Source organism: Rhizobium hidalgonense (assembly GCF_002914525.1).
GTDB classification, from domain to species: domain Bacteria; phylum Pseudomonadota; class Alphaproteobacteria; order Rhizobiales; family Rhizobiaceae; genus Rhizobium; species Rhizobium hidalgonense.
In genome coordinates, this window is the sequence record NZ_LODW01000139.1 from 227,312 (window position 1) to 267,821 (window position 40,510).

A 40,510-nucleotide genomic window follows, 5' to 3' on the forward strand; every position below is an offset into this window, starting at 1 on the left:
TCAGGGGTTCCTGAAAAGGAATTCTTGATGATCTTCTTCAGTCCGCCGTTTCCTTTGCTCGCCGGTGGCCAGAGGCGAAGCGTCGTCTTGTCGAAGAATTCGGCGGCAACCACTTTCGTCACGTTGCGATCGGTCAGCGTCACCTCTGTCGTGGTGCCGGCCGGAATGTCCCAGCTGGTCTTGGTCACCAGCCAGAAGGTCTCGGTGGCGCTCTGACGGAATTCCATTGTCTTGCCGAGTTCGCTGTCCCACAGCAGCCGGCAATAGGCAGGGCTCTCGTTCGCAAAGCCGACCGACCATTGCCGCGCACCGCCCATCCATTCGGTCTCGCCGAAGGCTGCGACCGGCTGCAGGACGGATGCCATCAGAACCATCGCGGTCAGAATTTTCATCGCGGAAATCTTCTCCAGGACAATCGGCTCCAGCGGTAGCAAAAGAAGGTTGAGCTTTTGCTACCAAAGCGTCGCGCGACTTTTCGCGTACAACAACGCAGTCGCAACTGGTGCGTCCTGGGCGTCGTCATTCCCGCTCCCGAAGAACGCCAGAAGCACACTGAAGGATAATCGCTAGCAGTACGAAGTTCGTCAGTCCGGCGTCAGAACCGGATGGCGACTCCGAAGATCGGCCCTTGCTGGACAACGTCGAAGACGAAGCCGTCATTGTCGTAATTGACGCCCAGTGCACGATACCCGGCGACCGCCGAGATGCTGTTGTTGAACTTGTAGCCGAGGCCCAACGCTACGTCCCAGTCGAGATCGGCGCCGCCGGCACCCACCAGACCCCATCCCGTAAGATAGATTTCAGGCGTGAAGAAGTAGTTTCCTCTGACGCCAGCGACGGCATCGACCCATGTCGCGCTGTCTTCGACATCCACTCCGGCCAGGATGCCGCCATTGAAGGAGATCTCGGTTTCGACCGACCAGACCTTCATGCCGCCGACCACGTCCAGATGGCCATTTTGGTCTTCGAGCACGGCGTAACCGACGCCAAGAAATCCCGCGAAGGTCTTCGATGTCACATCGACGTTGTCGGCAAGGATGCCGGCAGGGGTGTCGGCGTCGGCACCGAGCTTGGTGTAGATCACGTCACCAACGATGCTGAAGCGATCGTACCTTGCTTCCCCAGCCGCCATGAAAGCGAAGTCGAGGTTTTTGAGGATATCGCCGAAATCCGGGTCGATATGAACTTCCGGAAGCCCAAACTGCCCAATATCGCCGGATATGCCGGCAGCCCAGAAATAGGGAGCGAAGGTGAATTCCCAGCCGCTCTGGCTCTCGACTGTTTTTGCTTCCGGCGTAAGCGGCGTTATATCGGCGGCGTTGCCGACCGACGCAGCGGAGATCCCCGCCAACAACAGAATGGCACGCAAGTATATGGCTTTCATGAGAATCCCCCGATCTCGTTTGTCGCCTCGGCACTGCTTTCCCGAGTCAGCACTGTGCAGCGAGAAGTAGATTTGGACAAGCTTGAATACCTATTTTCCGTTGATTGCTTGCTTCAACTGCCCAATGAGGTCCGAAATCTGCTGATCCTGGGGCCTCAGTCGCGCCAGATCTTCCGCGTGTTCCAGCGCCTGTGGCAAGCGTCGAAGCTTGAGACTGTATTGGAGTGCCAGGCCCACGATGTCGGCGCCCCCGCCCGCCGCCCAAACATCGAGTCTGCCTAGTGCCTCTTCCGTCCGGCCAGCGGAATCGAGCGCGACGGCAAAGGTCGTCTTGTAGCGGGAGCTTTGCGGATCAAGCCGCACCGCTTCTTCGAGTTCCACTATCGCTTCGGTCAATGCCTGCTTGCGCACCAGGGATAGCGCATGTCCGTAACGCAGACCCGCGCGTTCGGGCGCGATCCGGATCGCTTCGGCATAAGTCTGCTCCGACTTGTCGTTTCGGCCGGTGGCGCGGTAGAACTCGGCGAGATTGATGCGCATTGCCTCCAGTGTCGGGTCGAGCGAAATCGCCCGTCGAAAGGCGGCTTCGGCCTCGACCGTATGCTGTTGGGCGAACAGGAAGAAGCCAAAGTTGCTTTGTGTCTCCGCGACGTCGCCATTCGTTTCGACATAGGCGCGAAGGTCGGCGACAGCGGCTTCGAAATGGGTTCGCCGATTGCCGAAAAGGTCGGGAGGGGTGCCGGCGAGTGCATTGGCGGCCGCAACCCGCACCGCACGCGTTGCATCGTCCACCAGATTGCCGATCGCCTCCAGCCTCTGCTCCGGCGCAATGTTGCCTGCCGCTTCCGCAGCACCGAGCCTGACGAGCGGATCTGTATCGGCTGCGGCCGTTCGTATGGCGGCGGTGACGTCCATGCCGCCAGTCCCACTCAGTGCGACGATGGCGCTTCCCCTGACAATTCCTGCCTGACCATGGTCACTGACAAGCGCACGCAGAGCCTCAACTGCGGTCTGATCGCCATTCGCAGCTCCGGCAAAGGCATGGGCGCTCGACGGGCGTTTGCGCCATTGCGTTCCGTACCATCCGTCCATCGTCTCGGCTGCCCAATCATCGGTTCTGCCGACATGACAGGTCGTGCACGCATTCGGCGTTCCGAGGGTCGCCGACAGGTCGGGCCGGGGGATGACGAAGGAGTGATCTCGGCGCGGATCGACCTTCATGTAGGCGCGTTCCGGCATGTGGCAGTTGGCGCATTGCGCTCCGATCGAGCCAGCCTGGTGGCGGGTGTGCGCGGGAGTGTCGAACAGGCCGCTCGGGTCCTGGTTGACGAAACGTTCCGGCTTCGTTGCGGTGTGGCATTGCGTGCATAGTGCATTGCCCTCGGCCTTCAGGCCAGCATCGTGCGGCCGATGACAGTCGAGACAGGTCACGCCCGCCCTTGCCATCTTGCTTTGCTGAAACGAACCATATTCGAAGACCTCGTCGAGTATCTGCCCGTCCGGGAAATAAAGATCCTGTCGGAGCAGGGCGGGGGAGAAATAGTCGAGAAACGGCTTTCCCGGCTGATAGCCGTCCAGCAGCCTGGTGCGCCTGGCATGGCAGGCAAAACAAATGCCTGCATCGACTTTCGGCAGAGCTGTATCCGGCTTGACCGAGGATGATGCGTTGGCGGATTGCGCGGAAGCAACGTGCTTGGCGCCCGGGCCATGACAGGACTGACAACCGATGCCGGTGGCGACGTAGGTCGACTTGTATTCGTTGGTCTGCGGTTGAAAATTCGCCTGGGGATCGGTCGAATGACAATCGATGCAGGTGCGGTTCCAGCGATAGAAGGGACCTGTCCAATGATAGGTCGAACCCGGTATTGCCGGGGTGCTGTCGCCGAGCCAGAACCACTGTCGTCTGGCCGTATCCCAGGCGATGTCGAGAGCCTGCAGCCGTCCGCCTCCGATGTCGACGAGATACTGCTGCAAGGGGTTGTAGGCAAAGGTATATTTGACCTCGAACTCGGCATGGCCGCCGTCCGCACCCTCGGTGCTGACGAAGAAGCGGCCGTCGCGGCGCGTGAAGGTCGTGACGACGCCGTCATGTTCAACGCTGCTATTGTTGAAATCGCCGCGCACTGTTTCGTCTTTGGCAAGCGCCATGGCCTTTGCATGGTGGGAGTTCGAAAATGCCGCGGCCTGATCGGCGTGGCAGGATGCGCACGTCCCTTCGTCCACGAAACCCTCGTGGATCGCTATTCGCGGGTCGGCCCCGGATGTCGAGATGTCGTCAGTGGCAAGGCTGCGCCCGGCAGGCGCGAGCAACAGGAAAAGCAGGACAGCTATTCCTCTCACCGCTGCTGACCGAACAGATGCTGCCACTCAATCGCTCCTTGTTGACGTTTTAGAAGGTCGGGGTCGCCATGGTTCAAACCTCTGGCGTGAGGCGCAGTCCTAGTCCTTGAACACCTGCTTCCAGTCGGCCTTCATATCGACGACGGTCCAGCCGGTGATCGCGGCCGCATCGAGCGCCTTGTCGAGGCGGCCGAATTCGGTATCGCGGTCGTAGGCGTATTCGCGCGCCGCATCTGTATGATGGATTAGCACGCCGAGCCTGGCAGGCCCGCCGGCCATGGTCGTCCATTGCAGCATTTGGAGATCTCCGTCGGAATTGCCGAAGGCGGCAATCGGCCGCCGGCCGATCTGCTGGTTGATCCCGACGGGTTTGCCGGCCTTGTCATCGATGAAATTGACTTCAGGAAGCCGAAAGAGGGTCGGCGTGTCGTCCTCCATCCTGAACTCGGTCTTGATCGACGAACCGACGACCTGCTCCGGTGGGATGCCGTAGACCTTTTCCGCCCAGGGACGCATGAGCTCGACGCCGCCGCCTGAAACGATGAAGGTCTTGAAGCCGTTGGCGCGGAGATAGGCGAGAAGCTCGATCATCGGCTGGTAGACGAGTTCGGTGTATGGCCGCTTGAATTTAGGGTCGCGTGCCGAAGCCAACCAATCGATCACGATCTTCTGAAAGTCGCTGGTGGTCATTCCGGCATGCGTCGTCATGATGAGCTCCACAAGGCCCTTTTCGCCGGACGCCGCGAGCGCCTTCATATCGCCTTCGAGCACTGCCTTGAACGGCTGCGTTTCCTTCCATTCCGGATGTTGCGGAGCAAGCGACTTCACTCGGTCCAGGGCGAACGCGAGTTGCGTATAGATCGGATGTTCGACCCACAGGGTTCCATCATTGTCGAACACGGCGATACGCTCCGCTTCCGGAACGAAGTCGGCTGAATCCGGTTTTGTCACCTTTTCGACGAAGGAGATTATCGCTTGCTTCGGTGCCGTGTCATTCCACGAAGGCAACGCGTCCGTTTGGGCAACCGCCAACGTCGCGGCAAAAAAGCATACTGCGGCGGCGAGCGCGACACCTCGGGAAAAATGCAGGAAATTACGGGCCGAAATCATCGCGAAGCCTCCACCGACAACGTGCAGCAATCTTGAACTGGGAGTGTATATACGGCAGCCCCGGATCCCTCCGGGGCTGTCACGGACCTAGTTTCCGGTCGGAGGCGTGATATTGACCCCCTCCTTGCCCAGTTGCTCACGAACCGACTCCAACATCTGATACTTGGAGAGTTCGATCGGACCGTCGTAACCCATGCTCTGCAGCTTGCGCGGGGGGTACTCGACATAGGTTTTCATGAGGTCCTTGATCGCTGCAGAGATGGAGACCAATGTCCAGGTATGTTCGGTATAGTTGTTCATGAAGACGTCGTAGCGTTCTTGCGGATCCTGCAGCAGATCGAACACCTGGGGCACGATGGCGACATAGGACTGGGCACCCTTCCAGCCAAGATTGGTATCAACAGCCAGACCGCCCGTGGCCTGCCCATTGTCACCGCGCAGGTTAAACACGGCCTTGTAGTTGCCGACGCGGGCAGCACCCGGCGTCAGTTCGTTTTCGGTAAAGTAGAACCAGTTTTTGCGGGCCGATTTTCCCGTCCCCAGCAGGATCGGTGTCATGTCGTAACTATCGAAGATAATCGGTTTATCTTCGCGGTCCTTTGTGGGCAGCGGCACGCCGCCGGCTGCGGCAAAGGTCGCCATTAGATCGAGACCGCCGACGATGTCGTGATTTTTCACGTCATGTTTGATCTTGCCGGGCCAGACAGCGATCGCGGGAACACGGTTGCCGCCTTCGCGCACCGTGCCTTTTGTACCACGGAATGGCGTGTAGCCAGCGTCCGGATAGACGTCTTGCCAAGCGCCGTTATCGGTCGTGTAAAAAACCAGCGTATTTCTGTCCATGCCGGTCTCACGCAGCTTGTCCATGATCCTGCCGATGCGTGTATCCAGCTCCACGACGGAGTCCGCATACTTGCTCTTCGAGATCGATTTGCCCTGGAACTCCGGGGCTGGCATGTTCGGCTGGTGCACTTTCATGAAATTGACGTTGATGAAGAAAGGCTGATCCGGTGCCTTTGCGGCTTCATCAAGAAAGCCCAGCGCCGCTTTCTCGACATAGCCGTCGAAGAACGGAATGCCGACAACGCCTTCCTTGCCGTCGATCACCGGCGTATCGACATACTGGCCGTTGATCTTGAAGTCCTCCTTTACCTCGCCTCCGGCCTTGCCGGACAGCGAGCCCGTCGTCACTTTCTGGAACAGAGCGCGGGTTTCCGCATCCATGTCCGGGAACCAGGTCGGATCGGCATAGGTGTAGGCATTGAGGTGATAGAGGCCGACATACTTCATTTCGTCGTAGCCCTGCGCGATCGGCAATGCATAGTCCGCCTCGCCAAGGTGCCATTTACCGGTGAAATAGGTGTGATAGCCACCGCGCTTCAGCACGGAGGCGAGCGTCCATTCCGCTGCAGGCAATCCGCCACCCTGGCCTTGAAAGGCGACCGTCGTCATGCCGCTGCGATTGGGAATGCGTCCCGTCTGCATGGCGGCGCGGCCAGGCGTGCAGCTCGGCTGGGCGTAGAAGGAAAAAAAGGTCATACCTTCGTCGGCCAGCTTGTCGATGTTCGGGGTCGGCATCCCGCGGCCCTCACCTCCGCCGTAAGGCCCGAGATCGCCGTAGCCGGTATCATCCGAGACGATGAACAGGATGTTGGGTTTTCGTTGGGAGTCCTGCGCTTGCAGGGGCGAGGCTGCGCACCAGAGAACGGTGGATGTAGCCAGTGCTCCCATGCAGCGGATAAGGATTCTGCTGTTCATTTCAAATCCCTCCGTTGGCGTTCTTGAATGACGGAGCCGCTCGCGGCAAAGGCTGCGATTGCATGCGTCGATTCAACTAGACTGCTTTGAAAAATTAAGATCCTGCCGGAACTGCCTCCGGCGAGTTGCTAAGCCGGCCGCATCTCTGCCCCGGCCCGCTGAATTCTAACGAATGCTGCCTTCGCCCGATATTGTACTTTAGGGAATCTCTTGATGCGGTGGCAATCGGCAGTAGTAATGCGTAGATGACGCCGCAGCGGGAAGCTGTTATTGTCGCCCGGCTTTGGGGGAAAGCGGATGGGCTTGGGCGAATGGTCAGGTCGATTATGCTGGACCGCCTTGTTGTTGGCGGTGGCAGCCCTGGATGCGTCCGGTGGTCAAGCCGCATCCTCCGACACCTCGTTTGCCATCATCGACCGAGTTCCCCGCGTCCTCGTCCTTTATCCCTATGATGAGAGGATCGCGGCGACGACCGCTGCCGGGGAGGCGCTGCGGAGCCGCTTGCTGGAGGCGACAAACGGCAAGATCGACCTGTTTTCAGAGTTCCTGGATCTGTCGCGGTTTCCGGAAGGTGGCCATGTCCCGCGCATGGCACGATATCTCGGCGAGAAATACGCGGCGCGCCGCCCGGACGTTGTTGTGGCCCTCGGCAAGGAATCGGCGAGCTTCGTAACCGCGAACCGCAGCATGATCGCTCCTGGCGCAAAGATCGTCGCCGCCGGTTTCGGCACTGCCACGGCCGAGAAGATAGACTTGCCGGATGACGTAGTCGGAGCCTTCGCGACATTCGATATTCTGAAGACGGCCGAGATGGCCCGCAGCCTGCAGCCCGATGCGCGCCATCTCTACATTGTTGGCGGTTCGTCCGACTTCGACCGCGGCTGGCTGACGACGGCCCGTGCGGCTCTTAGGGAGTTCTCGAAGTCCTACGAGACGACCTATCTGGAAGATCTGACGATCGACGAGTTCGTCGAGCGGGCATCGCGTGTGCCGTCCGACAGCATCATTCTGGCATTGACGGTCTTCACGGACAGGGCAGGGCGCAATTTCATTCCGCGCGATGCCATCAGGCAGATCGCAGCGACCGCCAGCGCGCCTGTCTACGGACCCTATCAGACCTACATCGACTATGGCGTCGTCGGTGGCAACACCGTCACATTCGAAGCCCTGGGCCGGACCGTCGGCGACCTCGTCATCGATGCAATTGCTGGTAAGACGGTGTCGGATATCGAAGCGCCCCAGACATATCTCGCCGATGCGCGGCAACTCCAGCGATGGGGGCTTGCCGAAAAGGATCTGCCGCCGGGCACTGTCCAGATGCACAGGGAGAGGAGTGTCTGGCAGGAACACTGGGTCGTGTTGGTGGCGGGGAGCGGCCTCGTGCTGGCACAGGCCACCATCATCTCGGTGCTCCTGCTCGAGCGGAGGCGGCGCCGCGACGCCGAGCGCAGTTCGCGCTTGCACTTGCTCGAAGCCGTCCATCTCAACCAGTCCGCGACGGCCGGGGCGTTGTCCTCGTCGATCGCTCACGAACTGAACCAGCCCCTCTCGGCCATCCGCAACAATGCCGAGGCAGCGTCGGTGCTGCTTCGAAGCGAGAGCCCCGATCACGAGCTAATCCAGCAGATTCTTCTCGATATCCAGGAGGACGATCAGCGCGCAGGCGATATCATCAGCCGAATGAGAGGACTGCTCAAGAAAAGAAGCGAGATCGATTGGCAGGAGTTCGACCTGAACGATGTCACGTCGAGCGCAATCCACATCATTCACGGCGAGGCAGAACGACGCGGAATTACACTGACATCAAACCAACTGCCCGGTGAGCTGCCGGTGCGTGCCGACAAAGTTCATGTGCAGCAGGTCATCCTCAACCTGGCGACCAACGCGATGGATGCCATGCTGGAGGCCGTCCCGGCCGGGAGAACGCTCACTTTTGCAACAGGCCTGGCGAACGAGAAGGTGGAGCTCCGGGTCTCCGACACGGGAGACGGCATTCCCGCGGAGAGACTGATCCGCATCTTCGAACCGTTCTACACCACCAAGCAGGCGGGGACCGGGCTGGGTCTTTCCATAGCCCGCGCCATCGTAGAGACCTATGGCGGCACTATCTGCGCCGACAACCGCCCCGAAGGCGGGGCAGTCTTTCGCATGATCCTGCCTCTCGCCCACGCGGAGGAACGATCGAGATGAAACCTGTCATTCATATCGTCGATGACGACAAGTCCTACCGGACGGCAACCGCGAGGCTGCTTTCCGCACATGGTCTCAAGGTCGAAGCCTACGAGTCCGGAGACCAGTTTCTCGCCCGCTTTTCCGCCTGCGAGCCGGGCTGCGTACTTCTCGACCTCCAGATGCCTGGCCAGTCCGGCCTGCAGATCCAACGCCGCCTGTGCGAGTTGGCGCCGCTATTGCCGGTCGTATTCCTGACGGGGGAAGGAGACATCAAGACAAGCGTCGAGGCGATGAAGGCGGGCGCCAGGGATTTTTTGGAGAAGAGTTCGAGCGCGGCGGCATTGATGGAGGCGATCGATCGAGCTCTCATCCAATATGAAAGACAGCGGGCCGGACACGATCGCCTTCAGGCCCAGCGAGCGCTGGTGGCGGAGCTTAGTCCGCGCGAAGCCGAAGTGTTCCGGTTGTTCATTCGCGGGCGTCTCAACAAGCAGATCGCTTATGCGCTCGGCATCTCGGAGCGGACGGTGAAGGTGCATCGCCATCAGGTCATGGAAAAGCTTGGCGTAAGCTCGCTGGCCGAGGCGGTGTCGATCGCGGCGAATATCGGTCTCATCGACCAGGATACGGAATCCCCGGCGGGGTGATCGGATCCTCCTTCCCCTTAGGGCAATATCAATCGACCTCCAACTGGCCTAATTTGGCCAGGAACCGTTAATCTCTCATGTGTTCGAAAGAGGAGGGGGCATGAGGTGGAGAACCTTCCCCGCACGGTCGCTGTCGTCGATGATGACGCAAGCCTGCGGCGCAGCCTCGGGCGACTTCTCAACGCCTACGGTTTTCTGGCCGAGGAATATGCATCCGCCGAGGCCTTTCTCGCTCGCGAGCGCAAAACGGCGATACACTGCCTTGTCCTTGATATCGACCTCGGTGGCATGTCGGGCATCGATCTCCAACGCAGGTTGAAGGCCGAGGGGACAAACCTTCCGGTGATTTTCATCACGGCGTTGGAAACCGCTTCGGTAAAGGCGGAGGCAGAAAAGGTGGGCTGCGTTGCCTATCTGCAGAAGCAATTTTCCGGAGCCACGCTCATTGCGGCTATCAACAAGGCTTTGGGATTGTGAGCTGATCGAAGCTGTAGACGTTGCGCTGTCGAAGGACGACGGTTTGTTCGATCGCCGCTTGATGGTGTGCGGCAGTACCGCGTCTTGCCGACCCAGCTCCCACAGTCCTTATCAGGACTCGACCGGATCAATGCGCTTCCCTATCTCAATGGTGTCGATGAACTATGCACGGCGGCCCCGCCAGGCGTAGAGACCCGCTTGAGGAGCATCGTTGAACGCAGCTGGGCTTGAATCCTGAGTTTGCATTGACGATTTCGCGAAGACCGAGATGAGTAAAAGGAGCTCGACGGCACGCATGACTGATGTTCAACGACGAGGTTTTGTAACAAGGCTTACCGCCTATGAGCCGTTGACGCTCATTATGCTGGCATCCGTCGCAGGAGGACTGTTCGTGCTCCAGCGATTGACGAGCGAGGTCCTGGAAGGGGAGACGTTCCGCTTCGACGAGGCGATCCTGCTGGCGCTGCGGCGCCCGGGCGAGCTTGGCGTGCCGGTCGGCCCCGCCTGGCTGACCCATGCCGTCGGCGACATCACCAGTCTCGGCGGCGTCACCGTGCTGACGCTGATGACCGTTCTCGTCACCGTCTACCTTCTGCTCGACCGGCGCTGGCCGATCGCGATCTTCGTTTTTTCCTCGGTGCTGACGGGCTGGCTGGCGAGCACGCTCCTGAAGATCCTGGTCGCACGGCCGCGTCCCGATATCGTGCCGCATCTCGTCGAGGTCAGCGATCTCAGCTTTCCCTCCGGACACGCCATGGTCTCGGCGGTGACCTATCTAACCCTCGGCGCGTTGCTGGCGCGCACGCAGCGATACCCCTCGACGCGGATCTTCGTCATGGGCGCCGGGGTCTTCCTGGCTGTGATCATCGGGCTCAGCAGGATCTATCTCGGCGTCCATTATCCGACGGACGTTTTCGCCGGATGGTGTGCCGGTGCGCTGTGGGCGCTCGGCTGCTGGCTGATCTCGAAACGGTTCGTCCCGAGCCGCGCACCAGATGATGCCCACACGATCGCAAACGGCGACGGCGGATAGCGCGAGGCCTATTGCGGTACCTTGAACAGGTGGCGGATACGTGTCACCAGCGAGCCAACCGAGCCGCCGTTCAGCGCGGCGCCCTCGGCCGCGAAGGAATGCTGGCCGGTCTCGATCCGGCGCGAGAGGATGGCGGCCAGCTCTTCTGCAATGGCGGGTCGGTCGTGTAGCAGCGGCGCCAGGCTTGCCTGAGCGATTTCGTAGACGACGACGAAGGTGAGCGCGCGCAGGCTCGCCGCCTCGCCAATGCCGATCAGCAGTCCGCTTTCGCCGAGATAATCGCCTGGCGCCAGCCGGCCGAGTTCGACTTGCTTGTGGCCTTCCTGCCGTGTCGCGACGAGCGCGCCGGTACGCACGATCATCAGCGACGCAACCGTATCGCCCTGATCGATGAGAACGGAATCCTTCTTGTAGGTCCGCCGTGTCATTGAGGATGCGAGGGTTTCCTTCTCGTCCTCGGTCAGCGAGAAAAACAGCGGGACGGCGTCGAGAAGCTTGAGCGGCGTCGGCCGGTGCGGCTTTGCCATCTCCTCCGGCTGCAACTGCTCGGGCGGTAAGCCGGCGGCGTCGAGCGGTCGCGCCAAGGTGAGACCAGCGGCTTTGACATGGCGGTAGATCAGGTCGAATATTTCGTTCTTCGCGAGCCCCGCCTGGCCGATATCCCTGACGCGGAAGGAGAGCTCCACCTCGATTGCGTCCGATGTCAGCGATTTGATCTGCACGCCGGGTTTCGGCTCGGTCAGGATCGAGCCGCTGCTCAAGAGCACGGCGCGCATGACTTCGATGATCGCAGACGGGCCGATCGTTGGCACGACGCGGACCGTCAGTGTCGCGCCGTGACTGCGGTCAGGACTGCTGAGGTTGGTCAGTCCGACCTTGGCGAGAAAGCTGTTCGGCAAGACGACGAGGTCGTTCGATCCGTTTAGCAGATGGGTCGAGCGCCAATTGGTTTCGACGACACTGCCTTCGACGCCGTCATTCAGCACGATCCAGTCGCCGATCGCGTAGGGCCGGCCGAGATTGAGCGCGATGCCGGAAAAGACGTCGCTCAGGGTGCTCTGCATCGCCAGGCCGAGAATGACGGCAAGGACGCCAGACGTGGCGATCAGCGTGCCGACGGGAAAGCTGAAGACATAGGCGACCACCGAGAGGATCGCGCCGAGATAGATCAGCCCGATGACCAGATCCTGGACGAGGCGACCTTCGCGCGGTTGGCGCTCGAAGATCAGGAAGACGCGCACGAAGGCGATCAGCGCCCAGGCGGCATTGATCCACCAGACAACCTTGGCAAGGGCGATGAAGACGCGTTCGAAGGTCGAAGCCGTCGTCGGACCGACCTCGTAGGGCACGATGTCGTGATAAAGCAGCAGCACGCTGAGCGCCGCGAAGAAGAACACCTGCCCTGCGAGTCTCCAGCTCGGGAAGGGCCGAAGCGCTATTCGGGTGATCACTGCGCCAGCCACCGCCAGCGTCCCGGCTTGGACGACAGGATCGGCAAGCACTCCGGACCAGGTAAGATTATCAAGCATCGACTGTCCACCCGCCAGAGCACGGTGCCGGAAAATGTGAGCGGTCTTCGGTCAACAAATCCTCGCTATCCCATTCGAATGGTGGCTTCGCCGCATCCTTTCTTCCAATCCGACCGCGAGGCAACCGTAAAATAGCGCCAGCGCGCCGGAAACGGGATCTGCGTGACCAGCGAGCTCATATTGCCGCGGTTCATCGTGGCGCCTTCAGTCGTGATGAAGTGTCTGCCGTTTCGCCGCTAAAAGCCCCGTCAGATCTGCGCGGACGATCAACCTCGTGTTCGTGGCATCTCATCCTTGCCGCATCACAAGTGCTGGAACGCTTGCAGCGCCCCGCGTCGATTTAGACGCGCGGCGCTGCAGCAGTTTGAACGGTGTATCTTGGCTACGAGCGCTTAGGTGCGCGGCTTCAGATTTTCCGGGTCATAGATCGGCTTGTAGCCGACGCCGACAACCTCCACCGGATAGGTCTCGGCAAAATACTCGACGTTCAGCTTGCGTCCGACCTGGCAATGCGACCAGGGCAAATAGGCCAGAGCAATGTTCTTGCCGACCGTCGGGCCGTAGGCGATCGAGGTCGTGTAGGACCGGCGGCCAAGCTCGTCGACCAGAACCTCTCCGGTGGCGGGATCGACAACCGGCAGGTTGCCGAGCGGATAACGCTTCACGCCCGATTTGTCGGTATTTTCGGTCATGACAAGCGTGCAGAGCATGGCCGGCTGGTGCTCACGCGCCTTGTATTCCAGATGTTTTTCCTTGCCGCGGAAATCGGCTTCCTTGACCTTCGGACGGGCGAGATCGGCTTCGATCAGGTTGTACTGGGTCAAAAGGTCGGCGTTCTGCAGGCGCAGGCTCTTTTCCATGCGGCGCGAGTTTGCATAGGTCTCGACGCCGAAGGCCATCACACCGGTCGAACGCAGCGCATCCCAGACGGCGAGGCCGTCTTCGTACTTCATGTGCAGTTCCCAGCCCTGCTCGCCGACATAGGAGATGCGGAAGGCGGTGACGGGCTTTCCGGCGATTTCGATCGGCTTGATCGCCGCAAAGGCGAAGTTTTCCTGATCGAGCCCGGCCGGATCGGCCACAACCTTCTTCAGCGTGTCGCGCGCATTCGGCCCCCAGATGCCGATCGTCACGAATTTTTCCGAGACGTCGGTGACGGTCACATCAAGGCCGCGGTCTTCGGCGACGCGCTTCATATAGTGCAGGTCGCGCGGGCCGGCATCGGCGCCGTTGACGAGACGGCAACGGTCGGCCATGCGGAAGACGGTGAAGTCGGCGCGCACCATGCCTTCGTCGTCGAGGAAGTGGGTGTAAACGCCCTTGCCGATGTTGGCATCGCCGCCGACCTTGGCGGCGCACAGCCATTCCATCAGCTCGACATGGTCAGGCCCCTCGATATCGACCATGTGGAAATGGCTGAGATTGACGATGCCGCAATCCTCGCTCATCGCCAGATGCTCGGCATTCGACACCCGCCAGAAATGGCGGCTGTCCCATTCGTTCTCACGAACCGGGACGCGGTCGGCATATTTCTCCAGAAGGTGCTCGTTGGCGGCATAGCCGTGCGCACGCTCCCAGCCGCCGAGTTCCATGAAATAGCCGCCAAGCTCCTTTTCGCGCTCGTAGAAAGGCGAGCGTTTGGCGTTGCGGCCGGATAGGTAGGGTTCGCGGGTATGAACGGCCGGGAAATAGATCTTCTGGGCGGCTTCGTAGCAGCGGCCTTCGATGAACTCTTCCGTCAGCTGATGCGGATAGAAGCGGGCATAATCGATGCTGTTGTGATCGATTTCAGTCCGGCCGTCGGTCATCCAGTCGGCGATCAGCTTGCCGTAACCCGGGCCATCCTTGACCCAGATGGCAACGCAATACCAGAGACCGCGCACCTTCTGGCTCTCGCCGCAGGATGCGCCGCCGCTGGCGGAAACCTGCAGCAGGCCGTTGAAGGAGTGGCCTTCGTTATAGCCGAGTTCGCCGAGGATCGGCGTCAGTTCCATGGCGCGCTCGAGCGGCTCGATAATCTGTTCCATCTCGAGGTCGCGCTGCGAGGGCGAAAGGCGGGCTTCGTGCTTTTCGAGAATATCGCGCGGATGGCACATGCGCGGATTGGTGGCCTCGTAATAGCCCCACTCGATCTGACCGCCCTCGGTCGTCGCCGGGTCGCCGGTATCGCGCATATAGGCGGAGTTGCCCTGGTCGCGCAGCAGCGGAAAGCCGATTTCCTTGCCGGTGCCTTCAAACTCGTTATAGGGACCGAAGAAGGTGAGCGGGTGGTCGACAGGCATGACGGGCAGGTCTTCGCCGACCATCTCGGCGATCAGGCGGCCCCAGAGGCCGGCGCAGACGATGACATGGTCGGCCATGATGGTACCGCGATGGGTGACGACGCCCTTGATGCGGCCGCCTTCGACGATCAGCGACTTCGCCGGCGTGTTGCCGAAGACCTGCAGCTTGCCCGCCTTTTCGGCGGCATCGACGAGCTTGCCGGCAACGGTCTGCGAGCGCGGAATGACGAGGCCGGCATCCGGGTCGTAAAGGCCGCCCATCACCTGATCTTCCTCGATCAGCGGGAACTTCTCCTTGATTTCGGAAGGGCTGACATAATGGGCGCGCGTGCCGAAGGCGCGTGCCGAGGAAAGCTTGCGCTTGATTTCTTCCATCCAGGCATCGTCGCCGGTGCGCGCCACTTCGAGGCCGCCGATGCGGGCGTAATGGCCCATCTTCTCGTAGAAATCGATTGAATATTGCGTGGTCCAGACAGAGAGATAGTCGTGGCTCGTGGTGTAACAGAAGTCCGAGGCATGGGCTGTCGAGCCGATATCGGTCGGTATGCCCGACTTATCGATGCCGACGATATCGTCCCATCCGCGCTCGACGAGATGATGCGCGATGGAGGCGCCGACGATACCGCCGAGGCCGATGATGACGACCTTTGCCTTTTCCGGAAATGCTGCCACGTGCTGTTCCTTCTACTGATCGGACGAACTAAAGTTTTGCCAGCCGCCCTCGACTTGCGACGAGGGCATTATGCATCACGCTGGCGACCGTCATTGGTCCTACGCCGCCGAGGATCGGCGTGATTGCGCCAGCCGGGATCGAGGCTGGATAATTCCAGGACGATGCAAACGTCGTGGGTTCACGGCGCTGAAATCGCCTTGAGCCGGTCGATATCGACGAGCACGATCTCTTCCGAAACAGGCTCGCGATTGTGCAGGCGGAACCATTCCACGGCTTCGCGCACCCGGTCTCCATGCGGCGCCGGATAGGCGCCGAGGCCGAGAACCCATTCGCGCACGGTTTCCCGTTCCATCCGCCCGGCCCGGTATCGGTCGCAGACGGTTTTCGCCGATGCGATGAGATCATTGATGCTTTTCACGGGGATTCCTCAATGCACGGAAGGTTCGTCGTCGTCGAGGAAGGATCGAATGCCGTCCCGCGCCACCACGGCCAGGAATTCGTCGAAGGCATCCCGGTCGGTCGCAAACGGCTCGTCCCAGCGGATCAGGTCCTCGCCTTGCGTGACGACTTCCATCGTCCAGTCTTCATTGCTGCCTGAGGTTCGAAAGATATCGACAAGCACCGTCACGCCGTCATCGGAAAATTCCCCGGCCAGTTCGGAGTGTTCAAGCTTTTGCTTCTTTGCCATTCAGCCGCCAGCGCCTGGAGGGGCGTCGTTTTTGAGATGTTCTTCGTATTGAACCGTCTCGGTTTCGTTCGTGTCGATGGAGGCATTGGCGCCTTTCACAAGGCGAACGCCGGCACCGCCGCCGTCCTCCGCAATGAAAAGCACACCCGCATCCTCCAAGCTCCGCTTCATATCCTGCAGGATTCGCTCGGACGGGGAAAGCGTCCCGGCCTCGAAATCGGCAATCGTCTGTTTGGCGATTTTCGCAGCTGATGACAAGTCATCCTCAGACCATCCGACGAGGGCACGCGCGGCCCGGCATTGAGCTGGAGATAGGCACAAAACAATCACCTGACATTGAACGAAGGGGGAGAGCATTTCCGTGGTTTCGGAGAAATCAGGACCTGCTCGGTCAGCAATATAAAGATGTGACCAGCGGTGAAGAAGACAAGCGCATGTCCGCCGACGCGGAATAGGGCCAATTGCTCTACCCTTATTGGGCGATAGGGGAGGTTGATTGACTGAATATTATTAAAGCCTAATCTAACCGCCTTTGTCACGGGGAGGTAACAATGCGTGAGCCGGATATGCAGAAACTCGATGCGCTGGTCGGCCGTCTTGTCGGCGATGTCGGCGCCGCCATGTCAGGTGCCCTGGTCGTGCTTGGCGATAAGGTGGGGATCTTCAAGGCGATGGCCGATGGCACGCCGCTGACCGTTGAGCAGCTTGCCGCAAAGACCGGGGTGAAGGAGCGTTACCTCAGGGAATGGCTGAGCGCCCAGGCGGCTGCGGATTATGTCGTTTACGATGAAAAAACCGATCGTTTCAGCCTGACGGCGGAACAGGCGATGGTGTTTGCCGAGGAAAACAGCCCGGCCTTCTTCGTCGGGGCCTTCGAGGTCGTGCAATCCATGTGGATGGACGAGGCCAAGGTCGCCGATGCCTTCCGCACCGGCAAGGGTCTCGGTTGGCACGAGCACAGCACCTGTCTCTTCCGCGGAACCGAGCGGTTCTTCCGCCCGGGCTACAACAGCCATCTGGTGAACGAATGGATACCGGCTCTCGCAGGCGTCGAAGAAAAGCTCAAATCCGGCGCCAACGTCGCCGATGTCGGCTGCGGTCACGGCGCGTCGACCATCCTGATGGCGCAGGCTTATCCCGCCTCGCATTTCACCGGTTTCGATTATCACGGGCCCTCGATCGAAAGAGCAAAGGCCGCCGCAAAAGAGGCTGGCGTCGCCGATCGTGTCACTTTCGAGCAGGGCAAGGCGGCCGAATTTCCAGGGCGCAGCTATGATATGGTCGCCATGTTCGACTGCCTGCACGACATGGGCGATCCGGTCGGCGCCGGCCGGCATGTCAGGGAAACGCTTGCCCCGAACGGCACCTGGCTGATCGTCGAGCCCTTTGCCCATGACCATCTCAAGGACAATCTCAATCCGGTGGGACGGGTCTATTACGGCGCATCGACGATGATCTGCACGCCGGCATCGCTCTCCCAGGAGGTGGGCCTCGGGCTTGGCGCCCAGGCCGGAGAAATGAAACTGCGCAAGGTGGCGCTCGACGCCGGCTTCAAGCATTTCCGCCGCGCCACCGAAACGCCGTTCAACATGGTCTTCGAGGTGCGGGCCTGAAATAGCCGAGCTATCTCAGCTTGCCGATGCTGGCATACATGCCGGTCGTGCGAAATTCCGTCGGGTTGGTGCCGTAGACCCGGCGGAAAACCTTGGAGAAATAGTTCGGATCGTCGAAGCCGCACATGATGGCGACTTCCTTGACCGGCAGAAAGTCGGCCTTGGTCAAAAGTTTGACGGCGCGCTGCAGGCGCTGCTGCAGCACGAATTCCGCCGGCGGCATGCCCTCGCTTTCGGCGAAGCTGCGCGAGAAATGCGCGCGGCTGAGACCGACAATGCCGGCGAGTTCGCTGACCGGCAGCGGCTTTTCGAGATTGGCGTTGATATGGTCGATTACCGGCTGCATCAGGCTGAGCTCGGCGGCAAAGGCCGGCGAGCCGAAGACGTCGTCGTAAAGCGCCATTGCCGCTTCATAGGCAATCGCCGAGGCGGCACCCGGGGAGGTCGCGCCGGTGACGAGGCGCAGGCTGCAGTCGGCGAGATGATCGATGGTCGAGGGCTGCAGTTTCAGCACCGGGCCTGCGGTGGACAGCACCAGCTGATGAATGCGCAGCGTCTCCTCACCGTTCATCGAAATCCAGAAATATTCCCAGCGGTCGCCCTTCTCCAGCCAATAGCGATGATTGTGCGGGACGAGCACCAACAGAGTGTCGCCGCCCTGAAGCCGATAATTGCGATTCTGATAGCGCAGCCGGCCCGTGCCGCTGATCGTGTGCTGCAGCACGGTGAAGGGCGTCTGGCCGCGCCTTCGGCCATCCCAGTCATAGGGCTCGTTCTCGCGCACTTCATAGCCGGAGCTCGTCGGCATGGCATGCAATCGCTGCCGGCCGCGAGGCAGCGAAACCGTCCTCATCGACTGTCCGTTGGCAATCAAATTCTGCAGCACAAAATTACCCCTGAAAGCATAATCCTTCTCTGGTCGCTCTGCCGATTTCGGGCATAATCCCGCTCGACAAACAGAGAAGAGACGACGGTCGAAAGAGCGGCCGGGAGGAAAACAGGCAGTTTTTCGGCTTTTTCAGCCCCATGTGCCAGCATGCGGCCTGATCCTCCATGGCCATCTTTTCTGTAGCATTCGATTGGGTCGAGGTGAAGATCATGAGTTTCAAAATCGCTATTATCGGTGCAGGCAGCGTCGGTTTCACCAAGAAGCTGTTCACCGATATTTTGTGTGTTCCGGAGTTTCGCGACGTCGAATTCGCGCTGACCGATCTCAGCGAACATAATCTGGAGATGATCAAGGCGATCCTCGACCGGATCGTCGAAGCGAACGGATTGCCGACCAAGGTGACGGCGACGACCGACCGGCGCCAGGCGCTGACCGGCGCGCGTTACATCATCAGCTGCGTCAGGGTCGGCGGCCTCGAAGCCTATGCCGACGATATTCGCATCCCGCTGAAATACGGCATCGATCAGTGTGTCGGCGATACGATCTGCGCCGGCGGCATCCTCTACGGCCAGCGCAACATCCCCGTCATCCTCGACTTCTGCAAGGATATCAGGGAGGTTGCCGAGCCCGGTGCCAAGTTCCTGAACTATGCCAATCCAATGGCGATGAACACCTGGGCGGCGATCGAATACGGCAAGGTCGATACCGTCGGCCTCTGCCACGGCGTCCAGCACGGCGCCGAACAGATCGCCGAGGTGCTCGGCGCCAAGTCGCTCAGCGAGCTCGACTATGTCTGCTCCGGCATCAACCACCAGACCTGGTTCATTGACCTGCGTCTCAACGGCCGCAAGATCGGCAAGGACGAACTGGTTGCCGCCTTCGAGGCGCATCCGGTCTATTCGCAGCAGGAGAAGCTGCGCATCGATGTGCTGAAGCGTTTCGGCGTCTATTCCACCGAAAGCAACGGCCATCTTTCGGAATACCTGCCCTGGTACCGCAAGCGGCCGGAGGAAATCACCCGCTGGATCGACATGTCCGACTGGATCCACGGCGAGACCGGCGGTTACCTCCGCCACTCCACCGAAACCCGCAACTGGTTCGAGACGGAATTCCCGCAATTCCTGGAATCCGCTGCTAAGCCGATCGATCCGGCCAAGCGCTCGAACGAACATGCGAGCCATATCCTCGAGGCGCTGGAGACGAACCGGGTCTATCGCGGCCATTTCAACGTCAAGAACAATGGCGTCATCGCCAACCTGCCGTCCGATGCGATCATCGAATCGCCGGGCTTCGTCGACCGCTTCGGCATCAACATGGTCTCCGGCGTCACCCTGCCGGAAGCCTGTGCCGCCACCTGCATTGCCTCGATCAACGTCCAGCGCATGTCGGTGCATGCCGCCATCTCGGGCGACATCGACCTTCTGAAGCTTGCCGTGCTGCACGATCCGCTTGTTGGAGCCGTGGCGACGCCCGAGGAAGTCTGGCAGATGGTCGACGAAATGGTCGTTGCCCAGGCGCGCTGGCTGCCGCAATATGCCGATGCCGTGCCGGCCGCCAAGGAGCGGCTGTCGAAATCCAAGGTGCAGACCCGCGACTGGGCGGGCGCTGCGCGCCGCAACGTTCGCTCGATCGAAGAGCTGCGCGCGGAAAAGGCGGCGCTGAAACAGGCCGTCTGATTTTCGTGAAGGAGGGGTCGTCATGGGTTTCCGGGAGGGAAATCCATGGGCCGCCGGCCCCGACTTCATATCGTTCGAGGAAAAAGGAGCCCGTGTGATCCGCGCTCCGGAACAAGAGGGAGAAACGATGATGAAATTCCGTAACCTTGGCATTCTGGCAGGACTGGCGCTCGGCGTCTCGGTCCTGGCGCTGAATGCATATGCCTCCGAGGCAACCGTGCCGCCGGTGCCGCCGGCATTCCCGGCCGAAGGCAAGATCAAATATGTGGCGCGCGACTCCATCCTGGAGTTCAAGGCGCTGCCCGAATATCACGAGCCCGACTGGGTCACGAAGAATTTCGTCGCCGCCGGCAAGCTGCCGCCGGTGAAGGACCGTCTGCCGAAGGAGCCGATGGTCTTCAAGACGGGCAATATGCCCGACGGCATCGGCGTCTACGGCGATACGATGCGCCACGTCATCGGCGGCCGGCCGGAAGGTTGGAACTACGGCGCCGGCCAGACGCAGGGTTGGGGCGGCATCGATATCGGCCTGTCCGAATGCCTGACGCGCACCGCGCCGCTGTTCCAGGTCGAAGCCAAGGACACCGAGCCGCTGCCGAACCTCGCCAAGAGCTGGGATTGGTCGGAAGACGGCCACAAGCTGACCATGCACCTGGTAGAAGGCGCCAAATGGTCTGACGGCGCGCCGTTCAATGCCGACGACATCATGTTCTACTGGGACGACGAAGTCGTCGACCCGAACGTCTCGCCGCTCGGCGGCGGTGCCTCGCCTGAGGCATTCGGTGTCGGCACGACGCTGAAGAAGATCGACGACTATACGGTGGAATGGACCTTCAAGGAGGCCTTCCCGAAGCAATATCTCTACACGATGTCCTACCCGAACTTCTGCCCGGGACCGTCGCATATCCTGAAGCCCCAGCATCCGAAATATTCGAAGAACACCTACGACCAGTTCAAGAACGCCTTCCCGCCGGAGTTCATGAACATGCCTGTCATGGGCGCCTGGGTGCCGGTGGAATATCGTTCCGACGACATCATCGTCATGCGCCGCAACCCCTACTACTGGAAGGTGGACGAGAAGGGCAATCAGCTGCCTTATCTCAACGAGCTGCACTACAAGCTCTCGACCTGGGCCGACCGCGACGTTCAGGCCGTGGCAGGCTCCGCCGATTTCTCCAACCTCGAGCAGCCGGAAAACTTCGTCGCCTCGCTGAAGCGCGCTGCGGAAAAGACCGCGCCGGCCCGGCTGGCCTTCGGTCCGCGCCTGATCGGCTATAACCTGCGCATGAACTTCTCCGCCAACGGCTGGGGCAACCCGGACGAGCGCGGCCAGGCGATCCGCGAGCTGAACCGCAATGAGGATTTCCGCAAGGCCGTCACCATGGCGCTCGATCGCAAGGCGATCGGCGACTCGCTGGTCAAGGGACCGTTCACGGCGATCTACCCGGGCGGGCTTTCCTCCGGCACCAGCTTCTACGACCGCAACTCCACCGTCTACTATCCCTTCGATCTGAAGGGCGCCAAGGCGGAACTCGCCAAGGCAGGCCTCAAGGATACGGATGGCAACGGCATCGTGAACTTCCCGGCCGGCACGGCGGGCGGCAAGGATGTCGAAATCGTCATGCTGATCAACAATCAGTACACGACCGATAAGAGCCTTGCAGAAGGTGTCGTCGGCCAGATGGAGAAGCTCGGCCTGAAGATCGTCATCAACGCGCTCGACGGCGCCAAGCGTGACGACGCCCATTATGCCGGCCGCTTCGACTGGCTGATCCAGCGCAACACGACGGAGCTGTCGTCGGTGGTGCAGAATACCGAGCAGCTTGCCCCTGTTGGTCCCCGCACCAGCTGGCACCATCGCGCCGGCAAGGATGACCAGCTCGATCTGATGCCGTTCGAAAATGAGCTTGTCGACGTCGTCAACAAGTTCAGGACGAGCCAGGACAACGACGACCGCGTCAGCCTGATGAAGCAGTATCAGAAGATCTCGACCGAGCACGTCAACACCGTCGGTCTGACCGAATATCCCGGCGCGCTGATCGTCAACAAGCGCTTCTCGAACGTGCCGCAGGGGACGCCGATCATGATGTTCAACTGGGCTGAAGATTCGGTGATCCGCGAACGCCTGTGGGTGGCTGCCGACAAGCAGGGCAAATACGAGCTGTTCCCAGCGCAGCTGCCCGGCAAGCCCGGCGACAAGGGCCCGATCAACTGATGCCTGTCATCAGGAAACAAAGAACCAAAGCGCGTCGCATCTGAAGATGCGACGCTGGAGAGTTCCCTCCCAGCTGAAAAAGAGATTCAGGCCGCGCGTGGCGCGCGGCCTGATGTGACCAACAAAGCCGGCCGCGCCGACAAGGAGCGACTGGCGGCAAGGTAAGCGAACCGTCCGATGTTACGATTCCTGCTCGTGCGCATAGCCTCCGCGATCCCCGTTCTCTTCATTCTGAGCGTGGTGACTTTCGCGATCATCCAGGCCCCGCCTGGCGACTATGCCGATTATATAAGATCGCAGCTGATCAATCAGGGCGGCGCCTCCTACGCCCAGGCCGAAGCCCAGGCCCAGGCCTACCGGGTCGAGCACGGCCTCGACAAGCCGATGGTCGTCCAATACGTCAACTGGATCGGCGGCATCGTGACGCGCGGCGATTTCGGCTACAGCATGTTCTACAACAAGCCGGTTGCCGACGTCGTCGGTGAGCGTTTGCCGCGGACCCTGCTTCTGGCGCTCGTCTGCCACATCTTCGCCTCGGTGCTCGGCATCGGCTTCGGCATCTGGGCGGCGACCCGCCAATACAGCTGGATCGACAGCGCGCTTTCGGGAATTTCCTTCCTCGGCATGACGGTGCCGCGCTTCCTGATGGCGCTGATCATCGTCTATCTCCTGGTCTTCCAGTTCAACGTGTCCGAAATCGGCAGTTTCTTCTCGCCGCAATATGGCGGCGCGCCCTGGTCCTGGGGGAAATTCGTCGATCTCGTTCACCATGTCTGGCCGGTCGTGGCGATCGCGACCTTCGGCGGGCTCGCCTACAATATGCGCGTCATGCGCGGCAATCTGCTCGATACGCTGAATGCCCAATATGTCGAGACGGCCAAGGCCAAGGGGCTCACTGGCGCAGCGGTGGTGATGCGCCATGCCGTGCCGAACGCGCTGCATCCGCTTGTCATGTACCAGGGTGTGGTGCTGCCTTATATGCTGACCGGCGAGATCGAAACCGCCATCATCTTCGCGCTGCCGACCGTCGGCCCGGCGATCGTCGGCTCGATGGCGGTCGGCGACGTCTATGTCACCGCCACCTTCATGATGGTGCTGTCGGCGACGCTGATCGTCGGCAATATCATCGCCGACATGCTGCTCGCTTTGCTCGATCCGCGCGTGCGCCAATTCGGAGGAGCCTGAGATGCTTGCTTTCGACTCGTCCGACACCCCGCCGACAACCGAACCCGCGATCAAGAAGCCATCGCATGGCAGCGAGAGCTATCTGGCGCTCGTCTGGCGCCGGCTGCGGCGCTCCTGGACCGGCATGGCCGGGCTGATACTCGTCGGGCTGCTGCTGATCATGGCGATCTTTGCCGATTTCTTTGCGCCGATGGACCCGAAGGCGACCGATGTCGGCTTCGCACCGCCGCAGGTGATGAGCTTCCACGACAAGGACGGCAATTTCGTCTTCCAGCCGCGCGTCTATGCGCTGTCGGATTCAGAGGAGCTCGACCCGGTCACCTTCCAGCCGATCGTCGGCATGGATTACGACAATCCGCGGCTGCTCGGCTTCTTCGTCAAGGGCGCCGAATATAAGCTGCTCGGCCTCATTCCGGCCGACCGCCATTTCTTCGGTTCGACCGACGGCCAGCCGGTGCATTTCCTCGGCACCGACAAGTTCGGCCGCGACGTGCTGTCGCGCGCCATTATCGGCTCGCGGATCTCGCTGACGATCGCGCTGACCGTCGTTTTCATCGTCACCCTCATCGGCACCACTGTCGGCATGGTGTCGGGTTATTTTGGCGGCACCTTCGACGTCTGGCTGCAGCGCTTCGTCGAACTGGTGCTCGCCTTCCCGCAATTGCCGCTTTATCTGGCGCTGACCTCGCTGATCCCGGTGACAGCGCCGACCAATGTCTTCCTCGCCTTCGTCATTATCGTCATGTCGGCGCTCGGCTGGGCGCAGATGTCGCGCGAGGTGCGCGGCAAGACATTGGCGCTTGCCCGCATCGATTATGTCCGGGCGGCGATGGCCGTCGGCGCCACCGACCGGCGCATCATCCTGCAGCATATCTTTCCGAACGTGATGAGCCACGTCATCGTGGCGGTGACGCTCGCCATTCCGAGCGTCGTGCTACTCGAATCCTTCCTCGGTTTCCTCGGCTTTGCGGTCAAGCCGCCGCTGATTTCCTGGGGGCTGATGCTGCAGGATACGGCGACTTATTCGGTTATCGGCTCCTATCCCTGGATTCTCTCCCCCGTCGGCTTCGTGCTCGTCACCGTCTTCGCCTTCAATGCGCTCGGCGACGGACTGCGCGATGCAGTCGATCCTTATTGAGGTGATTGATATGGCTCTTGCACTGGTCAATTCCTTCGCCCCACCCGTCCGCCACGACCATGATGGCCGCTCGGAAACGCCGATCATTGACGCCCGCAACGTGGCGGTGAATTTCAAGGTCGAGGACGGCATGGTCGAAGCCGTCAAGGACGTCTCGTTCCAACTCTATCGCGGCGAAACCATCGCCATCGTCGGCGAATCCGGCTCCGGCAAATCGGTGACGGCGCGAACGGTGATGGGGCTCTTGTCGAAGCGCGCCGTAGTCTCCGACAAATCGACGGTTTCCTATGACGGCAGCAACATCCTGAAATTCTCCGAGCGGGCCCGCCGCAAGCTCCGCGGCGACCGCATCTCGATGATCTTCCAGGAGCCGATGAGCTCGCTGAACCCGATCTATACGATCGGCAGCCAGATCGTCGAGGCGATCCGCGTCCACCGCCGGGTCAGCCGGAGGGATGCGGAAAAGCGCGCGCTCGAACTGCTCGAACATGTGCAGATCCCCGATCCCGCCGCGCGGCTGATGCAATACCCGCATCAGCTTTCCGGCGGCCAGCGCCAGCGCGTGATGATCGCCATGGCGCTCGCCAACGATCCCGACGTCCTGATCGCCGACGAACCGACGACGGCGCTCGACGTCACCGTGCAGGCGCAGATCCTCAATCTGATCCGCAACCTGCAGAAGGAACTGGGGATGGCCGTCATCCTCATCACCCACGACCTGACCGTGGTGAGGCAGTTTTCCGACTACGTCTACGTGATGCAGCATGGCGAAGTGCGCGAGCACAATGTCACCGAAGCGCTGTTTGCCAATCCGCAGCACGCCTATACCAGACATCTCCTTGCCTCCGAGCCGCGCGGTGAGGCCAATCCGTTGCCGGAGGGGTCGGACATCATCCTCTATGCCAAGGGCGTGCGCGTCGGTTTCATGATGCGCCACGGCACTTTTCTCAAGCCGGAGATGCGCGAGCTTGTCGCCGTCGACAGCCTGAGCCTCACGCTGCGCCGCCACGAAACGCTCGGCCTTGTCGGCGAATCCGGCTCCGGCAAGACCACCTTCGGCCAGGCGATCCTGCGGCTGAATACACCGCAGGCAGGCGAGATCCATTTCGACCGTCAGCCGATCCACGGGCTATCCAGGGCCGAGATGCGGCCGTTTCGCGCCCGCATGCAGGTGGTTTTCCAGGACCCGTTCTCATCGCTCAACCCGCGTATGACAATCGGCCAGATCATCGAGGAAGGGCTCGTCGTCAATAGGCTCGGCGCCACCCGCGGCGAACGGCAGGACCGGGTGCGCGAGGCCCTGATTGCCGCCGGCATGCCCGGCAATATCCTGTCGCGTTTCCCGCATGAATTTTCTGGCGGCCAGCGCCAGCGCATCGCCATTGCCCGCGCCATCGCCCTGGAGCCGGAATTCATCCTGCTCGACGAACCGACATCCGCGCTCGACCTGTCCGTCCAGGCGCAGATCATCGAACTCTTGCGCAAGCTGCAGGACGAGCGGGGCTTGAGCTACCTCTTCATCTCTCACGACCTCAAGGTCGTGCGCGCCCTCTGCCACCGCGTCATCGTCATGCAGCATGGCAAGATCGTCGAAGAGGGACCGGTCAACGAAGTTCTCACCCATCCCAAGACCGCCTACACCGAACGGCTCGTCAAAGCCGCTTTCGAGGTAGCATGATTATCGAATGCCGGAGGCTATAATGGCAGGAAATCCCAAAATCACCTTCATCGGAGCAGGCTCCACCGTCTTCATGAAGAACATCATCGGCGACGTCTTGCAGCGTCCGGCCTTGTCGGGGGCGACCATCGCGCTGATGGATCTCAATCCGCAGCGGCTTGAGGAAAGCGCCATCGTCGTCAACAAGTTGATCTCGACGCTTGGTGTCAAGGCAAAGGCCGAGACCTATTCCGACCAGCGCAAGGCGCTTGCTGGCGCCGATTTCGTCGTCGTCGCCTTCCAGATCGGCGGTTATGAGCCCTGCACGGTCACCGATTTCGAGGTGCCGAAGAAATACGGCCTGCGCCAGACGATCGCCGATACGCTCGGCGTCGGCGGCATCATGCGCGGGCTTCGCACCGTGCCGCATCTGTGGAAGGTCTGCGAGGACATGCTCGCCGTCTGCCCCGAGGCGATCATGCTGCAATATGTCAACCCGATGGCGATCAACACCTGGGCGATATCGGAAAAATACCCGACCATCCGCCAGGTCGGCCTCTGCCATTCGGTGCAGGGCACGGCGATGGAGCTCGCCCACGACCTCGACATTCCCTACGAGGAAATCCGTTATCGTGCGGCCGGTATCAACCACATGGCCTTCTATCTCAAATTCGAGCAACGCCAGGCCGACGGTTCCTACCGCAACCTCTATCCCGATCTCTTGCGCGGCTACCGCGAGGGCAGGGCGCCGAAGCCCGGCTGGAATCCGCGCTGCCCGAACAAGGTGCGCTACGAGATGCTGACGCGGCTCGGCTATTTCGTCACCGAAAGCTCGGAGCATTTCGCCGAATACACCCCCTATTTTATCAAGGAGGGCCGCGACGACCTGATCGAGAAATTCGGCATTCCGCTCGATGAATATCCGAAGCGCTGCATCGAGCAGATCGAGCGCTGGAAGGGCCAGGCCGAGGCCTATCGTTCGGCCGACAAGATCGAGGTGCAGCCGTCGAAGGAATATGCCTCCTCGATCATCAATTCGGTCTGGACCGGCGAGCCCTCGGTCATCTACGGCAATGTCCGCAACAATGGCTGCATCACCTCGCTGCCGGAAAATTGCGCCGCCGAAGTGCCTTGCCTGGTCGACGCCTCCGGCATCCAGCCGACCTTCATCGGCGCCCTGCCGCCGCAACTGACGGCGCTGATGCGCACCAATATCAACGTCCAGGAACTGACGGTGCAGGCGCTGATGACCGAAAACCGCGAGCATATCTACCACGCCGCGATGATGGACCCGCACACGGCCGCCGAACTCGACCTCGACCAGATCTGGTCGCTGGTCGACGACCTGCTCGCCGCCCATGGTGATTGGCTGCCCGAATGGGCCCGCACATCGAGTAAAGTCAAGGCTGCCTGACCTACTCTCCCTGGTCAGGCGTCAAAGAGCCCCGCGGTCGCAACAACCGCGGGGTTTTTTGTGACGCCGGCGAGCTCCGGATTTTCGCGGCGGATCTCGACGTCACGCTGTTGTCTGCTGCAAAAGATATGGACCAAATCATGCAGTCGTTCTGAGAAGCAAGTCAAAGGGACAGCCCGCGGAGTGTTTAACGCCGCCGAGATCTATAGCCATGGATTACGGCCTCCCTCCGTTGTAAGCTCGCCGCACATTTGTGACTGTCTGTCCGAAGGAGCGGTTGCCGCCGTGGATCGAAAGCTCGCAGCCATTCTATCTACCGATGTCGTCGGCTTCAGCCGACTGACCGCGCTCAATGAGGAGCCCACGCTTCGCGCGCTTTACGCCTGTCATGACCACATCGAGGAGTTGGTGCGCCAGAATGGCGGACGCATTTTCAGCAGTGCTGGCGACGGACTTTTGGCGGAGTTCCCGAGTGCCGTCCAAGCGGTGAGGTGTTCAGTCGACGTGCTACGCCGCATCCGCCGCCACTTCGACGACTTGCTGGAGGAACCTAGCCTTGAATTCAGGGTCGGCATCAACCTGGGCGACGTCGTCGTGTCGGGGGACGATCTCTTGGGGGATGGGGTCAACATAGCCGCGCGTTTACAGGAGATGGCTCCGCCTTCAGGCATCTGCATTTCCGGATCGGTCAGGGAGCACCTTCACGGCAAGATGACGTTTACCCTGATCAGCCTTGGAGAGCGCGCACTGAAAAACATTCCGCGGCCCGTCCATGTATATCGGGTGGAATGGGCACAAGACTTGTCTGACGATGACGAAACTGCACCGAGGACGCCGCCACTGATCCGACCGGGAAAGGATCAGCCGTCGATCGTGGTGATGCCGTTCGACAATCTCAGTGGCTCCAGCGACGAGTATTTCGTGGATGGCGTCGTTGAAGAGATTACGTCGGCTCTCTCTCGCGTACGAGATTTCTTCGTGATTGCCCGCCAGTCTGCGTTCACCTTCAAAGGCCAGTTTGTCGACGTCCGGGATATCGGCAGGCAGCTCGGGGTCGCGTATGTTGTCGAAGGCACCGTCCGCCGTGGAGGTGATCGGCTGCGAATATCTGTCCAACTGGTTGATGCCGAGATGAGGAACCAGCTGTGGTCAGAGCGCTACGAGGGCGCAACCCATGAGATCTTCGAATTCCAGGACAGGATCGCGGCCCAGGTCGCCGGCGCAGTCCATCCAGCTATTCGGAGCGCGGAAATCGAGCTTTCGACCCGAAGGCCGCCGAGCAGCCTGCGTGCCTACGACTTCGTGATGCGGGCCTATCCATATCTCTGGGGCCACAACGAGGAATCGGTGACGCAGGCAATCCCGTTGCTTGAAAGAGCGATTGCCATCGATCCGGTCTACGGCCGGGCCCATGCGTTTCTAGCTTGGTGCCACGGTCAGAACCTCGGTTATATCTGGAGCAAGGACCCGGAGCGGGAATTGCAGATCACGCTGGCTGCGATTGAAGCGGCGTCGCGTTCGATCGACGATGATCCGACTGCGCTGACGGCAGTTGGTGGAGCCATGAGTCATTGCGGTGATCAGGCTCGCGCTACCGTCTATCTAGAGCGAGCGCTGATACTCGATCCCAATAATGCTTGGGCGTGGGCGAGATTTGGATGGGTGGCGAGCTATAGAGGTGAGCCCGATCATGCAAAGGAGCGGTTCGAAAGGGCGATGACCCTCAGTCCTGCAGATCCGCTGGCTTTCAACATGCGAATGGGATTTGCGCTTGCATTGGCTCTGGCAGGCTCTCTTGCCGAGGCCGTCTCGATAGCCCGGGCGGTGGTGGCTCGGCACCCCGATGTGAAGTGGCCATACCGGATGATGACAGCTTGGGCGTCCATGGCGGGCGACGAGGAAACAGCTCGTTGGGCAGCAGGGCGGCTACTGGCAGCGGAACCCGACTTCACGATCCAACGATATCTCACGCGACCCGTGTTCCGATCGATGCCGCGATGGGCGGAACAGATGTCCGAAGGTTTGCGGAAGGCAGGATTGCCTGAACGTTAACCGAGCGACGGCCAGTTACTGCTTCTCCGTAGTGCCAGACGTATCCTCTTGGACCGCCGCTCGGAAGCATAGCGGGCGAATCAAGCTGAGGCGAGGGCCGCGTTGGGGACCTTGAATCTTCCATGTCGAGATCTCATCTTCGGGAAAAGCATTCCTAATCGCTTTCAGGCAAGGCACATTGCAAAAGCCGGTACTGATTCCGTCCAGCGTGCGACCGATGCAAATCGCTTCTCGAACCGACGAGGTAGACGTTGACGCAGTTCTTCGAAACAACCCAGGGCATCATGGTGGTCGGTGCAATGATCGGAGCTGGCTGTTTTGCGGCCGGCATCATCTTGCCCGGTGCGCTGCGGTGGCTGAATGCTGAGCGCGCGCGGAATCCAAAACGCGATGGGCGTAGCGCGGCGATGTTAACGGCTCTGGCACTGGACGATTTTGTCGGTGCGGCTTACGCGGCGGTACACGACACGCCAGAGTTCAACCCGGCCAATGAAGGCGAGTTCGTCTTCCACACGCCCGATCCGGTCCTTGTCCTTCCGCGGGCTGAGGATTTGAACCTGCTCGGCGAAGCGCTTTTCAATGAGACTTTATGGCTATCGAACCGCGTGACGAATCTGGGCAACGCCTTAGACAACCTTGATCTCTCCAGTCCAGGATTCGACAGCTTTTTCGAAAGGCGCCAAGAGGGCTATGCGGTGCTCGCGGCGAAGGCGATGGACCTCATCGAGCGACTGCTAGCAGACTTCGACCTCAGCCTTCCGGAAAAGCCTGACTACTACCGGCAGCGCGAAGGTTTCGCATCGGTTGTACAAGCTGCAGGCGAACGTGAAACGCGGGCGAAAAAAGTGGCTTCGCGGGTTCAAATTCCCGGATCGAACGTTACCCAACTTTTTTCGAAGACTGGAGAAGAAGGTGAGTGAGGTCTCCGTGCAAACTTCGGCCTTGCGCGATGCCTCGCGCGGGGTCACTTCCGATTTTTCGCGTCCGGCTACACTGATAACACCGGCGGCCTGAAATCGGCAGCAAGGGGCCGCAGTTCTAATCCTTTCGAGAGCAGGCTCACCTGATTCTGAGGGCGGCAATGTCCCGTGCGGCTTGGGTTCACCCTAGCAAAGGCGATCCGTTCAAAGTCGAAATCATGTGCTCGATGAAGGCGCGAACGCGGTGCGGCAATGGCCCGCCTCCAACATAGATTGCATGGACCAGTTCCAGGTCTCCCGGATTATGCTCCTCGAGCAATGGAACAAGCCGCCCCGTAGCGATCTCGTCGGCCACATGGAAGAAACCGACGCGGGCGATGCCAGCGCCTGCCAGTGCCATTTGTTTCATTGTCTCGCCGTTGTTCACGACGATGCGGCCCGTGACCGGTTGGGCGATTTCCCGGCCGTCGACGAGAAATGGCCAGGAGGGTCTTGCACGCCGAAAGTTGAAAGTCAGGCAGTCGTGATGTTCGAGATCGGCCGGGACCACGGGAGGCTCTCGCCGCGCCAGATAGCTCGGCGCGGCGCAAACGACGCGTCGGCTTTGCCCCAGCTTTCGCGCGATCAAGCCGCTATCCGGCAGATTGCCCATCCGGATGGCGACATCCGTTTTCTCGGCAACCAGATCGACAATGCCGTCGGTGAAACTGAGATCGACGATCAGATCGGGATTGCGGGCGATGAATTCCGGCATGGCCGGCGCCACGAACATCGTGCCGAACGGAACTGCCGCGTTGATCCTGAGCCGCCCGCGCACGGCGCGTCCCGCCGCCTGCTGATCGGCGTCGTTCAGTTCCTGCAGGATCTTCAACGCGGCGTGATGATAGGCCTCGCCTTCTTCCGTGAGCGTCAGAGCGCGGGTCGTTCGCACCAGGAGCCGCGCGCCGAGCCTGGCTTCCAGGCGTGCAATCAGTTTGCTCACCGCTGACGGAGTGATGTCGAGATTGCGGGCGGCGGCGGAGAAGCCCCCGTCCTGCACGACGCGTGCAAACACTTCCATCTCGCCGGAGCGTTCCATCAGGATCCGCGGCATTGATGATCCTCATTCACAAGAGCATGTCCTTTGCAGGCAATAGTGCCGCCTGCCGGTAAATCATAAATTACTTCCATCAACAATCTGGAGACACGACATGGATCTGCAACTCACCGGCAAAACCACCCTCGTTACCGGTGCCACGGCTGGCATCGGCCTTGAAATCGCCCGCACACTTGCCGGAGAAGGCGCTCGCGTCGTCATTACCGGGCGAGACCGCAACAAGCTCGACAGCGCGATTGCCGACATCAACGCATCGACTGGAGGCGAAATCATCGGAGTGCTGGCAGACGCTGCAAGCGCCGAGGGTGCCGCGATCATCGCCAAGGCCGAGCCTTCGGTCGATATCCTCGTCAACAATCTCGGCATCTATGAAAGCAAGGCCTTCGGAGCCATCACCGATGCCGACTGGAGCCATCTGTTCGATGTCAACGTGATGAGCGGCGTGCGCCTGTCCCGGACCTATCTTCCCGGCATGCTGGAGCGCAACTGGGGCCGCATCATCTTCATTTCGAGCGAGTCGGGCCTTGCCATCCCGCAGGACATGATCCACTACGCAACCACCAAGACGGCACAGCTTTCGATCGCGCGCGGATTGGCGCAACTGACCCGCAGCACCAACGTCACGGTCAATTCCGTCCTGCCGGGACCGACGCGTTCGGAAGGCATCGAGGCCTTCCTGCGCAGTCAGGCAAGCGATCCGTCCGCACCAATCAAGCAGATCGAAACCGAGTTCTTCGCCACCGCCCGCTCGGCTTCGATCCTGCAGCGCATGGTGGAAGCCGAAGAGGTTGCAAATCTCGTCGCCTATCTCGCCAGCCCCCGATCATCTGCCACGAATGGTGCTGCTCTGCGCGCCGAAGGCGGTCTCGTCAACACCATCGCCTGAGCACGGCTCTCCTGGCTGCCCGAATGCGCCCGCACATCCAGTAAAGTCAAGGCTGCCTGAGCCCGTAACCGCGCTTATCAACTTTGCTCGGTTCGCTGTGCCTAAGTTACCGGGTCCGGGCGCATCGAATCTGTGAAGCGCCCGGCCCGCCGAGGCCTACGACAGCTTCCGGATGGTGCCGTAGATGATGTTGCGGTTGGCACCGAACCAGACTTTGCTTTCAACCGTGTTTTCTGGCGCACTGCTTCTGGCAATGCGCCACATGTCGGCCTCGGAGCGCTGCAGGAGCTCCCAGTTCATATAGGATTCCATGTATCCGTCATCGGCCATCTCGTCGGAGAAGTTGGCAAACAGAAAGACGCCGCCCGGTTTCAGCATCTCCATGCAGATCTGGGTCAGTCGGATTGCGACTTTATCGGTGAGGTAATCGTACAGTCCTGCTGCGTAGATGAGATCGAATGTGCCAATCTGATGCTTTCGCGCCAGCAGGCCGCGCACGGATCCATCGATAGGCTCGACAGCCGTCCCATGGAATTGGCTCGAGATCGAGCCGATGCTTTGGGGATCCTGATCCAGGGCAACCCAGCGTTTGAGCCGGCCCTCTGCCAGTGCCGTTGATGCCTCCGCTTCGCGAAGGTGACCGGCGGCAATCGCCAGGATCTCGGTATCGCCACCGGTTCGCGCGGCGGTCTCGTCAACGGTGCGGGTCAGGATGTCGCGACGTTCCCTGACGGCGACCGGGCCGGGCGCGTTGATCGTGTATTCGAAAATATCGAGACCGAGATGGGTGGATCTGGCCACTTCTTCGGCCACCGCCGGATGTCCATAAATAAAGTCTATCAGACTGGCATCACCGGAATAACCGCGCGGTTTTTCAAAGGACCAGCGCGTGAACGGGCATTGCTGCAGGATCTTTGCCGAGGGATGGGCCTGAATCAGCGGGATGAGCTTCTGCCACACGGCCGCGCCGCATTTTTGGCGGACGTCGTGGAGCTGACCGATCAGCCACCTGACGGCCTCGGGCAGGTCTTTGCCGGCGGCGAACCGCTGCATTGCAAGGCTGATGACAATTGCAAACTCGGCCTCTGCAGTGCGCAGCAGGCCTGTTTGGTGATCCTGGCTGGGTGAGAGGAAGTTATTGCTGACGGACTGCGGGGTGATCAAGCTTTGGCCATCAAGAGAAAAGAGCGGCTGTGCCACGGAACCTCACTGGTAAATAACAACTTAAGAGATAAGATAAAATCCTCAGCATTCTCTTAACGTCAAGTCAAGGTCTGCGGCAGTGGCCGCCACTGGACCACTTAATTTTAGAAAATATTAGTGAAGCCGAGAGATACACTGCCGGCTTCGGCGCTGTTCGAGTGTTATCGGTTGATGTGGGGTCGGCGTCGGGCTATCCAATTCAGCTGGCGGTCTGCGTAGGGCAACTGCTGCAAGATTGTTGGGTGGCAGGGGCATGATGCACGTGTTAGCCGAGACGGCAGTCGCCACCATGCGGCCGACGCTGTCGCCAGAACGGTTGCGTCGTCTGTATAAGCATCGGAGCGAGAGCGGCCGAAAATGCGCGACCCGCAGCGGCCTCTGGATCGCGGTGGCAGCTTACCTCGCCTATGCTTTCACGGACTATCTTTTTATCGGCGATGTCGTTCGCTACACGGTCGCTGGCCGGGTGGCGGTGAGCGCCGGTGCTCTCTGCATGCTGGAACTCCTGCTCTACCGCAAGGCAAAAGCCGATACGGTCGACATGGCCGCGGCGGCGTCCGTGCTGGCCGCTTATCTTGTCTGGCTTCTCACCGCCCAGATGACCACGGTCAGGGAGGCGTTCTCCTATTATATGGTTTTTGGCGCGATCTTCATGATGAGCGTCAACCTGTTCTTCAGTTTCCGGTTTCCGCTTGCCCTGGCGGCCTCCGTCACCAACATGCTCATCTTCATCGGCGCCCTCTGTCTGTTCGCGCCGATGTTGCTTGTCCACAAGCTGATCCTCGGTGCCTTCTGTATTTCCTGCTTTATTTTCACCTCTTACGTGAACCTTCAGCTGAACAGGGAGCGCTATAAGGTCTTCCTGAATGCGCTTGAAGCCAGTCTGCAGCAGGCGGCCGCCGAGGAAAGGGGCAGGGCGCTTTTGCACCTCTCGAATACGGATTCGTTGACGGGCCTGGAAAATCGCCGGGCAATCGATCAGCGCCTGCGCGACTATTGGCAACGCTGGCAGGACAAAAGAGCGCCCTTTGCCGTGCTGCTGATCGATGTCGATTACTTCAAGCACTATAACGACTGCTATGGCCACCAGGAAGGTGACCGGTGCCTGGTGGCGGTATCCCAGCTTCTCCAGAGCGTGGCCTCGTCCTACGGCTCGATCATCGGACGGTACGGCGGTGAGGAATTCATCGTCATCACACCCATGCACAATTCGGAAAGGGCGGCCGCACTCGCAGAAGCAATGTGTGCCGCCGTCCGCGCGCTGGCGTGGCCACACGAGCACCGGCGGGACGGCACCACCGTCATCACCGTCAGTGTCGGCGTCTCCTATACCCGGGACCACACCAAGCAGGTCGACAAGGTCATTCATGAAGCCGACCGCGCGCTTTATGCCGCCAAGGCAACCGGTCGAAACACCGTCGTGGTCTTCGATCCTAACGACCCGCAGAGCAGCGATGACAGCGAGGATATCGCCGCGACCCTGAAGATCGCGCTTGAACACGGCCTCGTCTCCCTCGTCTATCAGCCGATCCGTAACGTCCAGACCGGCGATATGGACGGTGTAGAAGCTTTGATGCGTTTGAGGATGCTGGACGGAACCGCCGTACCGCCGGATAAATTTATCCCGGTTGCCGAAAGGACAGGTTCGATCGTTAAACTCGGCCGCTGGGCAATTCGTACTGTTTGCCGGGACCTGTTGGCAGGCGACCTGGTGCAGGTTGCCAGCGTCAACGTTTCGCCGATCGAACTGAAAACGCCGGGTTTCGCCAGCTATGTCGCTGCAACACTGGCGGAATTCGACGTGGCGGGCGCCAGGCTTGCTTTCGAAATTACCGAAGGCGTGGAGCTGGAAATCGACCAGGACCTGGTTCGCTGCATCAGCGACCTGAGGGCGCTCGGCGCTCAAGTCTGGCTCGACGACTTCGGCACAGGCTTCGCAGGGCTCTCGTGGCTTCGACTGATCGACTTCGACACCGTCAAGATCGATCGATCCTTCCTCCATGACAGCAACACGGAGAGAGGCAAGAGGATGCTGCTCGACATCATCAGCCTGCTGCGCAATCGCGGTGTCAGGATCCTCGTTGAAGGCGTCGAGACGATCGAACATCAGCTGCTGATGCAGCAATACGGCATCAACCAGATCCAGGGATATTACATCGGCCGGCCGGCGCCGGCCGCTCGGCTGGAAACGGGTAACGTGCTGCCGTTCAGCAGGAACCTTGATTCCAAACGTCTGTCGCGGAATGGGCCATAGGCTCCGTTCCGGTCGAGGCGACGGATTTCCCAAGCGTCTTTGAGACCAAGCATCTTCGAGCCCAGGCATCGTTGAGACCTTCCACCGCCAGGCCATAGCTATCTGCAAGCGATGTTGGTTTGCAGGTCACGGCGCTGTGTGTGAAAGCGCCGATGCGCTTCATGTTCCTCCAGCCGACGACGCCAAATAGTTTTCTGCCGCTGCGCAGACCATCCAATTTCCCCCCTGCTTGCCAAAAAACCACAATTGCCTCACTTAGTTCACACATCCACCCTCGGCATGAAGAATTGGATCAACGCTGCATGCGCATAGCTTACGTTTTTCTCGGTGCATTTCTTGCAATCGTACAGTCCGCCTCCGCTGAAGTCGCATCGCCGCCGGTTTTGGCGCCGCTGGAGCGACAGGCAGAAGCCGCGCAGTTGAGCGCGCAATTTCTCTCGCGCTACAGCTATAAGCCCGTTCCGCTCGACGATGCCTTGTCGGCGCGGGTGATGGATGGCTTCATCAAGTCGCTTGATCCGGATCGCATGCTCTTCCTGCAGGCCGATATCGACAAGTTCATGGCTGAGCGCAGCGAGATCGACGATGCGATCGAGCGCAAGGACCTGCAGATCCCGTTTGCGATCTTCAACGCCTATGAACAGCGTGTTGTCGACCGCATGACCTACGCGCGCAGCCTGCTGAAGCAGAATTTCGATTTCAGCGGCCAGGAGAATTATTCGGTGCTGCGCGAGAAAGCGCCGTGGCCGCAGTCGCAAGCCGAGAGCGATGAGCTTTGGCGCAAACGCGTCAAAAGCGACTGGCTGCGGTTGAAGCTCGGCGGCAAGGCCGATGCGGCTATTCGCGACACGCTCGACAAACGCTATGAAAACACGCTCGAGCGCGCTTACAAATTCAAGAGCGACGACGTCTTCCAGTCGTTCATGGACGCCTATTCGAACGCGATCGATCCGCACACCGATTATTTCGGCGCCGCCGCCTCAGCCGATTTCGATGTGTCGATGAAGCTGTCGCTGTTCGGCATCGGGGCGGTGCTGCAGGAGCGCGACGACTATACGACGATCCGTGAGCTGGTGCCCGGCGGGCCGGCGCAGCTTTCCGGCAAGCTCGCGGTCGGAGACCGGATCACCGGCGTCGGCCAGGGCAAGAATGGGCCGATCAAGGAAGTGGTGGGCACGCGCCTTGATGAAGTCGTGCAGATGATCCGCGGGAAAAAGGGCTCCGTCGTGCGCCTCGACATCCTGCCGGCCGATGCCGGCGCCGATGCCACGCATCGCGTCATCAGCCTGGTGCGCGATAAAATCAGTCTCGACAAGCAGGCCGCCAGGAATACCGTTCTGTCGGTCAAATCCGGTGACACCGAGCGCAAGATCGGCATCATTACCCTGCCGGTCTTCTATGAGGATTTTGAAGCCAAGGGCAAAGGCGACAAGGATTACAAAAGTGCCAGCCGCGATGTCGCCAAGCTTCTCGGCGAGCTGAAGCAGGAAAACGTCGACAGCGTTCTCATGGACCTGCGCAACAATGGCGGCGGTTCCTTGGACGAGGCGATCGATTTGACCGGCCTCTTCATCGGCAAGGGCCCGGTCGTCCAGCAGCGCCGCAGCGACGGCAAGATCGAGGTCAAAAGCTCGGATCTCGCCGAGCCCGTCTGGGCAGGCCCGATGGGTGTGCTGATCAATCGCGGCTCGGCCTCGGCTTCGGAGATTTTTGCCGCGGCGATCCAGGATTACGGCCGCGGCGTCATCGTCGGCGAACCCAGCTTCGGCAAGGGCACGGTTCAGACGGTCGTCGATCTCGACCAGATGGTTCACAACAGCAAACCCGAATATGGCGAGCTGAAGGTGACGATCGCCCAGTTCTTCCGGGTCAATGGCGGCACGACGCAGCTGCGCGGCGTCACCCCCGATATCACCCTGCCGGGATTGTCCGATCCGGAGAGCTTCGGCGAGACCAGCTATGACAACGCCCTGCCATGGGCGGAGATCAAGCCCGCCAAATACGCGCCCGAAGGCAATGTCGCGGCATTGCTGCCGGCCTTGCAGAGCCGCCATGATGCGCGGGTGAAGGGCGATCCGGATTTCCAGCGCCTGGTGAAAGACATTGCCGACCTGAAGGCGCAGCGCGAGAAAGGCATCGTCTCCCTGAATGAAGCCGAACGCCGCAAGGAAGCAGCGGCGCGCGAGAAGCGGTTCAAGGATCGGGCGCAGGCGAGCGATGGCGACAACCCCGGTGGAGATGATGGTCTGGAGTCGGGCGAACGCAGCCTCAGCGCCGACATCGCCCTCGAAAATGCCCGCAAGAATGCCAAGGACGTCCTGCTCGACGAGGCCGCCGCCATTCTGGCAGACGAGGTGGGTCTGCATGACGGCGACCTGAATGCAGCCACCAAACCAGCGGCAAAGACCGACGCGAAATAGCCGGCCGCTGAGCTCGCCGCTGCGGGGCAGGGCGCGCCGGCCGGCGCCCCTCCTTGCGCCGATCCCATATGTGCCTGTATAAGGCACATATCGAGGACGCCATGAACACCCGCTTTGCCGTCGCCACCCACATCCTGACCTTTCTTCAGTCCCAGGAAGGGTCCCCCGCGTCCTCCGAGCTGATTGCATCGAGCGTCAACACCAATCCGACGCTCATCCGGCGGCTGCTGTCGCAGCTGGCCAAGGCCGGGTTGACGACCGCCCAGATGGGCAGCGGCGGCGGCGCCTTGCTGGCCCGGCCGGGCACCTCGATCACGCTGCTCGATGTGCACAGGGCGATCGACGAAGGCCACGTCATTTTCCCGCTGCATCAGCAGCCGAACCCGCAATGCCCGGTCGGCCGCAACATCAACAAGGTTTTGCACGGCCGCATCGCCGCGGTCGAACAGGCGATGGAGCGTGAGCTCGCACGCACCACCATCGCCGATCTCGCCACCGATATTTCAGCCATCAATTCAGCCGCTTGATCGAAAAGCCGATGTTTCGCGCGCGTCACAGCTTTACATTGATATGTAACAGAGATAGATACATATCGTCTGTTACAGGAATGGTTACATATGATGAAGACCAGCTTCCCGCGCCGCACCGTGCTTGCGATGGCGGCAATCCTCCCTCTCGCAGGTGGCCTCAAGGTCACCTCCGCCCATGCAACGGAGACCCTAATGACCCAGCAGGAAAAACAGGTCGTCGACCTTCTCAAATCGATCGAAACCGGCGCGGCCGAGCCGGTCGGCGTGATCAATCCGGAAAAATACATTCAGCACAATCTCGGCGCGGCCGACGGGCTCAAGGGTTTCGGCGAGCTGCTTGCGGCGCTGCCGAAGGGATCGGCCAAGGTGAATACCCTGCGCGTCTTCCAGGACGGCGATTTCGTTTTCGCCCATAGCGAATATGAATTCTTCGGACCGAAGATCGGCTTCGATATCTTCCGCTTCGAAAACGGCAAGATCGTTGAACACTGGGACAATCTCCAGCAGACCGCAGGCCCGAACCCCAGCGGCAACACCATGATCGATGGCCCCACCCAAGCCAAAGACCTCGCCGGCACCGAGACCAACAAGAAACTGGTGTCCACTTTCGTCGACGACATTCTCGTCAACGGCCGCATGGAAAAGCTCGCCGGCTATTTCGACGGTGACAACTATATCCAGCACAACCCTGAGATCGCCAACGGCCTGTCGGGCCTCGGTGCAGCGCTGAAGGCGATGGCGCAAGCCGGCGTCACCATGAAATACGACACCGTCCACAAGGTGCTCGGCAAGGGCAATTTTGTCCTGACCGTCAGCGAAGGCGCATTCGCCGGCAAGCCGACCTCGTTTTACGACCTGTTCCGGGTCGAGAACGGCAAGATCGCCGAGCATTGGGACACGATCGAAGCCATCCCGGCCAAGGCCGACTGGAAGAACCAGAACGGCAAGTTCTGACAGCCAACGCACCTGTGACGGGCCTTAGATCTACGCATGTCGTTGTCGTAAAACCGCTGCACAGTTTTGCGCGACATAGTTCGCGGGGGCTTCGGCCCCCGCTCGCCGATCTGCAGACGGCCTCGGTTTACCGCTGGCCTTCCTCTTCCTCCCGCAACCGCCCTCGGAAGGCGTTCGGCGTCGCGCCGATCGCCGCCTGAAACATCGCAATGAAGGCGGAGGTCGTGCTGTAACCCAGCCTGTGGGTGTTGATTTCCACTGAGAGCTGACCCGGCGTTTCCACCGAGAATTGACCCGCCTTTTAGGTATCGTTCT

Annotated in this window: 32 protein-coding genes (1 of these 32 only partly in view); 18 read left to right on the top strand and 14 right to left on the bottom strand. The window is 60.6% G+C overall.

The window, feature by feature from the left end:
• The 5 genes from ATY29_RS36140 to ATY29_RS36160 all read right to left on the bottom strand — a co-directional run.
• A protein-coding gene (locus ATY29_RS36140; protein WP_025418997.1) for a hypothetical protein crosses the window boundary here: on the bottom strand, positions 1-392 show its 5' portion. 151 nt of this gene lie to the left of the window's left edge; only the first 392 of its 543 coding nucleotides appear in the window; it begins with the start codon at positions 390-392; its stop codon lies off the left edge, out of view.
• A gap of 203 nt (positions 393-595) precedes the next feature.
• Positions 596-1,384, bottom strand: a complete 789-nt coding sequence (locus tag ATY29_RS36145; RefSeq protein ID WP_003563371.1) for a DUF481 domain-containing protein — start codon at positions 1,382-1,384, stop codon at positions 596-598.
• 90 nt (positions 1,385-1,474) lie between these two features.
• On the bottom strand, positions 1,475-3,751 hold the full coding sequence (locus ATY29_RS36150; RefSeq protein WP_097534444.1) for a tetratricopeptide repeat protein: 2,277 nt from the start codon (positions 3,749-3,751) through the stop codon (positions 1,475-1,477).
• 72 nt (positions 3,752-3,823) lie between these two features.
• Positions 3,824-4,834, bottom strand: a complete 1,011-nt coding sequence (locus ATY29_RS36155) for an HAD family hydrolase (protein WP_097534445.1) — start codon at positions 4,832-4,834, stop codon at positions 3,824-3,826.
• An 87-nt stretch (positions 4,835-4,921) separates the two neighbouring features.
• Positions 4,922-6,592, bottom strand: a complete 1,671-nt coding sequence (locus ATY29_RS36160; protein ID WP_003563365.1) for an arylsulfatase — start codon at positions 6,590-6,592, stop codon at positions 4,922-4,924.
• A gap of 297 nt (positions 6,593-6,889) precedes the next feature.
• Here ATY29_RS36160 and ATY29_RS36165 point away from each other — a divergent pair, with 297 nt between their 5' ends.
• From ATY29_RS36165 to ATY29_RS36180, 4 genes are all read left to right on the top strand, one after another.
• Positions 6,890-8,782: a sensor histidine kinase gene (locus ATY29_RS36165; RefSeq protein ID WP_003563364.1), complete on the top strand. Its 1,893-nt coding sequence runs from the start codon at positions 6,890-6,892 to the stop codon at positions 8,780-8,782.
• Positions 8,779-9,411 carry a response regulator transcription factor gene (locus ATY29_RS36170; RefSeq protein WP_003563362.1) on the top strand — a complete coding sequence of 211 codons (633 nt, stop codon included), beginning with the start codon at positions 8,779-8,781 and terminating at the stop codon, positions 9,409-9,411. The genes ATY29_RS36165 and ATY29_RS36170 overlap by 4 nt, the downstream gene beginning before the upstream one ends.
• Before the next feature lie 105 nt (positions 9,412-9,516).
• Complete coding sequence (locus tag ATY29_RS36175) at positions 9,517-9,888, top strand: response regulator transcription factor (protein ID WP_003563360.1); 372 nt, start codon at positions 9,517-9,519, stop codon at positions 9,886-9,888.
• 295 nt (positions 9,889-10,183) lie between these two features.
• Positions 10,184-10,921, top strand: coding sequence for a phosphatase PAP2 family protein (locus ATY29_RS36180; protein ID WP_097534446.1), 738 nt, complete (start codon positions 10,184-10,186; stop codon positions 10,919-10,921).
• A gap of 8 nt (positions 10,922-10,929) precedes the next feature.
• On the opposite strand, the gene ATY29_RS36185 is transcribed toward ATY29_RS36180, so the two are convergent.
• From ATY29_RS36185 to ATY29_RS36210, 5 genes are all read right to left on the bottom strand, one after another.
• On the bottom strand, positions 10,930-12,450 hold the full coding sequence (locus ATY29_RS36185) for a mechanosensitive ion channel family protein (protein WP_097534447.1): 1,521 nt from the start codon (positions 12,448-12,450) through the stop codon (positions 10,930-10,932).
• Positions 12,451-12,842: 392 nt separating this feature from the next.
• Complete coding sequence (locus tag ATY29_RS36190; RefSeq protein ID WP_097534448.1) at positions 12,843-15,404, bottom strand: GcvT family protein; 2,562 nt, start codon at positions 15,402-15,404, stop codon at positions 12,843-12,845.
• 179 nt (positions 15,405-15,583) lie between these two features.
• Positions 15,584-15,823: a hypothetical protein gene (locus tag ATY29_RS36200; protein ID WP_025418990.1), complete on the bottom strand. Its 240-nt coding sequence runs from the start codon at positions 15,821-15,823 to the stop codon at positions 15,584-15,586.
• A gap of 9 nt (positions 15,824-15,832) precedes the next feature.
• Positions 15,833-16,093: a hypothetical protein gene (locus ATY29_RS36205; protein ID WP_003563348.1), complete on the bottom strand. Its 261-nt coding sequence runs from the start codon at positions 16,091-16,093 to the stop codon at positions 15,833-15,835.
• Positions 16,094-16,414: a helix-turn-helix domain-containing protein gene (locus ATY29_RS36210; protein ID WP_097534466.1), complete on the bottom strand. Its 321-nt coding sequence runs from the start codon at positions 16,412-16,414 to the stop codon at positions 16,094-16,096.
• A 230-nt stretch (positions 16,415-16,644) separates the two neighbouring features.
• Here ATY29_RS36210 and ATY29_RS36215 point away from each other — a divergent pair, with 230 nt between their 5' ends.
• Positions 16,645-17,706, top strand: a complete 1,062-nt coding sequence (locus tag ATY29_RS36215) for a class I SAM-dependent methyltransferase (protein WP_025418989.1) — start codon at positions 16,645-16,647, stop codon at positions 17,704-17,706.
• A gap of 10 nt (positions 17,707-17,716) precedes the next feature.
• Here the strand turns inward: ATY29_RS36215 and ATY29_RS36220 are convergent, their stop codons facing one another.
• Positions 17,717-18,559: an AraC family transcriptional regulator gene (locus ATY29_RS36220; RefSeq protein WP_003563343.1), complete on the bottom strand. Its 843-nt coding sequence runs from the start codon at positions 18,557-18,559 to the stop codon at positions 17,717-17,719.
• Between the two features lie 245 nt (positions 18,560-18,804).
• Between ATY29_RS36220 and ATY29_RS36225 the strand changes: the two genes are divergently transcribed.
• The 8 genes from ATY29_RS36225 (at position 18,805) to ATY29_RS36260 (ending at position 30,852) form a co-directional block, all read left to right on the top strand.
• Positions 18,805-20,271: an alpha-glucosidase/alpha-galactosidase gene (locus ATY29_RS36225; protein WP_025418988.1), complete on the top strand. Its 1,467-nt coding sequence runs from the start codon at positions 18,805-18,807 to the stop codon at positions 20,269-20,271.
• Positions 20,272-20,398: 127 nt separating this feature from the next.
• On the top strand, positions 20,399-22,486 hold the full coding sequence (locus tag ATY29_RS36230; RefSeq protein ID WP_097534468.1) for an ABC transporter substrate-binding protein: 2,088 nt from the start codon (positions 20,399-20,401) through the stop codon (positions 22,484-22,486).
• Positions 22,487-22,663: 177 nt separating this feature from the next.
• Positions 22,664-23,671 carry an ABC transporter permease gene (locus tag ATY29_RS36235; RefSeq protein ID WP_003563337.1) on the top strand — a complete coding sequence of 336 codons (1,008 nt, stop codon included), beginning with the start codon at positions 22,664-22,666 and terminating at the stop codon, positions 23,669-23,671.
• 1 nt (position 23,672) lies between these two features.
• The gene (locus ATY29_RS36240; RefSeq protein WP_003563335.1) at positions 23,673-24,809 is read left to right on the top strand and encodes an ABC transporter permease; all 1,137 of its coding nucleotides are present in this window, start codon (positions 23,673-23,675) and stop codon (positions 24,807-24,809) included.
• 10 nt (positions 24,810-24,819) lie between these two features.
• Positions 24,820-26,487 (top strand): ABC transporter ATP-binding protein, encoded by a 1,668-nt coding sequence (locus ATY29_RS36245; RefSeq protein ID WP_097534469.1) that lies wholly within the window; start codon positions 24,820-24,822, stop codon positions 26,485-26,487.
• 22 nt (positions 26,488-26,509) lie between these two features.
• Positions 26,510-27,880, top strand: coding sequence for an alpha-glucosidase/alpha-galactosidase (locus ATY29_RS36250; protein WP_097534449.1), 1,371 nt, complete (start codon positions 26,510-26,512; stop codon positions 27,878-27,880).
• Positions 27,881-28,165: 285 nt separating this feature from the next.
• The gene (locus ATY29_RS36255) at positions 28,166-29,932 is read left to right on the top strand and encodes an adenylate/guanylate cyclase domain-containing protein (protein ID WP_097534450.1); all 1,767 of its coding nucleotides are present in this window, start codon (positions 28,166-28,168) and stop codon (positions 29,930-29,932) included.
• A gap of 251 nt (positions 29,933-30,183) precedes the next feature.
• Positions 30,184-30,852 (top strand): hypothetical protein, encoded by a 669-nt coding sequence (locus tag ATY29_RS36260; RefSeq protein ID WP_097534451.1) that lies wholly within the window; start codon positions 30,184-30,186, stop codon positions 30,850-30,852.
• A gap of 181 nt (positions 30,853-31,033) precedes the next feature.
• Here ATY29_RS36260 and ATY29_RS36265 read toward each other — a convergent pair whose 3' ends face one another.
• Positions 31,034-31,945, bottom strand: a complete 912-nt coding sequence (locus ATY29_RS36265) for a LysR family transcriptional regulator (RefSeq protein WP_097534452.1) — start codon at positions 31,943-31,945, stop codon at positions 31,034-31,036.
• A gap of 97 nt (positions 31,946-32,042) precedes the next feature.
• Between ATY29_RS36265 and ATY29_RS36270 the strand changes: the two genes are divergently transcribed.
• Positions 32,043-32,834, top strand: a complete 792-nt coding sequence (locus ATY29_RS36270) for an SDR family NAD(P)-dependent oxidoreductase (RefSeq protein ID WP_097534453.1) — start codon at positions 32,043-32,045, stop codon at positions 32,832-32,834.
• Between the two features lie 156 nt (positions 32,835-32,990).
• On the opposite strand, the gene ATY29_RS36275 is transcribed toward ATY29_RS36270, so the two are convergent.
• Entirely contained in the window at positions 32,991-34,034 is a 1,044-nt protein-coding gene (locus ATY29_RS36275) for a class I SAM-dependent methyltransferase (RefSeq protein ID WP_025418980.1), read from the bottom strand.
• Positions 34,035-34,290: 256 nt separating this feature from the next.
• Here ATY29_RS36275 and ATY29_RS36280 point away from each other — a divergent pair, with 256 nt between their 5' ends.
• The 4 genes from ATY29_RS36280 (at position 34,291) to ATY29_RS36295 (ending at position 40,195) form a co-directional block, all read left to right on the top strand.
• Positions 34,291-36,291 (top strand): putative bifunctional diguanylate cyclase/phosphodiesterase, encoded by a 2,001-nt coding sequence (locus ATY29_RS36280; RefSeq protein ID WP_375164587.1) that lies wholly within the window; start codon positions 34,291-34,293, stop codon positions 36,289-36,291.
• A 302-nt stretch (positions 36,292-36,593) separates the two neighbouring features.
• Positions 36,594-38,711, top strand: a complete 2,118-nt coding sequence (locus ATY29_RS36285) for a carboxy terminal-processing peptidase (RefSeq protein ID WP_097534454.1) — start codon at positions 36,594-36,596, stop codon at positions 38,709-38,711.
• A gap of 101 nt (positions 38,712-38,812) precedes the next feature.
• Positions 38,813-39,238 carry an Rrf2 family transcriptional regulator gene (locus ATY29_RS36290; RefSeq protein ID WP_097534455.1) on the top strand — a complete coding sequence of 142 codons (426 nt, stop codon included), beginning with the start codon at positions 38,813-38,815 and terminating at the stop codon, positions 39,236-39,238.
• Positions 39,239-39,328: 90 nt separating this feature from the next.
• Positions 39,329-40,195, top strand: a complete 867-nt coding sequence (locus ATY29_RS36295; RefSeq protein ID WP_202973660.1) for a nuclear transport factor 2 family protein — start codon at positions 39,329-39,331, stop codon at positions 40,193-40,195.
• Positions 40,196-40,322: 127 nt separating this feature from the next.
• Here ATY29_RS36295 and ATY29_RS36300 read toward each other — a convergent pair whose 3' ends face one another.
• The gene (locus tag ATY29_RS36300; protein ID WP_244597505.1) at positions 40,323-40,478 is read right to left on the bottom strand and encodes a hypothetical protein; all 156 of its coding nucleotides are present in this window, start codon (positions 40,476-40,478) and stop codon (positions 40,323-40,325) included.
• Positions 40,479-40,510: the final 32 nt, after the last annotated feature.

Excerpts from the sequence above, each read along its gene's own strand:
- ATY29_RS36170 (WP_003563362.1), top strand. The coding sequence starts at position 8,779 with ATGAAACCTGTCATTCATATCGTCGATGACGACAAGTCCTACCGGACG.
- ATY29_RS36155 (WP_097534445.1), bottom strand. The coding sequence starts at position 4,834 with ATGATTTCGGCCCGTAATTTCCTGCATTTTTCCCGAGGTGTCGCGCTC.
- ATY29_RS36240 (WP_003563335.1), top strand. The coding sequence starts at position 23,673 with ATGCTTGCTTTCGACTCGTCCGACACCCCGCCGACAACCGAACCCGCG.
- ATY29_RS36250 (WP_097534449.1), top strand. The coding sequence starts at position 26,510 with ATGGCAGGAAATCCCAAAATCACCTTCATCGGAGCAGGCTCCACCGTC.
- ATY29_RS36230 (WP_097534468.1), top strand. The coding sequence starts at position 20,399 with ATGATGAAATTCCGTAACCTTGGCATTCTGGCAGGACTGGCGCTCGGC.
- ATY29_RS36225 (WP_025418988.1), top strand. The coding sequence starts at position 18,805 with ATGAGTTTCAAAATCGCTATTATCGGTGCAGGCAGCGTCGGTTTCACC.
- ATY29_RS36145 (WP_003563371.1), bottom strand. The coding sequence starts at position 1,384 with ATGAAAGCCATATACTTGCGTGCCATTCTGTTGTTGGCGGGGATCTCC.
- ATY29_RS36220 (WP_003563343.1), bottom strand. The coding sequence starts at position 18,559 with ATGAGGACGGTTTCGCTGCCTCGCGGCCGGCAGCGATTGCATGCCATG.
- ATY29_RS36270 (WP_097534453.1), top strand. The coding sequence starts at position 32,043 with ATGGATCTGCAACTCACCGGCAAAACCACCCTCGTTACCGGTGCCACG.
- ATY29_RS36290 (WP_097534455.1), top strand. The coding sequence starts at position 38,813 with ATGAACACCCGCTTTGCCGTCGCCACCCACATCCTGACCTTTCTTCAG.
- ATY29_RS36185 (WP_097534447.1), bottom strand. The coding sequence starts at position 12,450 with ATGCTTGATAATCTTACCTGGTCCGGAGTGCTTGCCGATCCTGTCGTC.
- ATY29_RS36180 (WP_097534446.1), top strand. The coding sequence starts at position 10,184 with ATGACTGATGTTCAACGACGAGGTTTTGTAACAAGGCTTACCGCCTAT.
- ATY29_RS36295 (WP_202973660.1), top strand. The coding sequence starts at position 39,329 with ATGATGAAGACCAGCTTCCCGCGCCGCACCGTGCTTGCGATGGCGGCA.
- ATY29_RS36215 (WP_025418989.1), top strand. The coding sequence starts at position 16,645 with ATGCGTGAGCCGGATATGCAGAAACTCGATGCGCTGGTCGGCCGTCTT.
- ATY29_RS36280 (WP_375164587.1), top strand. The coding sequence starts at position 34,291 with ATGATGCACGTGTTAGCCGAGACGGCAGTCGCCACCATGCGGCCGACG.
- ATY29_RS36205 (WP_003563348.1), bottom strand. The coding sequence starts at position 16,093 with ATGGCAAAGAAGCAAAAGCTTGAACACTCCGAACTGGCCGGGGAATTT.
- ATY29_RS36235 (WP_003563337.1), top strand. The coding sequence starts at position 22,664 with ATGTTACGATTCCTGCTCGTGCGCATAGCCTCCGCGATCCCCGTTCTC.
- ATY29_RS36285 (WP_097534454.1), top strand. The coding sequence starts at position 36,594 with ATGCGCATAGCTTACGTTTTTCTCGGTGCATTTCTTGCAATCGTACAG.
- ATY29_RS36165 (WP_003563364.1), top strand. The coding sequence starts at position 6,890 with ATGGGCTTGGGCGAATGGTCAGGTCGATTATGCTGGACCGCCTTGTTG.
- ATY29_RS36245 (WP_097534469.1), top strand. The coding sequence starts at position 24,820 with ATGGCTCTTGCACTGGTCAATTCCTTCGCCCCACCCGTCCGCCACGAC.
- ATY29_RS36265 (WP_097534452.1), bottom strand. The coding sequence starts at position 31,945 with ATGCCGCGGATCCTGATGGAACGCTCCGGCGAGATGGAAGTGTTTGCA.
- ATY29_RS36160 (WP_003563365.1), bottom strand. The coding sequence starts at position 6,592 with ATGAACAGCAGAATCCTTATCCGCTGCATGGGAGCACTGGCTACATCC.